The sequence below is a fragment of the Paenibacillus marchantiae genome, assembly GCF_028771845.1.
GTDB classification, from domain to species: Bacteria; Bacillota; Bacilli; order Paenibacillales; family Paenibacillaceae; genus Paenibacillus; species Paenibacillus marchantiae.
The window spans coordinates 5,363,191-5,420,861 of record NZ_CP118270.1 but is presented as its reverse complement, the minus strand read 5'-3'; the positions used below and the strand labels follow the sequence as shown (position 1 = coordinate 5,420,861).

52 protein-coding genes and 1 riboswitch (1 of these 53 running past the window's edge) are annotated in these 57,671 nt (G+C 45.1%); of the genes, 44 read left to right on the top strand and 8 right to left on the bottom strand.

Annotated features, from left to right (window positions below; genetic code table 11):
* Positions 1-179: 179 nt before the first annotated feature.
* The 24 genes from PTQ21_RS24300 to PTQ21_RS24185 all read left to right on the top strand — a co-directional run bounded on the left by PTQ21_RS24300 (position 180) and on the right by PTQ21_RS24185 (position 22,798).
* Entirely contained in the window at positions 180-989 is an 810-nt protein-coding gene (locus tag PTQ21_RS24300) for a TIGR01457 family HAD-type hydrolase (RefSeq protein ID WP_274567441.1), read from the top strand.
* A gap of 7 nt (positions 990-996) precedes the next feature.
* Complete coding sequence (locus PTQ21_RS24295) at positions 997-1,818, top strand: Fpg/Nei family DNA glycosylase (RefSeq protein WP_063562854.1); 822 nt, start codon at positions 997-999, stop codon at positions 1,816-1,818.
* A complete protein-coding gene (locus PTQ21_RS24290; RefSeq protein WP_274567440.1) occupies positions 1,808-2,656 on the top strand; it encodes a deoxyribonuclease IV in 849 nt (282 codons plus the stop codon). Before PTQ21_RS24295 ends, PTQ21_RS24290 begins: the two co-directional genes overlap by 11 nt.
* A gap of 20 nt (positions 2,657-2,676) precedes the next feature.
* Entirely contained in the window at positions 2,677-3,015 is a 339-nt protein-coding gene (locus tag PTQ21_RS24285; protein WP_063562852.1) for a cyclic-phosphate processing receiver domain-containing protein, read from the top strand.
* Positions 3,015-3,332 carry a thioredoxin family protein gene (locus PTQ21_RS24280; RefSeq protein WP_053780884.1) on the top strand — a complete coding sequence of 106 codons (318 nt, stop codon included), beginning with the start codon at positions 3,015-3,017 and terminating at the stop codon, positions 3,330-3,332. Before PTQ21_RS24285 ends, PTQ21_RS24280 begins: the two co-directional genes overlap by 1 nt.
* Complete coding sequence (locus PTQ21_RS24275) at positions 3,329-4,108, top strand: ABC transporter ATP-binding protein (protein ID WP_274567438.1); 780 nt, start codon at positions 3,329-3,331, stop codon at positions 4,106-4,108. The genes PTQ21_RS24280 and PTQ21_RS24275 overlap by 4 nt, the downstream gene beginning before the upstream one ends.
* Before the next feature lie 6 nt (positions 4,109-4,114).
* Positions 4,115-5,164 carry an SAM-dependent methyltransferase gene (locus PTQ21_RS24270; protein WP_072733294.1) on the top strand — a complete coding sequence of 350 codons (1,050 nt, stop codon included), beginning with the start codon at positions 4,115-4,117 and terminating at the stop codon, positions 5,162-5,164.
* Between the two features lie 179 nt (positions 5,165-5,343).
* Entirely contained in the window at positions 5,344-6,822 is a 1,479-nt protein-coding gene (locus PTQ21_RS24265) for a serine/threonine protein kinase (RefSeq protein WP_063562849.1), read from the top strand.
* 26 nt (positions 6,823-6,848) lie between these two features.
* Positions 6,849-7,871 carry an SAF domain-containing protein gene (locus tag PTQ21_RS24260; RefSeq protein WP_090951216.1) on the top strand — a complete coding sequence of 341 codons (1,023 nt, stop codon included), beginning with the start codon at positions 6,849-6,851 and terminating at the stop codon, positions 7,869-7,871.
* 69 nt (positions 7,872-7,940) lie between these two features.
* A complete protein-coding gene (locus PTQ21_RS24255; RefSeq protein WP_063562847.1) occupies positions 7,941-8,654 on the top strand; it encodes a hypothetical protein in 714 nt (237 codons plus the stop codon).
* Positions 8,651-9,481 (top strand): CpaE/TadZ family protein, encoded by an 831-nt coding sequence (locus tag PTQ21_RS24250; RefSeq protein WP_274567436.1) that lies wholly within the window; start codon positions 8,651-8,653, stop codon positions 9,479-9,481. The genes PTQ21_RS24255 and PTQ21_RS24250 overlap by 4 nt, the downstream gene beginning before the upstream one ends.
* A 7-nt stretch (positions 9,482-9,488) precedes the next feature.
* Positions 9,489-11,315, top strand: coding sequence for a P-loop NTPase family protein (locus PTQ21_RS24245; RefSeq protein ID WP_274567435.1), 1,827 nt, complete (start codon positions 9,489-9,491; stop codon positions 11,313-11,315).
* A complete protein-coding gene (locus tag PTQ21_RS24240; protein ID WP_274567434.1) occupies positions 11,305-13,371 on the top strand; it encodes a hypothetical protein in 2,067 nt (688 codons plus the stop codon). Before PTQ21_RS24245 ends, PTQ21_RS24240 begins: the two co-directional genes overlap by 11 nt.
* 55 nt (positions 13,372-13,426) lie before the next feature.
* A complete protein-coding gene (locus PTQ21_RS24235; RefSeq protein WP_063562843.1) occupies positions 13,427-13,912 on the top strand; it encodes a hypothetical protein in 486 nt (161 codons plus the stop codon).
* A gap of 16 nt (positions 13,913-13,928) precedes the next feature.
* Positions 13,929-14,327, top strand: a complete 399-nt coding sequence (locus PTQ21_RS24230) for a hypothetical protein (protein WP_063562842.1) — start codon at positions 13,929-13,931, stop codon at positions 14,325-14,327.
* Positions 14,324-14,875: a hypothetical protein gene (locus PTQ21_RS24225; RefSeq protein ID WP_064637150.1), complete on the top strand. Its 552-nt coding sequence runs from the start codon at positions 14,324-14,326 to the stop codon at positions 14,873-14,875. The genes PTQ21_RS24230 and PTQ21_RS24225 overlap by 4 nt, the downstream gene beginning before the upstream one ends.
* On the top strand, positions 14,862-15,845 hold the full coding sequence (locus PTQ21_RS24220) for a hypothetical protein (protein WP_063562840.1): 984 nt from the start codon (positions 14,862-14,864) through the stop codon (positions 15,843-15,845). The genes PTQ21_RS24225 and PTQ21_RS24220 overlap by 14 nt, the downstream gene beginning before the upstream one ends.
* A gap of 132 nt (positions 15,846-15,977) precedes the next feature.
* Positions 15,978-17,528 (top strand): ABC-F family ATP-binding cassette domain-containing protein, encoded by a 1,551-nt coding sequence (locus PTQ21_RS24215; protein WP_063562839.1) that lies wholly within the window; start codon positions 15,978-15,980, stop codon positions 17,526-17,528.
* 133 nt (positions 17,529-17,661) lie between these two features.
* A riboswitch (TPP riboswitch) is annotated at positions 17,662-17,771 on the top strand.
* Between the two features lie 315 nt (positions 17,772-18,086).
* On the top strand, positions 18,087-18,680 hold the full coding sequence (locus PTQ21_RS24210; protein ID WP_274567430.1) for a thiamine phosphate synthase: 594 nt from the start codon (positions 18,087-18,089) through the stop codon (positions 18,678-18,680).
* A 5-nt stretch (positions 18,681-18,685) separates the two neighbouring features.
* Positions 18,686-19,918, top strand: a complete 1,233-nt coding sequence (gene thiO / locus PTQ21_RS24205) for a glycine oxidase ThiO (protein WP_274567428.1) — start codon at positions 18,686-18,688, stop codon at positions 19,916-19,918.
* Positions 19,915-20,118: a sulfur carrier protein ThiS gene (gene thiS / locus PTQ21_RS24200; protein WP_063562837.1), complete on the top strand. Its 204-nt coding sequence runs from the start codon at positions 19,915-19,917 to the stop codon at positions 20,116-20,118. The genes thiO and thiS overlap by 4 nt, the downstream gene beginning before the upstream one ends.
* A gap of 3 nt (positions 20,119-20,121) precedes the next feature.
* Complete coding sequence (locus PTQ21_RS24195; RefSeq protein ID WP_072733286.1) at positions 20,122-20,889, top strand: thiazole synthase; 768 nt, start codon at positions 20,122-20,124, stop codon at positions 20,887-20,889.
* Positions 20,886-21,935 carry a MoeB/ThiF family adenylyltransferase gene (locus PTQ21_RS24190; protein WP_274567427.1) on the top strand — a complete coding sequence of 350 codons (1,050 nt, stop codon included), beginning with the start codon at positions 20,886-20,888 and terminating at the stop codon, positions 21,933-21,935. The genes PTQ21_RS24195 and PTQ21_RS24190 overlap by 4 nt, the downstream gene beginning before the upstream one ends.
* A 173-nt stretch (positions 21,936-22,108) precedes the next feature.
* Positions 22,109-22,798 (top strand): winged helix-turn-helix domain-containing protein, encoded by a 690-nt coding sequence (locus PTQ21_RS24185; protein WP_064637160.1) that lies wholly within the window; start codon positions 22,109-22,111, stop codon positions 22,796-22,798.
* A 135-nt stretch (positions 22,799-22,933) separates the two neighbouring features.
* On the opposite strand, the gene PTQ21_RS24180 is transcribed toward PTQ21_RS24185, so the two are convergent.
* A complete protein-coding gene (locus PTQ21_RS24180; RefSeq protein WP_053780904.1) occupies positions 22,934-23,434 on the bottom strand; it encodes a C40 family peptidase in 501 nt (166 codons plus the stop codon).
* Positions 23,435-23,715: 281 nt separating this feature from the next.
* Positions 23,716-24,357, bottom strand: a complete 642-nt coding sequence (locus tag PTQ21_RS24175; protein WP_063562833.1) for a thiamine diphosphokinase — start codon at positions 24,355-24,357, stop codon at positions 23,716-23,718.
* Between the two features lie 187 nt (positions 24,358-24,544).
* Between PTQ21_RS24175 and PTQ21_RS24170 the strand changes: the two genes are divergently transcribed.
* Positions 24,545-25,213 (top strand): trimeric intracellular cation channel family protein, encoded by a 669-nt coding sequence (locus PTQ21_RS24170; RefSeq protein WP_063563197.1) that lies wholly within the window; start codon positions 24,545-24,547, stop codon positions 25,211-25,213.
* Position 25,214: 1 nt separating this feature from the next.
* Positions 25,215-25,685: a low molecular weight protein-tyrosine-phosphatase gene (locus PTQ21_RS24165; RefSeq protein ID WP_063562832.1), complete on the top strand. Its 471-nt coding sequence runs from the start codon at positions 25,215-25,217 to the stop codon at positions 25,683-25,685.
* 158 nt (positions 25,686-25,843) lie between these two features.
* Here the strand turns inward: PTQ21_RS24165 and PTQ21_RS24160 are convergent, their stop codons facing one another.
* Positions 25,844-26,578 (bottom strand): alpha/beta hydrolase, encoded by a 735-nt coding sequence (locus PTQ21_RS24160; protein ID WP_063562831.1) that lies wholly within the window; start codon positions 26,576-26,578, stop codon positions 25,844-25,846.
* 255 nt (positions 26,579-26,833) lie between these two features.
* On the opposite strand from PTQ21_RS24160, the gene pdhA reads away from it, so the two are divergent.
* From pdhA to PTQ21_RS24115, 9 genes are all read left to right on the top strand, one after another.
* Positions 26,834-27,901, top strand: a complete 1,068-nt coding sequence (pdhA, locus tag PTQ21_RS24155; RefSeq protein ID WP_053780908.1) for a pyruvate dehydrogenase (acetyl-transferring) E1 component subunit alpha — start codon at positions 26,834-26,836, stop codon at positions 27,899-27,901.
* Positions 27,902-28,006: 105 nt separating this feature from the next.
* Positions 28,007-28,984 carry an alpha-ketoacid dehydrogenase subunit beta gene (locus PTQ21_RS24150; protein ID WP_062325380.1) on the top strand — a complete coding sequence of 326 codons (978 nt, stop codon included), beginning with the start codon at positions 28,007-28,009 and terminating at the stop codon, positions 28,982-28,984.
* Positions 28,985-29,159: 175 nt separating this feature from the next.
* Positions 29,160-30,473 (top strand): dihydrolipoamide acetyltransferase family protein, encoded by a 1,314-nt coding sequence (locus PTQ21_RS24145; protein ID WP_063562830.1) that lies wholly within the window; start codon positions 29,160-29,162, stop codon positions 30,471-30,473.
* Positions 30,474-30,476: 3 nt separating this feature from the next.
* Entirely contained in the window at positions 30,477-31,892 is a 1,416-nt protein-coding gene (gene lpdA / locus PTQ21_RS24140; protein ID WP_063562829.1) for a dihydrolipoyl dehydrogenase, read from the top strand.
* Between the two features lie 334 nt (positions 31,893-32,226).
* Positions 32,227-33,021 carry a thymidylate synthase gene (thyA, locus tag PTQ21_RS24135; RefSeq protein ID WP_063562828.1) on the top strand — a complete coding sequence of 265 codons (795 nt, stop codon included), beginning with the start codon at positions 32,227-32,229 and terminating at the stop codon, positions 33,019-33,021.
* Between the two features lie 29 nt (positions 33,022-33,050).
* Positions 33,051-33,539, top strand: coding sequence for a dihydrofolate reductase (locus PTQ21_RS24130; protein WP_274567422.1), 489 nt, complete (start codon positions 33,051-33,053; stop codon positions 33,537-33,539).
* Positions 33,540-34,164: 625 nt separating this feature from the next.
* Positions 34,165-35,652 (top strand): glutamate synthase subunit beta, encoded by a 1,488-nt coding sequence (locus PTQ21_RS24125; protein WP_024633996.1) that lies wholly within the window; start codon positions 34,165-34,167, stop codon positions 35,650-35,652.
* 305 nt (positions 35,653-35,957) lie between these two features.
* Entirely contained in the window at positions 35,958-36,425 is a 468-nt protein-coding gene (gene fur, locus PTQ21_RS24120; protein ID WP_024633997.1) for a ferric iron uptake transcriptional regulator, read from the top strand.
* A 125-nt stretch (positions 36,426-36,550) separates the two neighbouring features.
* Positions 36,551-38,899, top strand: coding sequence for a type IA DNA topoisomerase (locus PTQ21_RS24115; RefSeq protein WP_274567418.1), 2,349 nt, complete (start codon positions 36,551-36,553; stop codon positions 38,897-38,899).
* Positions 38,900-38,986: 87 nt separating this feature from the next.
* Here PTQ21_RS24115 and PTQ21_RS24110 read toward each other — a convergent pair whose 3' ends face one another.
* Entirely contained in the window at positions 38,987-39,751 is a 765-nt protein-coding gene (locus tag PTQ21_RS24110) for an HAD family hydrolase (protein WP_072733280.1), read from the bottom strand.
* A 42-nt stretch (positions 39,752-39,793) separates the two neighbouring features.
* Complete coding sequence (locus tag PTQ21_RS24105) at positions 39,794-40,714, bottom strand: ArsR/SmtB family transcription factor (RefSeq protein WP_063562824.1); 921 nt, start codon at positions 40,712-40,714, stop codon at positions 39,794-39,796.
* Positions 40,715-40,915: 201 nt separating this feature from the next.
* On the opposite strand from PTQ21_RS24105, the gene PTQ21_RS24100 reads away from it, so the two are divergent.
* The 5 genes from PTQ21_RS24100 (at position 40,916) to PTQ21_RS24080 (ending at position 46,453) form a co-directional block, all read left to right on the top strand.
* Complete coding sequence (locus PTQ21_RS24100; protein ID WP_420800343.1) at positions 40,916-42,115, top strand: MFS transporter; 1,200 nt, start codon at positions 40,916-40,918, stop codon at positions 42,113-42,115.
* Between the two features lie 83 nt (positions 42,116-42,198).
* Positions 42,199-42,924: a phosphonate ABC transporter ATP-binding protein gene (locus PTQ21_RS24095; protein ID WP_024634002.1), complete on the top strand. Its 726-nt coding sequence runs from the start codon at positions 42,199-42,201 to the stop codon at positions 42,922-42,924.
* A 127-nt stretch (positions 42,925-43,051) separates the two neighbouring features.
* Positions 43,052-44,266 carry a hypothetical protein gene (locus PTQ21_RS24090; RefSeq protein WP_143806499.1) on the top strand — a complete coding sequence of 405 codons (1,215 nt, stop codon included), beginning with the start codon at positions 43,052-43,054 and terminating at the stop codon, positions 44,264-44,266.
* Entirely contained in the window at positions 44,259-44,957 is a 699-nt protein-coding gene (locus tag PTQ21_RS24085) for a response regulator transcription factor (protein WP_063562821.1), read from the top strand. The genes PTQ21_RS24090 and PTQ21_RS24085 overlap by 8 nt, the downstream gene beginning before the upstream one ends.
* On the top strand, positions 44,954-46,453 hold the full coding sequence (locus PTQ21_RS24080) for a sensor histidine kinase (RefSeq protein ID WP_274567415.1): 1,500 nt from the start codon (positions 44,954-44,956) through the stop codon (positions 46,451-46,453). The genes PTQ21_RS24085 and PTQ21_RS24080 overlap by 4 nt, the downstream gene beginning before the upstream one ends.
* Before the next feature lie 66 nt (positions 46,454-46,519).
* Here PTQ21_RS24080 and PTQ21_RS24075 read toward each other — a convergent pair whose 3' ends face one another.
* A complete protein-coding gene (locus tag PTQ21_RS24075; protein WP_090807080.1) occupies positions 46,520-47,746 on the bottom strand; it encodes a glucose-1-phosphate adenylyltransferase in 1,227 nt (408 codons plus the stop codon).
* Positions 47,747-48,031: 285 nt separating this feature from the next.
* On the opposite strand from PTQ21_RS24075, the gene glgB reads away from it, so the two are divergent.
* The 3 genes from glgB to PTQ21_RS24060 all read left to right on the top strand — a co-directional run bounded on the left by glgB (position 48,032) and on the right by PTQ21_RS24060 (position 53,183).
* Positions 48,032-49,963, top strand: coding sequence for a 1,4-alpha-glucan branching protein GlgB (gene glgB / locus PTQ21_RS24070; RefSeq protein WP_274570562.1), 1,932 nt, complete (start codon positions 48,032-48,034; stop codon positions 49,961-49,963).
* Complete coding sequence (gene glgA, locus PTQ21_RS24065) at positions 49,960-51,402, top strand: glycogen synthase GlgA (protein WP_090807078.1); 1,443 nt, start codon at positions 49,960-49,962, stop codon at positions 51,400-51,402. The genes glgB and glgA overlap by 4 nt, the downstream gene beginning before the upstream one ends.
* 74 nt (positions 51,403-51,476) lie before the next feature.
* Entirely contained in the window at positions 51,477-53,183 is a 1,707-nt protein-coding gene (locus PTQ21_RS24060; protein ID WP_274567414.1) for a right-handed parallel beta-helix repeat-containing protein, read from the top strand.
* Positions 53,184-53,273: 90 nt separating this feature from the next.
* Here PTQ21_RS24060 and PTQ21_RS24055 read toward each other — a convergent pair whose 3' ends face one another.
* Positions 53,274-55,025, bottom strand: a complete 1,752-nt coding sequence (locus PTQ21_RS24055) for an alpha-glycosidase (protein ID WP_063562815.1) — start codon at positions 55,023-55,025, stop codon at positions 53,274-53,276.
* A 244-nt stretch (positions 55,026-55,269) separates the two neighbouring features.
* Positions 55,270-56,445, bottom strand: a complete 1,176-nt coding sequence (locus tag PTQ21_RS24050) for a M20 family metallopeptidase (protein WP_063562814.1) — start codon at positions 56,443-56,445, stop codon at positions 55,270-55,272.
* 181 nt (positions 56,446-56,626) lie between these two features.
* Between PTQ21_RS24050 and PTQ21_RS24045 the strand changes: the two genes are divergently transcribed.
* A protein-coding gene (locus tag PTQ21_RS24045; protein WP_083584624.1) for an ABC transporter substrate-binding protein/permease crosses the window boundary here: on the top strand, positions 56,627-57,671 show its 5' portion. 419 nt of this gene lie beyond the right edge of the window; 1,045 of the gene's 1,464 nt are visible here — the first part of the coding sequence; it begins with the start codon at positions 56,627-56,629; its stop codon lies off the right edge, out of view.

The following is a 57,671-nucleotide window of genomic DNA, read 5'->3' as shown; positions in this document are numbered from 1 at the left end:
GACAAGCTTGTACAGAAGACGCGCGGGGCTAGACGTCCGTGTTCGATTCGGTTCGACGTGTTGCGTGCAGATGCGAGCAAGCCATTTTTATGTACTGTATACATAGGTTAGCATTGAAGTTCGATGCAAATGGTTAAGGACATGAAATGTTAATGGAATAAAGAAAGGAAGTGCTGTATATGATTAAGGCCTATCTGATCGACCTGGATGGTACGCTCTATCATGGCAGACATCGTATCGAAGGAGCCGATAAGCTTATTCAGACATTGAATGAACAAGGCACGCCTTATTTATTTGTGACTAATAATTCTTCTCGTACACCACAAGGTGTGGCAGATCATCTGAACGGGATGGGTATCCCCGCTGATGCATCTCAGGTATGTACTTCTGCGGTGGCGGCTGCGGAATACGTGGCACAAGAGTCTCCGGGTGCGAAAGTGGCTTGTATCGGAGAAGAAGGGCTTTTGCAAGCGATAGAAGCTGCAGGGCTTACACTAACAGATGATGAACCTGATTACGTTATACAAGGAATTGATCGTGAATTTTCCTATCATAAATTGACCAAAGCGCTTCGCTGGATCAATGACGGTTCTAAATCTGTCATGACCAATCCTGATTTGCAGCTACCTTCTGATGATGGGCTTACGCCGGGAGCGGGGACGATTGGGGCAGCGATAGAAGCAGCAACCGGAGTTCATCCTACCGTCATTGGCAAACCGTCAAGTATTATTATGAAGTCGGCTATTAGCCGATTGAACTTAAAGTCTGATGAAGTTGCTGTAATCGGAGACAATATGCGTACAGATATTGCGGCAGGAGCAGCTGCGGGTTGCGAGACCCTGCTGGTTCTTACTGGAATAACGACACGGGACAATATGGATAGCCACATCCAGGCGACCAAGGTTCGTCCTGATCATGTGTTTGAAGATTTGCATAAACTGATTGAGTGGCTGTCGCAGACGACAAGCCAAGCATCCAAGAAGGGGTAGATGTACGATGCCGGAATTGCCGGAAATGGAAAACTACCGGACCTTGCTGTCCGAGAAAATACTCGATTTGCCGATTACAGGTGTGGTGGTTAACCGTGAAAAGTCGATTAATACTGATCCTGATGTGTTCACCCGTGAACTGACAGGCAATCGTATCATATTTGTAGAGCGCCGGGCCAAACATTTGATTTTTCATCTGGCTAATGGTAAGCGGCTTGTGCTGCACCTTATGCTGGGCGGAATGATTTTCTGGGGTACAGAAGCTGAACGCCCTGATCGTTCCACTCAAGTGGAAATTCAGTTTGGAGAATATACTTTATTCTTTATCGGGCTCCGTTTAGGATATCTGCATCTGCTTACTTCCAAAGAGACGGAAGAGGCCATGTCTGACCTTGGACCTGAACCTCTTGATCGGCGCATGAATGCAGAACGTTTTGCTGCCCTGTTGAAAGGACGCCGGGGTACACTCAAAACTACACTGGTTAATCAACACATTATTGCTGGAATCGGAAATTGTTATTCGGATGAGATTGCATTTGCAGCAGGCCTGAGACCAAGCTCCAAGACGCAAAATATTGCTGCTTCGTCTGAACTCACAGCACGTTTGTACCATTCTGTGCAATCCGTGTTGCGGGAAGCTGCCTCGGAAGGCGGTTATATGGAAATGCCGTTGATGCAGGGAGATACCAAGACGGGAAGTTTTGACGAGCAGTGCCGAGTGTATGATCGTGAAGGGGAAACTTGTCCTCGTTGTGGGGGAACGATAGCTCGCGTGGAAATTACGGGCAAGAAGGCTTTCTTCTGTCCGGATTGCCAGCATGAGGCTTAAAAGTGGAATCGGGGCACATGTCAGCACCAGAGGTGGATTTCTTCAGGCAGCCAAGCGAGCATATGAGATGGGGGCTACGGCATTTCAATATTTTCCGAAGAACCCGCGGAGCCTTGGCTTGAAAGAACTGGACCTCAAAGATGCTGAACAGTGTCGGGATTGGTGTGAGAAGCAGGGGATATCTTCCATTGCCCACTCACCCTATCCCACGAATCCAGCTTTGGGCAAAACCCGAGGAGAGGCGGGTTTTCATGCAACCATCGCATCGATACAAAATGATCTGCATATTGCAGATGCCTGCGGTTCAGTAGGGACTGTAGTCCATTTTGGACATCTCAAGAGCAATGAACCACTTGAAGGATATCAGAATCTCATATCCTGTCTGGATGCCGCTTTAGCAGATTGGGATGGACAGGCTAAGGTTCTGCTTGAAAATCAGGCTGGGGATCATGGTCCCATGGGTACGACGATGGAAGAGTTGATACAGATTCGTAAGCTAAGCCGGTATCCTGAACATATTGCTTTTTGTTTTGACACGTGTCATGCTTTTGCTTCAGGCATGTGGACGTCAGGCAATGAGGCATCCATGCTGGAGAAAGGCAGACTGCTGGGATACTGGGATGCTCTTGCGGCTGTTCACTTTAATGATTCGAAATATCCTTCCGGTTCATGCAAGGACAGACATGCACGGATTGGACAGGGTTATATAGGGAAAAAAGCCATGCAGGAACTGTTATGTGCGCCTGAATTTCAGCAAGCGGTAGTTGTCCTGGAAACAGAATCAGGCGAAGATGGAACACACCGTGGTGACATTGAACTCATGCGTTCCTGGCTTTAAATGGGAGAGGAGCGATTGTAATGCATGTTTTTTTGGATGATTACCGGGCATGTCCGAAAGGGTTTGTTCTGGCTACCAATGCAGAAGAATGCCTGATGCTGCTTAGAGAAGGTGACGTGGACATTCTATCCCTGGATTTTGAACTGGGTCCAGATTCACCGAATGGCGGAGAAGTTGCTGCTTCGATCGTCCGGGAAGGTTTGTTTCCACGCCAGATCTATTTGCACACGTCCAGCATGTATGGCAAACGTCAGATGTACGAATTGTTGTACAGCAATAAACCAGACTCTGTTACCGTCCATAATGGTCCGATGTCGGGCGAGGTTATGCTGCGAGTTGCTGCGGGAGAAGAAAGCTGATGAAGCCGATTACGACCAAAATGTTAATGCGTGGTGTATGGGAAGGCATGCCTCAGGCTGTATTTATCTATACCCCGCTATGCGGAACTTGTGCAGCAGCGCGTCGAATGCTTGAGATCGCCGAACATTTGCTGCCCGAAGGGATTTTGACCGAGATGAATATTCACGATATCCCGGAACTTGTACAGCAGTTTCAGATTTCGAGCGTGCCTGCGGTTATGCTGTTTGATGGAGAACATGATGTGCCCAGAATGGTTTATCGGATGAACTCTGTCGAGCATCTGTTAGGGGAAATCCGAAAGGCGGTGCTAAAATGAGTGTAATCTCGATGGAGCATGTCTCTCTTAGAAGGGAAGACAATCAGATTCTGGATGACGTTGATCTGCATGTTAAAGAAGGCGAGCATTGGGTGATTCTTGGGCGTAATGGTTCAGGTAAAACAACGCTGCTGGAAATGATGAATGGATATATGTTTCCAAGTCAGGGGCGCATTGAAGTATTGGGCAATCTGTATGGTCAATGTGATGTGCGGGAGGTTCGGAAAGAAATTGGTTATATCAGTCAGACATTGATTGAGAAACTGACACCTCGAGATCCGGTGTGGGAAATTGTCGCAACAGGAGCTTATGCTTTTTTGCGTTTCTATCAAACGATCCCGGATGATGTGAAGGCCAAAGCATTGAACCTGCTTGATGAAATGGGCTTTGCAAAACTGGCTAATCATTCGCTCGGCACCCTTTCTCAAGGAGAACGCAAAAAAGTGATGCTGGCTCGTTCATTGATGGCAGATCCCAAATTGCTGATTATGGACGAGCCTTGTGCCGGACTCGATCTGTATGAACGCGAGAAAATGTTGGCCGAAATTGATCGACTGCGTAAGCGAAATATCACTGTCGTTTATGTGACTCATCACGTCGAAGAGATCGTACCTTTGTTCACACACGTGGCCTTGATCCGCGATGGACGTATTGCTGCGGCAGGGCCCAAACATGAAGTTTTAACACAAGATACAATTAAGCATACGTACGATGTTCCGGTTGATATCCAGTGGGATGATGGACGTCCCTGGATTCGCGTACGTTCTGGAGGGTAACACATTTTGAGTACACAGTCATCTTGGGGTGAAGGAGACTTCTCCCGTTTTATTTGCACAGCCAATCATGGTTTTGCGCCCTATGCTCAGGAGGAATTGCGCCGTACGTTCGGGGCAGTAAAGAGCACGGTACTCGTACCAGGTGAGATTCTGCTTGCCGGTCTTCCGATTGCGGAAGAAGAGGTAGCGATCAAGCTTTTGGAAGAAAGCCCGACGTTTTTACGTCATATTCAACCTGTTCAATTTCAGGAAAATACGGAAGATTCAGCGCAAGCAATGGAAAAATTGATTTCATTTGTGTTGAACCATACGGAGTTAACAGGCACTAAAGTTACATTACAAGTTCGTAAAACCGAAGGTGCCTTCTGGCAGGAGAACGCTGCTTCTTTGAAACAGCTATTGACTGAGAAGCTGGATGATCTTGGGTGTGAGTGGGTTGTTCGTGATGCGGATCATGTTATATCTGTCTTCGTAACAGATGACATGTTATATGCCGGTGTATCCAGACCTGATCAAAATCTGTCGGACTGGAGTGGCGGAGCAGTTCGTTTTCAGAAGGAAGAGGGGCAAATCTCCCGCGCCAAATTCAAATTGCTTGAAGCGGAGCAGACATTTGGCATCGACTTTACTTCTTTTCACAAAGCATTGGACATCGGTGCTGCACCAGGTGGATGGACCTCTTTCCTGCTTGAGCGCGGGCTTGAAGTTACAGCTGTTGATCCGGCCAAGATGGATGCGACCCTGCTGGAATCGCCCAAACTGACCTTTTTGAAAAAAAATGCCGGTGATGTACGTTTCCGCGAAGGGGAATTTGATCTGCTCGTATGTGATATGAGCTGGAGCCCCAAGCTGATGAGCCGTCTTATATCGGATCTGTTATACAGTCTTCAATCAGGGGGAACAGCAGTTGTAACGGTGAAGTTATTGCATAAGAAGCCGCTCGCTTTGATTAAAGAAGTCATCGATACATTTGAGCGCTCCCGGATGCAGATTCAGCGTTCCAAACAGTTGTTTCACAACCGTGAAGAAATTACGCTATATATGATTAAGTATTAAGTTATTAAAGGCATTAAACTTTATGCTTTACAATACCTTATTGCCTATACTATAATGATACCAATATTAACCATAACAAGTTGAGGGAAAGCATCCCGAAGTGAAGAGTCCGGATATCCGGTCTGTTCCGCTTCGGTGAAGCTTTCCCTTTTTTGTTATGCACACAAGGAGGAGTCTATATGAGACATCCGGCTAGGCTCGAGCGTGGAAGCCTGCTGGGGGGAAGGTACCGTATTGTGTCCATTCTCGGTTCGGGTGGAATGAGTCATGTATATGAAGCAGAGGATTTGAAGTTGCCAGGCAAAACCTGGGCGATCAAAGAAAGCGTGACGGCGATGCCATACGAAGGCAGTATGGAGTCAGAAGCTGCTCTTCTTACATCTCTGAGGCATCCCAGATTACCGCAAATCGTAGATTTTTTTGTACCGGATGAGCTGGGGTATACCTATCTTGTTATGGAGTACATTGAGGGATTGACACTTAGTGACTATTTCAAGCAATGTCGGGGGAAGATTCCGCTTGAACATATGACCGAGTTTGTGCTTCAGCTGCTGGATGTATTAAGTTATTTGCACAGTCTGGACCCACCTGTCATCTATCGGGATTTGAAACCATCCAACATTATGATTACACCGGAACATGAAGTGAGACTGATTGATTTTGGGATAGCGCGGAGCTATAAAGCACAAAGAGTCGATGATACGGTTAAATTGGGAACGGCCGGCTTCGCTGCACCAGAACAATATGGTTCAGGACAGACTGATGCGCGTTCTGACCTGTACGGGCTTGGAGCATTGTTGCTCTATCTCATGACTTGTGGAACTTATACGGAATGGATTCAGGGAGTTGAGAGCTCCATTCGCAGTGATGTTCCACGTACCTATATTCCTGTTGCGAGAAGGTTGTTGCGACTGAATCCGAATGAGCGCTTTCAATCGGCTGATGAAGTTCGTAAGGAGCTGCTGCGCAGACCGGGAATAGCGGCTGGTGGTTCAGAAACGACGGTGACGATAAGCGGAGGGACAAGAGTGATCGCTTTGACGGGGGCATCATCCGGAGTTGGGGTTACGCATACGGCCATAGCCATCAGTCACTATCTGGAGCGGCAGAACTTCAAAGTGGCCATAATCGAGATGTCGCCACGTTCCCAATCGTTTGCACGGATTCAACAAGTGGCGCATGCAGGTAAACCCGTGCCAGCAAGCAGACAGTTTGCTGTGGATGGTGTACATTACTGGAAACAATCGGGACGTGCAGACATCCTGTCTTTATTGGGAGGCAGCTATCAGTTCATTGTGATGGATCTGGGCAGTGGTCAGGATCAGAACCGGCTTGAAGAGTTTCTCAGAGCTGACTTACCCATTGTTATAGGTTCCGGTGCCGAATGGAGACAAGCTGAGATTGGATCTTTTGTCCGTTCACACAACCGGTACCCAAGAGACAAATGGATCTACTGCTTGCCACTCGCAGCAGCTGACGCCGTTCAGCGCATGCGCAAAACGTTGGACACTTCCAGTGTCTACGGTCTGCCTTTACATATCGATCCCTTTGATCGGGAACCGCAGATGGATAAGGTTTTTGCTCATATTTTGACTCATATGATGGGGCAGCTTCCCAAGAAACGTTCATTCTTTGCAAGAAAAAGAGTACATGATTAGAAGAGATTGCGAAAGGAGAGCCTCTTTTGTCTAAATTAAGAAAACAAAGCCGCCAACTGATTTACGCTGGATTGACGGGAGCAGGAGCAATCGGTTTGTTGTTTGGGGCATATGTCATTTACAATGTCAAAACCATGAGTGATACGAGGTCTGAAGTGGAGGCCCGATACTCATCAGCCTACGAACAAAAAGAAGCTGAATTGATGCAACAATGGAACTCGGGGGCACAGGGATGGGTGACAATACGGGATGTTGAAGCAGGAGAGTCGATATTGCCCGAGGATATCAAACTCATAGCCGTTCCGGATGCACAGGCACCAAGGAATCTTTGGTCCAGCTCCAAGCAGATGGATGGTCAAGTGGCGAAAATAGAATTAAAAAAGGGAACAGCCATTACAACTGAAATGGTGTATGAAGATACCCCGGCACCGCCGGATCTAAGGAATCGTGAACTACAGGTTGTGTTATTACCTTCTTCACTTGCTAAGGGAGACATCATTGATATTCGTATTCAGTTTCCAACGGGTCAAGACTACATTCTCCTGTCCAAAAAGAAAGTCCAAAGATTAAATGCAGCTACACTATGGATTACGATGACGGAGGAGGAGATCCTATCCCTTTCAAGTGCAATTGTAGATGCCTATTTACATAAAGCTTCAATCTATGCCTTAACCTATGTAGAACCACAGTTCCAGACACCAGCGATCCCGACATACCCTGCTAACAATGAAGTGTTAAAACTGCTGGAGAGTGATCCTAATCTTGTACGTCGGGCTGAAGTGGAGTTAGCGCGGCAAGTACGGAGTTCGTTAGAAAGCTCACTCGCCGCATCCATCTCAGCGCCCTCCCAAGGTGTGGAGCAGGACGTTGCACAGTCCTCCGTTTCATACAATAGTCGCCCTGGAGCGAATAACTCTTCATCTACTGATGGGGTCATCTGGAATGATGGTTCTGGTAGCGGCGGAACGACGGGTACAGGGAGCAATGATTCTGCAGCATCTGCTTCAAGTGCGGATGAGCAGAAAAGCTTGCTGACGGGCGGGGAGTAAAAAGCAGGAAAAACCATTTATTATTCATGTAACAACGTTTAAAAGAAATTAAAAGGAGATTCGATAGCTATGCAAACATGGATCTTTGCTGGGTTATGCGAGAAGAATGACCTGATGCTGTACCTTTGCAAAATACTGGCGTCCTCCGGTAAACGTGTCTTGCTTGTTGATGGAACATTACAGCAGAAATATGGATACGGCGTTGGGGAAAGTCAGCAATCTCTGCGTATTACAGAATTTGAAGGTTTTGATATCGCATGTCAGTTCGTAACTTCAACAGCGGTTGAGAGTCATCTTGAAGCGAGTGGCGAGAAATTGGAGAGTTATGATTACGTCCTTTACGACATGGAAACATCACACTTTGCGTCACGTGATCTATGGCTCACGGCAGATATCCGTGTCTGGGTCAGTGATTATGAACGTTACAATCTGGAAAGGGGCAAAGGCTGGCTCAAGCGGTTGCTTGAAGAACAGTCCCTACCAGCAGAACTACCATTTCAGCGCATTTTGATTAATGCCGTTGATTGCAAACTGGAAGCTCGATATTTGTGGGCGTATCTGGAAGGTAGTCCATTTGTATGGATAGGAGAATCGCTGATGTTGCCTTGGGATGAACTGACTGCAGCAGTCAAACTGGAAAACGAGCATCATCGTCGGATACGTCTGGGGCCGTTATCACGGAACTATAAAAAATCGTTATGCAGGTTAGTGGAGCAGTTGACCGGATGGGAAAATGTCCAGAGTCGCCGGGCCATTAAAGAAGCAGAAAGGATGAGGGCATGAGCACCATTACGTTTTGGAGTCCTTTTGCAGGAACAGGCAGCACCTCAAGTGCGTTGATCGGCGCCTATGCGATGGCCCTTCAATATAGGACAAGAATTTTGCTTGTAAATACAGGTCCAGTCGGGAGCAGCACAGAAGCTGCCCTTCCACCTAAAGAAATAGAGGACACGGGATCCGTATTTACATTCGAGGAGGGGGGATGGGATGCTGTGGAACGGCTGCATATCAGCGGGAGTCTGAACAAGCATAATTTGAGGGATTATACCAAGCCGCTCCTCAATGACCGTCTGGATTTGTTGACTGGCAGAATTAATCGATTGGAACGTTCAACAGAAGAGCATATGGAGACATTAAAAAGGCTGCTGCACGTAGCCAATGAATATTATGATCTGGTTCTTCTCGATGCAGATCGCGCAGGCACTTGTGACCAGGTTCTGCTGGATCAAGCGGACTATGTTGTGGTGAACCTGAATCAAAATATGAGGGATCTGGAGTATTTTTTTGAAAAAATCAGACCCGAGAGCATGAGTGATCAGAAACTGCACATCGTGCTGAATAAGTATGATCCTCATTCACGCGCAACCATCACCAATATTCGTCGGCGTTTTCGATACAAAGGCTCGATATCAGTGTTGCCTTATACCACCGGATTTCTGGATGCCTTCAATCGTCGTGATGCGGCTGAGTACTTGCAATTGGAAGGTCTGAGCAACAATAAAGATATTCGTAAAGGGAGCTTTGCCGCAAGTATGGCTGAACTCGCTCGTCTTATTATGGATGGGGCAGGGATGCGTACCGTACTAAAAAGGCTGGAAAGGGGAGCCTGAACATCTGATGCTCTGGAATACCCTATGGTTAATTTTAATTTTGCTGTTATGTCTTGCGTATGTTTGGTTCAAATACAGAGCTTCCCATCGTGAAAAAAATAACCGTGCTCCTGAGCGCGAATCCTTCACGATTGAAGTGCTGACAGAGAAAGTAAAGAACTCGCTTCATGAGCTTAGTCATAGTCAACTTGCGGATGCAGGATTGCACGAAGAAGAATATCGCCGAAGAATCAATCAGCGTGCCGAGATGCGCAAGGCGCTTAAAGGTTGTGTATCAGGAAGCATCAGTGATAAAACGTATGTCAAAAACCTGATAGGTGATCTGCTTACCCGCAGTATAGGACTGAATAAGTCAAATATCGATGAGGTCATATATTTTGGAGAAGCTGAGTTGCTGACGGTTCAGGATCAATTCGAAATCGTGTTTTATCTATACCGGCAGCAATTTGGTGTCGATGCCTTGTCACGCATGATTGACACTTATGATCTTGGCAGATTGAGGCTGGGTGAAGGTGCAGACGACGGAGGAAGTTACTATATCTCCGAGGAGGACATCCGATATGTGTTTGAGTGTGAGTATAGAGAGCTTGGCTTCAGAGAAAAAACGGATATCATCGTTCAACGCATCTACCAGCATTACAAAGGCTTCTCGGTGGTTGATGAAATAAGAGATCAACGAATAGACGGCGTTAGTGGTGGTGTAAGTGGCATGTTGGATGCACTTCAGGATATGGGGCTACGGCAGCCAGCTTCGTGGAATGATCTGCTCACGGATGGACTTGAAGATGCTCCCCTTGAAGAACCACTTACTGGAATGGAAAGTGTCTGGATTTTCTATAAAGGTAAGTCCATTCATCTGTCCTTCCTGTCGTTTGGCAATATCCGTGAACTGAAGAGGGTATGTCAAAATATTTATAAATACAACTATCCGGGACAGCTTTCGGAAGCAAATGGATACAAGGTGAACGAGATGAAGGATGGATCACGTGTCGTTGTTGTGCGTCCTCCCTTTGCCGAATCATGGGCATTCTTTGTCCGGAAATTTGATATTCCCAATGCTTCACTGGAACAGTTGATTACTGGTAACAACGCAGATCTGCCAATCACTTTGCTGCAATATTTGATGAAAGGTAGTCGAATCACAGCTGTAACAGGAGCACAGGGATCGGGTAAAACGACACTACTTATGGCAATGGTGAAGCATATTTACGCTTCGTATACCCTGCGTGTACAGGAGATGGCTTTCGAGTTACAGCTTCGGCGTATATACAGTCGGCGTAACATTCTAAGCTTCCGGGAGACGGAGCACATTTCAGGTCAACAGGGACTGGACTTACAGAAAAAGACGGATGGTACTGTAAATATTCTCGGTGAGGTCGCAAGTGACGAAGTAGCCGCATGGATGATTCAGATGTCCCAGGTTGCCAGTCTGTTCACCCTGTTTACCCATCATGCCAAAACGTTTCGTGATTTGGTTTTCTCCCTCCGTAATTCACTGCTCAAAACAGGTATGTTCCAACATGAAAATATTGCCGAGGAGCAAGTAGTAAGTGTCATTAATTTCGATGTACATATGAAAAAGGACGCAGAGGGACGAAGATATATCGAACGAATTACGGAGTGTCTGCCACGTGCGAATAAAGGGGATAGCGTGGAGGAACGGGCGGGATTTACGTTTCGCAATGTGATCGAGTACAAGGATGGCAATTACGTCATCACAGCTCCGATCTCCATAGGAAGCATTACGGATATGCGGGATCAGATGACACTGCAGGACGCTGCGCTGTTCGAACAGTTCATCAAGCAACATTGGGGTGATACCTATGACCGTTAAGATAGCTCTTTTGTTGGTGTTGGGGATATGTGCAGGTGGCCTGATAATCACGCTACTTGTACTGAACCTGTTACGTCACAGAGGAGGAGACAATGCAAGTAAATCTATCGGGATTGCTACGCTAAACGGAACTCGTACGCTGCGGTGGGGTTCGGTCCTGTTACAGTCTTATCGGTGGGGCATGAAAGTGCCGCTATTCTCTGCTTATATTTTACAAGTACAGAAACGAATCTCATTCCGGCATGTCGGCGACGAACCAGCATTAAGACGAATGACTATGAACGTGGTTCTAATTATCTTCGGAGGATACGGGAGTATCAGTGTAATCCTTTTCCTTATGCAGCCGGGTATCGCCTTTGTTATATTGTCGGTACTCTGCGCTGTAGTTCTAAACAGCCTTGTACTGGATATGTGTCTGAATCGTATGGAGAAGCGACTTTTGGTACAGATGCTGGACCTGTTTGCCGACGTGAGACATCGGTATCATCAGCATGGAATGGTAGAGGAGGCACTTTATGAAGCAGCGGAAACAGGTAAAGGAGAGGCTGCCGAGCAAGTGCTGTTGATCTATGAAGCATTGACTTCTCCGGATCCGAACGAAGCTTTGGAACGGTACTATGAGATTGCGCCAAATCGCTTTCTTAAGGGTTTTGCCGGTATTTCATATATGGTGATGGAGTTCGGGGATAAAGTTAGAGCACAGGGTTCGATTTACTTGAAAGGCTTGGGGAATCTGACACAGGAAATTCATCTGGAGATTTTGCGGCGGGACAAATTGGACTATCTGTTAAAAGGGTTGAATATCATCGCCCTGGCCCCCGTTCTATTCACAGCTCCAATCGAACGTTGGGCCAGAGGAAGTTTTCCGACTATGGATGAATTTTATCGCAGCAAAATCGGGTTTGTAACCAAAATATCGATCTATGTCATTATCATACTTGCCTACCTGCTTTTGCAAAGACTTCAGCAATATGATGAAACCCGCTATCGGACAGGGCGCAAACACTCCAGAATCGATCAGTTTCTATACAGGCAGACGTTCATTCGTAAAGTCGCGATGTTGTTCGTGGCCAAACCTGGCAGTACCAATTACAGTCAAACCGTAAGACTGATGCGGGAAAGTAGCTCGGAACTGAAATATGAATGGCTGGCGATACGAAGGCTGATGTTATTTGTAAGTTGTTTTGTCCTGACCATTGGATGTGTCTTTCTGCTGCATCAGGTTGAACGAAATCATATTTTACATGATCCTGTGAGAGATGACCGGATGTTTGGCGCGATGGGAGAGGCGGAGTTGAAGCAGGCTACCGAGAAGACAAGCTTGGATCAAGCTGTACTCGAGCGCATCGAAATGAAGCGAGGAGCAACTTTTGATGAGATATCCAATGCATTGCAGTCCGTAAATCCCGTTCCACTGGAGCATGATGCACAGACTGAAACTATCGCACGCATCCTGCAGAAGCTGGAAGGTTACAACAAGCAATATCTCCACTGGTGGGAGTTAATTATTGCAATGATGATAGGTTTAGCGGGTTATCACATGCCGATCTGGCTCATGATGTTCCAGCGCAAGATGAGAAGCATGGACATGAGGCATGAAATCTATCAGTTTCAGACGGTTATCTCAATCTTGCGAGAGATGGACCGTATGTCTGTAGAGGAAATACTGGAATGGCTCAATCGCTTTGCTGTTATTTTCAAAAGACCACTGCAAAAATGTCTGTTGCACTTTGAACATGGGCAGGAGCATGCACTTGAACAATTGAAAGAAGATGCAGGTCTGCCTGAATTTCAGCGTTTGGTTGAAAAACTGCAACTTGCACTTGGGAAAATTTCGATTCGAGAGGCATTTGATGATCTGGATAGTATGATGGCTTTTTATTTTGAACAACGGAAGCAGGAATACACCAAGATGATTGATGTTAAAGCATCATGGGGAAGAATGATCGGGTTTACACCGATGTATGCCCTGATCTTCCTCTATCTGGTCATTCCGCTGGTAGGCATGAGTTTCCTTCAAATGAACATTTATTATGAACAGATTCAGAAACTGTAACGACCATGTACGTCACAGTCTGAAATAAATTAAAAACGATATAGGAGGATTTATCATGAACAATGCATCAAGTGCTTTAAAGGTGGCAGCAGGCATCTTTCTGACCATCGCCCTTATTACGATTGTGGTTCTATTGTTTATTTCGGCTCAGGAGGCAACCAAAACGGCACAGAACAATTTTGCCGATATCCAGACCGAGTTGTCCCAAGCTGCATTTACCGTGTATGACGGAACAACCATTAGCGGATCACAAGTCACAAACGCGTTGCGTAAATATGCGGACAAGGATCAGTTCGGTATTCAAGTTATTACAGGTAAAAACAAGGGGGGTCAATGGTATGGCAATCAGTTGAACATATCCCAGGATCTCAATAACGCAGATTACGGTTCAGTGATTTCTCCAGATGATAAAGTAGGTATTATTAATCAAACTATGAGTGAAAAAGACAACCAATATGTCAATCCAAGTGGTAAATTCAAAGCAATTATCGTAAAAGACAGATCCAATGTGGTAAGAGGGCTTATTTTCCAGCAATCCTGACAGGAGTTGGTTTAACATGTCCCAGAATACACAGCAGCTCATGTTGTTCTGTACGGCGGTTGTCCTATTTGTGACAGCCTGCCTGTACGGGCAGCAGAATGTTCGGGTTCTTTCAGACGCTTTGAATCACTTGGTGCAGACGACAGCAGACATGGAAGGACGGCTGAATACCACTCTGCGTATAAGTGAGCCAATCCGTTATAGTGGTGCGGAAGTGTTACACACTGTGAGGCAAATGACAGGGACAACGGTCAGCGTGGAGGTGGACGGGATTGCATATGTCATTGATCCCCTTGTAAACAGAAGAGGAACCATTCCTGTCCAGCTTGCTGCTTCGTATAGACCTGAGTTCATAAGAAGTGAGGCTGGCGAACTGCTGAAGATTGCATTTTGGAAGGAGGCCAGTACACCTTGATTAACGCTGCATCCAAGCTGCTTGCTGTTTTGCTGGCAGTGATTTTGCTTTATGTATATCCGGCAGCAGAGACTGCAGATCGACAGGATGACATGGCACGCATGACCGTTGTTCAGACGGTTACCCGTTTTGTTGATGCAGTCAGAACAAAGGGATACATTTCCCCTGTCATGTATACAGAATTCGAAGAACAGATGGCCCGAACGGGGAATGCCTATGAGATTTCCATGGAGCATTTGCACAAAAAATATGTTCCTCATTACTCAGATCCGATGGATCAGAGCACATTTTCTGGCACCTATGAAACTGTACAAGATGGCTATTATTCAGCCCAAATTAAAGCAAAGCTGTTTCCTTCGTCCGGTGTGCTAGCTTTAGACGATCCTGGGCGCAGATATACACTGGCAATGGGGGATTTCTTCACTGTAACCGTCAAAAATACCAATCGCACACCTGCCATGTTGATTCGTGAGTGGTTGAACGGGTCTGCACAGGCTGCAGCCGTGTTTACCACATATGGGGGTATGGTGCTCAATGAAGATTACTGATCTTTCTATTGTGTTTGTGCTTATCTTTTTACCTATATTCTGGGTTATTTCTCACAATACAGACAATGCCCAAGAGGCACAATATTTAAGCAATCGATATAAGATGGCACTTCAGACTGCCGTACTGGATGCAGGGGCTGTGATGCATCAAAATGAGAAGCAAAACGATGAAGCAGGGTATGATTCGACCAAATTTGTAAAAGCGGACAAAGAGCTTGCCTTGACTACCTTTACCCAAACACTGGCGCTAAATATGGGGATTCAGGATGATCCTGCTGCTATACGGGCCATGTTTAATTACATTCCTGCAATGGTCGTGCTGGATTATGATGGTTATTATATTTTGGCGAACGAAACTGAGATGACTGGTGATCTTGAAGATTCATTCCGGCAAGTTTGGAGTCCTAAAAAGCCCTATACATATTCTGATTCAAATGGTAGCAGTATTAACTTCACACTCGATGGGTATGTGTATGCCTATGATGCAGGCTTGGGCATGTGGGTTGAGGGTTTCCAGAAAGAACTGGCCTCCAGCACACAAATCCCTCTGCTTCAGAATGCCGAGACGTTTGAGCAGGTCAGACGAGGCCGGATCGTGACAAGTGTGCAGGAAGATTTGGCAGATGTTATTAACCGGCATAATGAGTTTGCAAGAAGGAATGGTGTTTCCTACACCTTTACCATGCCTTTGATTTCTCAGGAAGACTGGTACAATTCGATTAATGATACGGGGCTGATGGCGTTTATTCAGGGAATACCTGTAGGTAACCAAAAGATTAACAATTATGCCATTGGTGGTGGCAGACTGGTGAAGAAAACAGCGATCGTTGGCGGAGTTGATCCTGTAAGTGGAATTAAATACTATTACCCTTCCACATGTAGCAATGGTTACAGAGCCGAAGAAGTGTTTACAAATGCCAAACAAGCGGCAGCACAAGGTTATTTTGAGTATAACTGTTCCATAAATTAAAGGCAGTTTGTTTGTAATATAAAAGCGAGGTTGCATGAGATGTTTACATTACTTTCAGAAAAGGCGACACCTGTGCTAAAATAGGGTTTCGGAACGATAGTAATGTCCAATAGATAGGAGCAACCTCATCTTATGAGTTTATTGTCAGTAGAGAACGTGAGTCACAATTTTGGAGACCGCACGTTATTTAAAAATGTATCTTTTCGTTTACTTGCCGGAGAGCGTGTAGGTCTTGTTGGTGCAAATGGTGTGGGTAAGTCCACACTGATGAACATTCTTACCGGGAAATTGTTAAAGGACGAAGGGAAGGTCGAATGGACCCCCAAAGTTCGTTATGGATATCTGGATCAGCATACCAAGCTCACGCCTGGAAAAACGATTCGTGATGTGCTTAAGGATGCGTTCCTGCCCTTGCTTGAGTTGGAAAAAGAAATGATGTCTATTACGGATCAGATGGCAGACGCCGATCCGGACAAGCTCGAATTGTTGCTGGAAGAAATGGGTGACATTCAAGAGCAACTGGAGCAAGGTGATTTTTATCTGATTGATGTGAAAGTGGAAGAGATGGCAAATGGACTGGGCTTGTCCGCCATCGGCCTAGATCGTGACGTGGCCGCGCTTAGTGGTGGTCAACGTACGAAGGTATTGCTTGCCAAGCTCTTACTGGAGAAACCAACTGCACTTCTGTTGGATGAGCCGACGAACTATCTCGATGTGGAACACATCGAATGGCTGACGCGTTACCTGAAGGATTACCCGTATGCGTTTATTCTGATTTCGCATGATACAGAGTTTATGAATGAGGTCGTTAACGTTATTTATCATCTGGAATTTGCCAAGTTGACGCGTTATGCAGCGAACTATAACAAATTCCTTGAAATGGCCGACATGAATAAGGCGCAACATATTGATGCTTATGAGAAACAGCAGGAGTTTATCAAGAAGCAGGAAGATTTCATTCAGCGGAACAAAGCCCGCGCTTCCACTTCAGGTCGTGCCAAGAGCCGTGAGAAGCAGCTCGGCAAGATTGAACGGATTGATCGTCCAGACGAAGCAGCCAAACCCACATTCAAATTCAAGGATGCCCGGGCGAGTAGTAAAACCGTCTTTGAGGGTATTGATTTTGAAATCGGATATTCATATGCATTATTGCCTAAAATGACGATGACGATTGAGCGTGGCGAGAAAATTGCCATTGTTGGATGTAACGGTGTAGGTAAATCCACACTGCTCAAGACGATCTTGGGGAAAATCCCACCAATTAGCGGTAAGACTTTCTTGGGGGACTATCTGGAAACAGCCTATTTCGAACAGGAAGTACGTGCAGGTAATATTACCCCGATCGAAGATGTGTGGAATGAGTTTTCTCATCTGACACAGAATGAAGTCCGGGGCCATCTCGCACGTTGTGGATTAAAAAATGAGCATATCACCCGCCCGCTTAACGCGCTTAGTGGTGGTGAACAAGCCAAGGTTCGTTTATGTAAGCTTCTGATGCGTGAAAGTAACTGGATTTTGTTCGATGAGCCCACAAACCATTTGGATGTAACCGCAAAAGCAGAGCTGAAACGTGCCCTGCAGGAATTCAAGGGTACCGTGCTGCTCGTATCCCATGAACCTGAATTTTATGAAGGTTGGGTAACCAAAACGTGGGATGTTGAAGCTTGGTCCGACAAACAATAGTTTCTACGAAATTCTTCGCACCAGAAACAGCAACTTCGTTAACTACATGACTTCAGCAATGGTGAACAACGTAATTCATGGAAATGTACGGTGACAAAAAAAGGTGTCTATGGTAACATAGGCTACAGCTTCATATGAACACTAGGGGGGCCGCACGATGCGGCTGAGATGGAAGAATGCGATTCCGGACCCTTTGTACCTGATCTGGATCATACCAGCGTAGGGAAGTGGCGCGTTTCAGCTAATGACAAAGAGCTTTATCGTTGACTTTGCGATATGGCCTGCAAGATGAATCATGCAGTTCTATGTATACAGCGTTGCGACTATGGATGGTTTCTATAGTTGTTGTGCGTTATGTATAGAGTAATTGCATGCGACAGTCATTCAGTTGATCCATGAATTTTAAATTCGTGGCCACTCCCCTACGGGAGTGGCTTTTTTGTTGTTGTATATCAGCTTAAATCATGCAAGAGGAGGGCGAATAGGACGGTAATCTTCCACGAACATGTAATAACAAGATCATTCGAACTGCATGTGGTTTCACCAGGTACAGGAGACTTGGACTCTTTTCTGAATATTGCTAAGGGTATATGGCGGTGGGTCGATTATATCCACATTCGGGAAAAAAAGCTGACCCTTGAAGAACAGATGTATTGGGCGCAAGGTCTAAAAACACAAGGTGTTCCATCTGTCCGAATCATTATGAATGGCTCAGATCAGCTGGATCAATATGCTTCAATTGGTGGTGTGCATTGGGGTCAAGCAGTTACTCGCAGCTATGATAAGGATGAGTTGAGGAGAGTCGATCGGCTGCGCGTAGGCATATCGGTTCATTCTCTGGAAGAAGCAAAAGTTGCAGAAGAACAGGGAGCGGATTATCTCTTTTATGGGCATGTCTATGCTTCAAATAGTAAACCGAATTGCGAACCCAGAGGGCTAAGTGCGTTAGCTGAGGTATGCTCTAATGTTTCGATTCCCGTGATCGCGATTGGCGGGATTAGTCCTGAGAATATTGCTGCCATTCGAACTGCTGGTGCTAGAGGAGCCGCTGTAATTTCAACGATTTGGACGACCGATAAGCCGGAAGTAGCTGCCGCTTCATTGCGACAGGCGATCACGGATTCAGACAAGTACGCCGAACCAAGGAGATGAAGATCTTGAGAGAGGAAGCAAGAAGTCGAAGCAGGAATCGTTCAGGCTATCATCCAGGAATCGTTTCGGAAAGTAAAGTTGGAGCGGAAGTTGGAGGCAAGCTTCATGCAGAAACCATTATTGTAGGTGGAGGAGTTATCGGATGTGCCATCGCATGTGAACTCGCTACTCGAGGCCATGACGTTCTTCTGGTTGAGCGGGCGCGGATCGCTGGGGGAACTTCCTGTGCAGCCGCAGGCATGCTTGCTGCTGATAGTGAGGAATTCACTCATGCTGTAATGGCAAAGCTTGTAAGGCAGAGCAGAGCTTTGCTTCATGAGCAGAAGGAACGGATCAGTTCGCTTAGCGGAGTGGAAATGGGGCTGCAACAGCATGGATTTATTACTCCTTTTCGTTCATACAGTGAGGTCAGCAGTTACAAGAATGATCGTAGATCGTCTACCTTATCTACAGAACATATTTGGTGGGATCGTATTGCTGTCCAACAGGAAGCTTCATGGTTAAACAGGGATACGTATGGAGCATTTTACAGACCTTCCGAGAGCGAGGTTCTTCCTGTCAACTTAACGCAGGCTTATGTCAGATCGGCTCAAGCCATGGGTGCAAGGGTGATGGAAGGGGTACAGGATGTCCGTTTGCATACGAATGTAAACGGTGTGCAAGGAATCGAGACTTCAATAGGAACGATGACATCGAGAAATGTCATTATTGCTACAGGGTTACATGGTGAAGAATTGATGAGACATGTAGGTCTGAAATCGCCTGTTTTACCAGTAAAGGGGGAGATTGCAGCCGTGCAGTTTTCTCCCCACCATGCCGGGTACAGGCCAGACAAAACGGTGTATGCAGAGGATATATATATTGTTCCCAAAGCCAATGGAGAAGTATGGATCGGTGCAACAAGCCTTCCTGGAAGAACAGACATGAAAGTTTCGGTACAAGGCATTCAGAAGCTGCTTGCAGCTGCAACAAACTGGGTACCTGGCATGAAGGAAGCACATTTTATCCGAGCGTGGGCTGGTGTCCGTCCTTCGACTCCGGATGGATTGCCCTATGTGGGGGCTTGTGATAGTGTACCGGGTTTATTCGCTGCTTTTGGACATTATCGTAACGGCATATTGCTTAGTGCAATTACAGCCAGCCTTATGGCTGACTTGATTTGTGGCAAAACCTCGGAAGAACTGGGGATTCAGGACCTTTGTCCAGAACGTTTGAACATAAAGGAGATGTTGCAGTGAACATCATTGTCAACGGACAAACCATGCAAATTGAAGATAGCTTAAATCGTGTAGATAAATTGCTCCATTCATTTAATTTGCAAGTAAAAACCGTCGTGGTTGAATTGAATCGGCAAATTTTAACGCGGGAATATCATGAAACGACGGCGTTAAGAGACGGAGACCGAATTGAAATTGTACATTTTGTGGGAGGCGGTTGAATTATGTTGAGGATTGGAAATTATACGTTTGAGTCTAGATTGCTGCTGGGTACAGGCAAATTTTCGGACTTGGAAGTGCAGAGCCAGGCGGTTGAAGCCTCCGGTACGGAAGTATTAACGTTCGCGGTTCGGCGTTTGAATCTGGAAGATCGGAACAAACAGCACTTTCTGGACACACTGGACTTGAAAAGGTATACCCTACTTCCGAATACAGCGGGTGCTGCAACAGCAGAGGAAGCTGTGCGAATCGCTGAACTAGCTCGGGCTTCAGGACTTTGTGATATGATAAAAGTAGAAGTTATCGGCGACGGAATCACATTACTTCCTGACCCAATTGAAACCTATAAAGCTTGCGAGATCTTGCTTGAAAAGGGCTTTACAGTACTGCCTTATATCTCAGACGATGTTATTCTGGCCAAGCGATTGCAACTACTCGGCGTACATGCTGTTATGCCTGGGGCTTCACCGATAGGGGCGGGGAGAGGAATTATTAATCCCTATAATCTGGAGATTATTATTGAACAAGCCGTCGTTCCTGTTATTGTGGATGCAGGACTTCGAGCACCTAAAGATGCTGCTCATGCGATGGAGCTGGGAGCTGACGGTGTATTGTTGAATACGGCTGTCTCCGGGTCCGGAGATCCGGTGAAGATGGCGAAGGCAATGCGAATGGGGGTTGAAGCAGGCAGACTGGCTTATGAGGCAGGCATGATTCCCGTTAAGCGCTATGCAGCAGCGAGTAGTCCGGCGGAAGGAATGGTTCATACATGACTAATCAGACACGATCTTCTGAACAGGGAGACCGCTATTCCAGACAGGAACGGTATGCACCTATCGGTAAGGAAGGTCAGCATAGATTGAATAACAGCAAAGTATTAATTGTTGGAGCGGGCGCGCTTGGTACGGGTATTGCGGAAACATTGGTACGTTCAGGAATTGGCCATATTACTATTGCAGATCGTGACTATGTGGAGTGGAGCAACCTACAGCGACAGCAATTATATATTGAGCAAGACGCCATTCAGCGAATGCCCAAAGCGATGGCAGCGAAGAAGCGCCTATCTGACATTAATTCTAACGTTGAGGTTGTAGGCAAAGTGATGGACGTCAGAGTAGATGAACTGGAAGAACTGGTTCAGAACGCAGACTTGATCATGGATGCAACAGATAATTTTGATACCCGGCTATTAATAAATGATATGTCTCAGAAGTATCGTATTCCGTGGATTTACGGAGGATGTGTGGGCAGTTATGGTATTACCTACACGTTTCTGCCTGGAGAAACGCCTTGTTTAAACTGTTTGTTGGGAGAGGTTCCGTTAGGTGGGGATACCTGTGATACATCAGGCATTATCCCTCAGGCGGTGCAGATGGTTACCGCTAATCAGACTGCCGAAGCAATGAAGCTTCTCAGTGGTAATTCAGGTGCACTGAGACGCAAGTTGTTATCATTCGATGTGTGGAGAAATGAATACATATCCATTAACGTCGACGGTGCCCGAAAAGAAGATTGTCCTTCCTGCGGTGTAAAGTCTAACTATCCGTACCTCTCTGCCTCAAACCTGGAAAAAACAGACGTATTATGTGGTAGGGATACGGTACAGATTCGCCCTTCACGGCGAATGAATCTGGATTTACAACATACGGCTGATCGTCTCGGCAAGTTGGATGAAGGCAAAGTGGAGGTTAATCCATTTTTGGTTTCTTTTACAACGGGAGCGCACAGGATGGTCATTTTTCAGGATGGTCGTGTCCTTGTTCATGGAACAAAAGACACGGCAGAGGCGCGTACGCTGGTTCACCGGTACTTTGGTTAGAGAAAAATCAAATGAATGTTCCGCGTCCGTTCCTTCCGGGAATGGACTTTTTCATTTTACGGCATGATAAACATACAACAATGCTGCGATGCACAGTGGTCACAAGGATGTGGAGACCAAGTGTAGTTTAAACCAACAAATGTAGCAGCGTACAAGACAGGCCGGGTGAAAAAATGAAAACATCCATATTACTGGTTGGCAGGGGCGATCTGGTTTCTTTTATTCAAGGCATACTGTGTGCAGAAGGGTACCAAGTCGAGCAAATGGAATGGACAGATCTGAACCGTATTTCTGAACTAACACTCACGAATCTTAATATGATCATATTAATGAATGAAGGATGTCATGAAGATACCCTGAAAAATGGACTAGAGTCTTTTGTGCACGTAGGTGTCACCTCCCCATTACTTGTGATAACTCCCAAGATATCGCCTGAATTGATTGTGGAATTACTCGATTACGGCGCTAATGATGTGATGGAAGCACCTATTCACGGTAATGTGATGATGGCCAGAATACGGAATCTTTTACGTGTGTTCTCGCATGCTTCACAGGAAGATGAAGAAGTCATTGTTGTACATGACCTCAAGGTCAATCTGCGTTCACGTCGTGTAAGTCGTGCAGGCGAATATCTGGTATTAACTCCAAAAGAATACGAATTGCTGGAATTTTTGGCTCGTCATGTGAATGAGGCGTGTCCCCGGAGCGTTATTTTAAGGGAAGTATGGGGGTATGATTTTGCAATGGATACCAATGTGGTGGATGTATATATCAAACATTTACGAGTGAAGGTGGATAAGGGGAGGAGTGTCAAATTAATTCATACCGTTCGTGGCATCGGTTATATGCTTCATACCCAATAAAAGAGGTCGTCTCAAAGAACTCAGTGTCTGTTTTCCACATAACTCCTGTTTGGAGAGAGAACTTCATTGGGTAAATATAAAAGGACCGGATCATCAGATCCGGCCCCACGCGCTTCGTTATCTTTAAAATATGAGCTACAGTACGCGGCGAGCTTTAATATATGTTTTTTTCCAGTTCCCCGAGTTCAAGTCGGAGAGAGTTACACCTGGTGATCCGTACGTGTGCAGAACTTTTCCGTCGCCTGCATATACGCCTACGTGAGTAATATTGGAGCCTGTAGAGCGACTACCGCTGGAGAAGAAGACGAGATCTCCCACTTGCAGATTAGCTTTGGAAACAGCTACACCTTCTTGGGATTGCTTAACGGATGTACGTGGCAGGTCTACACCATACTTTTTGAAGATGTATTTCATAAAAGAAGAGCAGTCAAAATTTTTAGTTGTAGAAGTTGACGCACCAAATTTATATGGAGTTCCTGTAAAGGTTTTACCATAATTCACGATTTGTTGTCCTGTGGATACAGAAGCGCTTGCTGCCTGTGCGACAGGTGCATTAGTCATTAATACAGCTCCAAAACCTAGTGTAGCGCACAACCCGACGGTTACGGCCTTTTGGACAAAGATGTTTGTTTTCATGTGAGTACCTCCAAAATTCGTTTTCGTTTAGTTGCTAGAGCGAGTATAACAGCTTTGTAACAGCCTAGAAATTGGATGGAACCTGATTCTCCCTAGGGCCGCAACGGTTTGGGTTTGTTTATTAAAATACCATTAAAAATGTCAAAAAATTAATCATTGACGAAGCTCGAATGTTACAAAAATAGAAAAGACCCTTGATATTCAAGGGTCTTTGTTGTTTTATGCTCTTATTTTTAATCTAAATCATAGGTTACAAAAACGTAATAAGTATAGGCGGAAGGTTAATCTTTGCTCTGAATAATGAGTAATAACCCACTATCAATAGAGACGGTGCCAGACTTTCCGAGCAGTTTGTTGCTAATCCCCAAAGATTGTCCCATGCGTATAGTAGCTTGATCTAGCGGGTACATGAAACCTTCCAGTGTGATACCTGTTACTTCATTAGTAAGTGGGAGCAGGGAGATGTACTCATATCCGCGGTCTTCCACAAAAGCTTCGGAGGTCGTTAGCATCATATAATTGTGTTCATCCTGCAGAGTACAGGAAATATGATGCTGCATAGCGCGGACCATAATATGTACGTTAGCCAGTGTATGATCCATGCGTGTGCCCGTTGCGCCCAACATAAGAATGTCAGTAGGCTCAAGATCCAATGCTGTTTCAAATGCCATCTCGGTATCGGTCAAATCCTTATGCACAGGATCACAGGTGATTATCCGTTCGCTGTTATCTCGTACCTTCTCCCGTTCCTGTTCGGTAATGGAATCAAAATCACCTACTGCGATATGTGGTTGAATCCCATGTTCTATTAAGAACAACGCCCCACGATCAGCTGCGATAATGATGTCATCCTTACCGATTTCTTTTAGAAATTGAGGAGAGAGGTTTCCCCCCGTAAAAATAACAATTCGTTTCTTAGTCATTCTATTTCATCCTTCCTAATCAATAAAGAAACAATTCACTTCTAATTAAGGTGTTAGAATGATGCAAAAATCATTCACAAAACCAGTATAATCCACAAAATGTGGTTGCACAATTTCGGCATGCGCGGATACAATGGGTAGAGCAACATGGAGATGACTTGAAAAGTGAGGTTTGAACAGGTTGGACTTGCACATTTTTGAAGTATTCAGCATTATAGGTACCATTGCATTTGCAATGTCCGGAGCTTTCGTGGCAATGGAAGAGGAATATGATATTTTAGGTGTGCTGGTACTGGGACTCGTGACCGCATTTGGAGGCGGAGTCATTCGTAATGTTCTCATTGGTGTACCCGTAACGATGCTGTGGAGCCAGGGAATGCTGATTATGCTCGCCCTTATATCTGTAGCGATTGCTTTCGTACTACCTCTTAAGTGGATTGGTCACTGGAAGCGGACAGAAGCGCTGTTCGATGCGATTGGACTTGCAGCATTTGCGATTCAAGGGGCGTTATACGCAGCCAATATGGGACATCCCATTAGTGCGGTTATTGTAGCCGCAGTGATGACCGGTATAGGCGGAGGAATCATTCGTGATCTGCTGGCTGGCAGGAAGCCATTGGTACTGCGTGATGAAATTTATGCCGTGTGGGCAATAACAGCTGGTTTTGCCATAGGTATGGGATGGTTCACAACCAACGTTGGGCTGTTAATATGTTTCGCCGCAGTTGTGTTCTTCCGAATGTGTTCTGTTCATTATAAATGGAAGCTGCCTCGTCGTTCTCTGGTACAAACGGAGAGTGTGAAACCTCAGACAGCACCAGCGCCACTTAACCGCACCTTGAGTAAGGGGGAATAACATGATTAACGTTTTGTTTGTATGTTTAGGCAACATATGCCGCTCACCAATGGCTGAGGCTGTCCTCCGTCATAAAGTGAGTGAAAGAGGACTTGATCAGCAGATTTCAGTGGACTCAGCAGGTACAGGAGACTGGCATGTTGGAAAACCTCCGCATGAGGGGACACGATCATTGCTGGATTCATATCAAATTTCTTATGCCAACATGGCGGCAAGACAATTTGCGAGTGCGGACTTCACACATTTTGATTACATTATATGCATGGATGATTCCAACGCAGCTAACGTAAGAAGTGTAACAGGTGGTGAGGATGCGGAAATTATCAAGATGATGGATCTGCTGCCGAACGAGACGCTCCGTGAAGTACCCGACCCGTATTATACGGGGAATTTTGAAGAAGTATACAGGCTGGTTGATGCAGGCTGCGACGTGTTGATGGATCGGATTGAAAAGGAACATTCTTTGATATAACAATTGGTGATGTTCTCTAGGAATGACTTGTGTGATACAAGAGAAGAAGCTGGAACGGACAAGCAGGTGAGCCTGCTTCTTTTTTGAACGTTCATGTAAGCGGTACCATGTGAATGTAAAACATAAGCGGCATTTCAGCCGCCTGTTCAATAATCGAATTAATTTTCTTGAAGAAAGTAAAGCAATGCTTCCGGCAGCTCGTTCTGCCAGAATCCCCATTGGTGATGCCCGTCTTTCTCCTGATAGGAGACAAGCGCACCTCGTTTTTCCAGCAAATCACGGGTATCCCGGTTTAATTGAACAAAATCATATGTGCCGGTATCGGCTTCAAAGGCAGTCTCCTGCAAACCAACAATCATCCAGATCGATAACCAGGACAAGTCTTCAGCTGCAGCGTAGATCTCCTGGGAAGCGGAGTAGTAAGCCCCAGACATGCTGATGACACGTGTAAACAGGTCTGGATAGAGTAGAGCAAGATGAAGTGAAACGCTGCCACCCAGTGAGTCTCCGGCAAGAACACGTTCCTGCGGAGAGCGGCGCACAGGATATTTCTCTTCTACATAGGGAATAATCTCTTCAGCGAAGCATGAGGTATACGCCTTGAACCGATCGCCGAAAGGGGCGTATTCCTGAGTTCTTACAGACACGTCAACCTGAACTCCTACTATAATGAAAGGTTCGGCTCCCTCGTCGAGAATGATGCGGTTGGCAGTGGTGGCGATACGTCCAAAGTTGAAAAATTCTTCACCGTCCTGACAATATACGACAGGGTAAGATAACAATTCGTTATAGCCTGGGGGAAGATAAATTCGTAATGTGCGCTTCTCTCCGAGATAGCGGCTCTCAATCTCTTCCTTTACAATCGTGCGTTTCAAATAGCGGGAATCCGTCATAAAACGTCACCTTTCTCGGTTAATTTTTGCATTCGACCGCGCAATACGGTAAGATTAACCTTGTGCGGGGATAGGTCAAATACGCAAACATGTATTATGCTGTTATACCAATATTAAGCCCCTGTTATACATACAATCCGGAAGGAAACATAAAAAAATTACGGATATCTTTGACGTATGCAGTGAAACAGGTGTATAATAATATTATAACAGCGGAACTTGATATTCAAATTTTTTGTTGAGGTGAAGAAAAAAATGAGCAAGGTTCCTTATGAAGTATATACGGAGGATGTAGAAGCTCTGTCCGTGCTGTCTCCTGACGGCGAAATCGTTAACAAAGACATGATGCCTAAGCTTTCCGACGATCAATTAAAAGAAATTATGTATCGCATGGTATTTACCCGTACTTGGGATGACCGTGCAGTAAACCTGGGCCGTCAAGGTCGTCTTGGTTTCTATGCTCCAGTATCTGGTCAAGAAGCTACAATGGTTGGTAGTGAATTTGCAATTGAAAAAGAAGACTTTGTATGTCCTGGCTATCGTGACATTCCGCAACTCGTGTGGCATGGACTTCCTCTTTATCAAGCGTTCCTGTACTCCCGTGGACACCAACATGGTGGACAAATTCCGGATGGCGTTAATGTATTGATGCCGCAAATCATCATTGGTGCACAAATCCTGCACGCAATGGGTATTGCTATGGGTTACAAATTGAAGAAACAAAAACAAGTTGTAATTACGTACACAGGTGATGGTGGTTCTTCAGAAGGTGACTTCTATGAAGGTCTGAACTACGCTGGTGTTTACAAATTGCCTGTTATTTTCTTCGTACAAAACAATGGTTATGCCATCACAACTCCTTTTGCTAAACAAACGGCAGCTCTGTCCATCGCTCACAAAGCGGTAGCAGCAGGTATCAAAGGTGTTAAAATTGATGGTATGGACATCTTCGCAGTTATCAAAGCGGTTCAGGAAGCTGCTGAACGTGGTCGTAACGGCGAAGGCGCAACTCTGATCGAAGCAGTAACTTACCGTTTCCGTCCTCACTCCCTTTCTGACGATGCTTCCAAGTATCGTACAAAAGAAGAAGAGGCTGAATGGAATGCTAAAGATCCAATCGCACGTTTTGCTAAATATCTGGAGAAAAAAGGTCTGTGGACTGAAGAAGATACAGCACGTGTGAAAGAAGAAGCAAAAGCAAAAGTGAACGAAGAGATCAAAAAAGCGGAAAAAACCGAGAAAATGACGATTTCAGGCTTGATCGACAGCATGTTCGAACAAACGCCTAAGCACTTGGAAGAGCAAAAAGCTGATTTCCAATAAGTTTTTTCCGATAAAGCATAAACATCCGGGACGGGTTCCGGTGTCCCGGTATACATGTATGAATTCAAATGTGAACTGTCAATGTTTAAGGAGGAAATGAAGCAAATGGCACAAATGAACATGAAAGAAGCAATCCGTGATGCGCTTCGCGTTGAGTTGAAACGTGATCCTAACGTTCTGCTTTTCGGTGAAGACGTAGGTAATGTAGGCGGCGTTTTCCGTGTAACGGAAGGTCTGCAAAAAGAGTTTGGCGAAGAGCGTGTATTTGATACTCCACTCGCTGAGTCCGCTATTGGCGGTCTGGCTGTTGGTTTGGGTGTTCAAGGTTTCCGTCCGGTTGCCGAGATCCAATTCGTTGGTTTTATCTTCGAAGCCCTTGACCAAATGGTAGTTCAAGCAGCTCGTATGCGTTTCCGCTCCGGCGGTAAATATAATTCTCCAATCGTATTCCGTACACCATTCGGTGGCGGTGTAAAAGCGGCAGAATTGCACACAGATTCCCTTGAAGGTTTGCTTACGCAAACTCCGGGTATTAAAGTGGTAGTACCTTCTAACCCTTACGATGCAAAAGGTCTTATGATCGCTTCTATTCGCGACAACGACCCTGTATTCTTCATGGAGCACTTGAACTTGTACCATGCATTCCGTGCAGAAGTACCTGAAGAAGATTACACAGTTGAGCTGGGCAAAGCGAACGTTGTTCGTGAAGGTTCTGATGTAACTATCATTACTTACGGTATGATGGTTCACACTTCTGTGAAAGCAGCAGAAGAGCTCGAAAAACAAGGAATCAAAGTTGAAGTTATCGACCTTCGTACGGTTAGCCCGATCGACATCGATACTATCGTTGCTTCCATTAAGAAAACAAACCGTGCAATTGTTGTACAGGAAGCTCAAAAGAGCGCAGGGGTTGCAGCTGAAGTCATTGCACAAATCAATGAAAAAGCAATCCTGCACTTGGAAGCTCCGGTTCTGCGTGTAGCTGGTCCGGATACTGTATATCCATTTGCACAGATTGAAGATACATGGCTTCCTAACCCAGCACGTATCGTTGCTGCGGTTAACAAAGTCGTAAATTTCTAATTTAATCATCTGACATGCCGCAAGGCGCAGTATGGTGATCCACACCGCAGCGCAAGCTGCACTGTAAACAGCCATTAGCCCCTTGAGTAACAGTTTATTGCATTAGCAGTAACGGTTGTTTCTTGGAGTTAAGGGTTGTTTTCAGGATTGAGACATAATCAAGGAGGTTTTTCAGTTGGCTAAATTTGAATACAAATTCCCTGAACTGGGCGAAGGCCTTCACGAAGGCGAAATCATCAAGATGCACATCAAAGTCGGTGACAAAGTAACTGACGACGACATCATCATGGAAGTACAGAATGACAAAGCGGTCGTTGAAGTACCTTGTCCGGTTAACGGCACAGTAACAGAAGTATTCGCAAAAGATGGCCAAGTTTGCCACGTTGGCGAAGTTGTTGCAATCATCGACGCTGAAGGTGAGCTTCCAGAGCAAGACGACGCTCCTGCAGGCGAACAAGAAAAAGATGCAGCTCAAGGTGGAGCTGACACAAGCGGTTCTTCCGCAGCAGCTTCCAGCTCGGATGCAGCTAAAGAAGGCGGAAACAACAGCGTTCCGGCAGTACCTGCCAAAGACGTTCTGGCAACACCAAGCGTGCGTAAATTTGCTCGCGAACAAGGCGTAGACATCGCTCAAGTTAACGGTACTGGCAACAACGGTAAAGTTACCAAAGAAGATGTTGAATCCTTCAAAAACGGTGGCGGTTCTTCCGCAGCGGCATCTTCCGAAGCTCCGGCTCAAGAAGAGAAAAAATCTGCAGCACCAGCAGCTGCTGCAGCTGATCAACGTGTGGAAGAAGAGCGCGTACCATTCAAAGGTATCCGTAAAGCGATCTCCAATGCGATGGTTAAATCGGCTTACACAGCTCCTCACGTTACAATCATGGACGAAGTGGACGTAACTGAACTGGTTGCTTTCCGTACTCGCATGAAACCTATCGCTGAGAAAAAAGGTACAAAAGTAACTTATCTGCCATTCATCGTTAAAGCTCTGGTTGCTGCTTCCCGTGAGTTCCCAGCATTGAACGCTATGATTGATGAAGAAGCTAATGAAATTGTATACAAAAAATACTACAACATCGGTATCGCTACAGATACAGACAACGGCTTGATCGTTCCTGTTATCAAAGATGCTGATCGTAAATCCATCTGGATGATCGCTGATTCCATTCGTGATCTGGCAGCTCGTGGCCGCGATGGCAAATTGAGCGCGAACGAAATGAGAGGAAGCACAATCTCCATCAGTAACATCGGTTCTGCTGGCGGTATGTTCTTCACTCCGATCATCAACTTCCCTGAAGTTGCAATTCTCGGAACTGGACGCATCAGCGAAAAAGCCGTTATTAAAAATGGCGAAGTTGTTGCAGCACCTGTAATGGCTCTTTCCCTGAGCTTTGACCACCGTATCATCGATGGCGCAACAGCACAAAACTTTATGAACTACATTAAACAGCTGCTCGCTAACCCTGAGCTGCTTGTTATGGAGGTGTAAGATATGGTAGTAGGCGACGCTTCTCTCAATATCGACACATTAGTAATTGGTGCGGGTCCTGGTGGCTATGTAGCTGCCATCCGTGCTGCTCAACTGGGCCAAAGCGTATTGATCGTAGACAAATCCGAACTGGGTGGCGTTTGTTTGAACCGCGGATGTATTCCATCCAAAGCCCTGATCTCGGCTGCACACCAATATGAGTCTGCATTGCACGGCGAAGCTTTTGGTATCTCTGCTGAGAACGTAAAAGTGGACTTCAGCAAAACTCAAGAATTCAAAAACGGCGTTGTTAAGAAAATGACTGGCGGCGTAGCTGGTTTGCTCAAAGGCAACAAAGTTGAAGTTTTCAACGGTGAGTGCATGTTCATTAACGAAAACGAAGCTCGTGTATTTAACGATCACGAGTCTCCACGTTACAAATTCAAAAATGCAATCATTGCAACAGGTTCCCGTCCAATCGAACTGAAACCTTTCCCGTTTGGCGGACGCATTCTGTCTTCAACAGAAGCTCTGAACTTGCCTGAAGTTCCAAAAAGCATGATCGTTATCGGTGGCGGTTATATCGGTGCTGAGCTTGGTCAAATGTACTCCAAATTCGGTGCTAAAGTAACAATTATCGAAGGTTTGGATACTGTACTGCCAGGTTTCGATAAAGATATGACTAGCCTCGTAGCTAAAAACATGAAGAAAACAGGCATCGAAATCGTAACGGGTGCAAAAGCTGAAAGTGCTGAGCAAACGGATAAAGATGTAACTGTTAAATATTCCGTAAACGGTGAATCCAAAGAAGTAACTGCAGATTACCTGCTAGTTACTGTTGGACGTCGTCCAAATACAGACGGAGAGCTTGGTCTGGATCTGATTGGCGTAGACGTTGACGAGCGTGGCTTCGTTAAAGTTGATCACCAAGGCCGTACTAGCATTCCTCACATCTTTGCAATCGGTGATATCGTATCTGGTCTGGCACTTGCCCACAAAGCTTCTTATGAAGGTAAAGTGGCTGCTGAAGCGATCGCTGGACAACCATCTGTAGTTGACTACAAATGTATGCCGGCAGTTGTGTTCACAGATCCTGAGTGCTCCAGCGTAGGTTACACTGAGAAAGAAGCTAAAGAAAAAGGCTACAAAGTAAAAGCTGGTAAATTCCCTTATGCGGGTAATGGCCGTGCTGTATCTTTGAACCACGCTGAAGGCTTCGTGAAAATCGTAGCTGACGAAGAAACAGGTCTTGTACTGGGTACCCAAATCGTAGGTCTGGAAGCTTCCAACCTGATTGCTGAGCTTGGACTCGCAATTGAAATGGGTGCGACTTTGGAAGATTTGGCGCTGACTATTCACGCTCACCCTACTTTGGGCGAAATCGTGATGGAAGCTGCGGAACTGGTTATGGGTCACCCGATCCACATCATTTCCCGCTAATATCGTCTAAGCTTCGGATTCGTCCGGCATTATACGTAAATCAAGAAGGGATGGATAACGTGTTACAGCGTTGTCTGTCCCTTTTTTTATGTGAACACCTAAAGAGAGAGCCTGTTAATGACATGAATTAATGAGGTTCAGTAGCACTTAAATCAATTAAGCACCATGCAATCAGAAGCTTAATGTGGTACACTGTAACAACCAATATGACAGCGGAGGGCTTAGGTCGATGCTGTTTTTTTTAAAATAAGGCAAATTGGAGCAAACACCAGTTGTGTGAATGTTCTTGTTTGTTTTTATTGCTATGAAATTAGAAGTGCGAGGGGAATATAATTTGAAAAACTATCTCGATTTATTACAGGATATCTTGGATACAGGCGTGCATAAGGGAGATCGCACCGGAACTGGAACACAGTCGGTATTTGGCAGACAGCTCAGATACGACCTATCCGAAGGGTTCCCGCTGGTAACAACTAAGCGAATCCATCTGAAATCAGTCATTCATGAGTTGTTGTGGTTTTTGAGCGGGGATACGAATATATCCTATCTCAAGGAAAACGGCGTGAAGATCTGGGACGATTGGGCTGACGAGAATGGCGACCTAGGTCCGGTATATGGATCACAATGGCGTACTTGGGAAGCACCAAACGGGGAGAAGATCGATCAGATTGCTGCCGTTATTGATTCGATCAAGAATAATCCAGATTCACGGCGTCACCTCGTTAGTGCCTGGAATGTGGCGGAGATTAACAACATGAAATTGCCTCCTTGTCATTTCGCGTTTCAGTTCTATGTGGCTGAGGGTAAACTATCGTGTATGCTTACCATGCGTTCTGTAGATACGTTCCTCGGGTTGCCATTTAACATTGCCAGCTATGCGCTGCTGACACATATGATTGCGCAGCAGTGTGATCTTGAAGTGGGAGAGTTCATCTGGTCCGGTGGGGACGTTCATATCTACTCGAACCATGTGGAACAAGTGAAAACGCAGTTGGAGCGTGAACCGTTCGCGTTGCCTAAATTGGTAATCAAGCGCAAGCCGGATTCCATTTTCGATTATACGTTTGATGATTTTGAGTTTGAGAACTATCAGCATCATCCGGGTATTAAAGCCCCGATTGCCGTATAAACAGACACGGATTGAAGGAGTGTGAAATCTTGAGCATTGAACTTGTATGGGCGATGGGCGAGAATGGTGTCATTGGATTGAATAATTCCATTCCGTGGCGTTTGCCTAAAGATATGACCTTTTTCAAGCAACGTACGTTGAACAAAACGATTATTATGGGACGTAACACATGGGAGTCCTTTGGAGGCAAGCCGCTTCCGCAACGTCGGAATATTGTTGTAACAAGAGATCTGAACTACCAAGCGAATCAGGCTGAAGTGGTGCATACGATTGAAGAGGGTCTGGAAGTTACAAAAGGCGAAGAGCTCTGCGTCATTGGCGGTTCCCAGGTCTATCGTGAGTTTTTGCCACTCGCAGATCGTCTGGTGGTGACCAAAATCCATGAGAATTTTGAGGGGGATACTTTTTTCCCGGATGTGGATTGGTCGGAGTGGGAGCTAACAGAACAGATCGAAGGCGAGCAAGATGAAAAAAATGTTTATGCATATACGTTTGAGTTCTACGAACGAAAACGGTAAAAGGGTCATAAGATGAAGTAGAAGAGCCCAAACATATGCTATTTACGAAGTATAGGGGCGCTGATTTGCGAAATATTCGTGAACAGCGTCTTTTCTTTTAGAAATAGAATGAAATAAATACGAATTAACATATAAATGACATAAATATGACGTAAAAATAACGAAAAAATGAATGCAATACATATCCCCTTAATCACTCTGTGGTAAAAAAGTATAAAAATTGTGGGAATTCACCGTTGTAAAGCCCTAAAATCAGTTATTGTTCGGATTTGGCAGCCTAAAACAGCATAAATTGTTGTTTTTAATGACAAATTACCTCACATTTAAATGACGTTTGATCCGTTTTTTCATCAATTAAACGCCTGGTTTTGTACAGCCACACCTTGGAAATAACCATTTTAAGGGTATTGACCATGGGTAGACTTGGACGATATGATGTATAAAATACAAATAATTATTCGGATAATCCATTTAATATTCAGCATGCAAAGTGCTACTATAATTGAAATATCTTCGAGAAGATTTTGTGATACAATATACAAAAACTCAAACATGAGTAATCCATTTCATATAGAACCATGCAGATGAAGGGATTAAGACAAGAACGGATGGGGGAAAACGTAAGATGTCTACACCTACTGGATTTATGGAATACAAACGGCAGCTGCCTGCGGACCGCCAACCAGCGGAGCGGGTTAAGGATTGGGAAGAGTTTCATAAACATATGGCTGAAGAAGAGCTCAGAACACAAGGTGCACGATGCATGGATTGTGGTACCCCGTATTGCCATACAGGTATAGATATGACTGGCGGAACGTCGGGCTGCCCTGTGCATAACCTGATTCCAGAATGGAATAATCTGGTGTATCGTGGTTTGTGGAGAGAGGCGCTTGATCGTCTGCACAAAACGAATAATTTCCCTGAGTTTACAGGTCGTGTCTGTCCTGCTCCTTGTGAAGGGTCATGTACAGTGGGACTGATCGGTGAACCTGTAACCATCAAAACGATTGAAGAAGCGATTATTGAAAAGGGTTTTGAAGAAGGATGGGTCGTTCCCCAACCTCCGGAGAAACGTACGGGTAAACGTGTAGCAGTTGTAGGTTCAGGTCCTGCAGGACTGGCTACGGCAGCTCAGTTGAACAAAGCAGGTCACTCAGTGACCGTATACGAGCGCTCCGACCGTGTCGGCGGTTTGCTGATGTATGGTATCCCTACGATGAAATTGGACAAAAACGTCGTTCAGCGTCGTGTTGATTTGTTGGAAGCAGAAGGTATTCAATTTGTAACAAACACGGAGATCGGTAAAGATATTGCTGCGCAGCAACTGGTGGATGATTATGATGCGGTTGTCCTGTGCGGCGGTGCAACCAAACCACGGGAGTTTAACATTGAAGGCAGTGACTTGAAAGGCGTACATTACGCCATGGATTTCCTGAATGGCAGCATCAAAAGTTACCTGGACTCCAACCTTGAGGATGGTAACTACCTGTCAGCACAGGACAAGGATGTTATCGTCATCGGTGGCGGGGATACGGGTTCCGACTGTGTAGCTACATCGCTTCGTCATGGTTGTCGGAGCATTACACAATTTGGCACACATACTCAGGCTCCTATGGAACGGGATCGTATTAACAACCCTTGGCCACAATTCCCGAACGTATATACTCTTGATTATGCACAGGAAGAAGCGAAAGCATTGTTCGGTGACGATCCGCGTGAGTTCTCCATCATGACGACCAAATTTGTGGGTGACGACGAGGGTAATCTCAAAGAACTTCACACCGTTCAAATCGAGCGTATTGTAGATGAGACGGGACGTAAGATCTATCAGCCGATTCCGGGTACAGAGCGCGTCTTCCCAGCTCAAATGGCCATGATTGCTATCGGTTTTGACGGACCGGAACAGACTCTTGTGGAGCAACTCGGACTTGCAACAGACCGTCGTACCAATGTTAAGGCACGTTACGGCAAATACAATACCAATGTGGATAAAGTATTTGCAGCAGGTGACATGCGCCGTGGTCAAAGTCTGGTTGTATGGGCAATTAATGAAGGCCGTGAAGCTGCCCGTGAAGTGGACAAATACTTGATGGGTGCCACAGTTCTCGTATAATGAGTTGATATGAGCCAATGAATATATGGATTTGCAATTTTTTAATAAAATATATAACTGATTCAATAAAACTCTCGCAATTAGCGGGGGTTTTTTGTTGTTTTTAAGATAACATGAGACGTTCAGCTACAATTATTTTAGACAACTGTGAGGTATAGCATTGCTTTTTATCTCATAAAGATTTATTATTAAATTATAATGATTATAAATAAGAAACGTAATGACACTTAATTAAAAACTACACGAATTGTGAAATTATAATATCCGGAGGTGCAATCTTTATGGCAAGTAACCGGGACAAATCCATTTCAGAACAGATTGATGACATTAAAAAACAGTTGGTTGCAAAAGGGTATAAGCTGACACAGCAACGAGAAGTTACGGTACGTGTGTTACTTGAGCATGAGAAGGATCATTTTAGCGCAGAGGAAGTATTTCTGCTGGTCAAGGAACAATTCCCCGAGATTGGCTTGGCTACGGTATATCGTACGCTTGAACTGCTTAGTGACCTACAGGTCGTAGAAAAGATTAACTTTGGGGACGGTGCTGCGCGCTTCGACCTGCGAAGTACGGATGGTTCACATCACCATCATCATTTGATTTGCACAGAGTGTGGCACTGTAGAAGAGATCATGGAGGATGGCTTGCTTCGTTTGGAACAACAAATCGAGCGTCAGTACGGCTTTGCCGTTACAGACCATCGACTTGATTTTCAGGGCGTATGCAAAGAGTGCAGAGCGAAGCAGGCTTTGAATGAACAGGCAGCAGGGTAAATCCAATGGGGAGGATGCTCCCGCAACCAAAATCTGATATAATAAGTTTCAGAAGCAAGGGGCTTCCGTGGGCGGAAGGCCCCTTTTTGCCGTCATCTGGACGGTGAAGGAGGAGAGATGGACGGATGAAGACACTGGTTATTGCGGAAAAGCCCGACATGGGCCGAACCATTGCCGCCGTCATAGAACCAAGAGCCAAGAACAATCGCAATTATTTGGAAGGTGAGCATTACATTATCACCTGGGCGATTGGTCATCTATTGGGACTTGCTGAACCGGATGCCTATGATTCAAAGTACAAGCGCTGGAATATCGGCGACCTGCCGATCATTCCGGATCAGTTCAAGATTGTACCCAACCCCAGAACGAAAGATCAACTGAAAATGATCGGAGAACTTGCAAAAAGGGCATCGGCCATCGTTAATGCTTGTGATGCAGGGCGAGAGGGACAGTATATTTTTGCCTTAATTCAACAACAGTTGAAGCTGCGTCAGCCTGTCAAACGTCTGTGGATATCGGACCTGACCGCTGAGAGTATTAAACGTGGTTTTGACGGTTTGAAAGATGCCTCGGAATTTGAGAATTTGACCCATGCTGCCAGGGCTCGTAGTGAAGCGGATTGGCTGATTGGCATGAATGCATCCCGGGCTTTCACTACTCGACATAATGCCTTGCTCTCTGTAGGCCGGGTGCAGACTCCGGTACTGGCCTTGATCTATGATCGGGAAATCGAGATTGAAGCGTTCCAGTCCCAGACCTTTTATGAAGTAGCCGCTTGGTTTCGTCAGGAAGGAGTGGAGTACAGGGGATTACGTCAAGGAGACAAGCTGACCGACCCCGCCGTTGCTGAATCGATTGCGACCAGTGTGAAGGGGAAGACGGGACAAATTACCAAGTACGAAGCAAAACAGACCAAGGAGTATCCATACCGGTTGTATGACCTGACCCTTTTGCAGCGTGAAGCAAATGCCAAGTATGGATATGGAGCGAAGAAAACGTTGGATATTGCACAGGCGCTTTACGAGAAACATAAAGTGATCTCTTATCCACGGACCAATTCAAACTATGTTACGGAACAGAATATTGAAGGTATGCACAAAACGCTGAATCTGCTTAAAAATGGACCTTATAGTGAACTGGCGCAAGGAGCGAAACCTGAACTTGTTCATAAAGGTAACAAGGGTGTATGTAACCCATCCAGAGTTGAGGATCACCATGCAATTCTGCCTACATTAAAACGACCGGGTACGTTATCCAAGGATGAACAGAATATCTATGATCTGATCGTAAGACGTTTCTTATCTCATTTCTATCCGCCAGCAGAGTATAAGCAGCATACCGTGCTCACTGATGTTGAGAAGCACCAGTTCAAGACATCTGTGAAAGAACTGCTGTCACTGGGGTGGAAGGTGGTACTGGGAACTTCGGATCAGGAGCAGACAGGCAAGAAAAAGACAAAGAAAAACAGCAACGAAGAAGAGGAAGCAGAGGAATGGACGGACAAGGCCTTTGCCGTTCAACCTGAATTGCCTGTTCAATGTACCAAGAGTGAATTCAAGGAGAAGGCGACACAGCCTCCCAAGAGTTATACTGAGGGAACGTTGCTAAAAGCAATGGAGAGTGCAGGGAAACAGATCGAGAATGAAGAGCTCCGTGATGCTATGAAGGACAGTGGACTAGGTACACCTGCGACTCGTGCGGCAACGATCGAACGACTCAAAAACGTGGGTTACATTACGATGCAGGGTAAAAAGATGCAATTGACGTTGAAGGGTCGTACAGCCATCGAATTGATCCGTAAGGCAGGCGTAGATCTGTTAACCTCGCCTGAAATGACGGGCCAATGGGAAAGAAGATTGTACCAAATTTCCAAAGGTGAAGCGGGCCAGGATAAGTTTATGGAGAACGTCAAAAAATTTACGATGTCCATTATTGATAAAGTACGTGTGCAGGCACCCGCACCAGCGGATGCTTTTGGGGAAGACACACGTGGGGGACGGGGTAAAGGCAAAGGAGCCAAAACCCAGAGAACCAGCACTAGAACTACTTCTACCAAGACATCAGGTACTGGCTCAAGTACCATTGCAGGTTCGAAGCTTTCACGTCAAACGTCGGGAGCGTCATCCAGAAATGGCAGTGTTGCGAACTCAACGGCACAAACGCGAACTTCGACTTCCAGTCAACCGGGCGTTCGTGAAACGCTGGCATCCTGTCCTTCACCGGGTTGCACCGGTCAGATTATTGAAGGCAAGAAAGGTTATGGCTGTACAAGGTTCAAGGAAGGTTGCGGCTTTGTCATATGGAAAGAGTACGTCGGCAAGAAAATAACCAGTACGATGTTAAAAGCGTTGATTGAAAAGGGCAGTACTCAGGTACTGGCTTTTAAACGAAAAGACGGAAGTACGGTGAAGGCACGTATTATTTTGCAAGATAAGGTAACCGGCAAACTATCTGCGGAAAAGCAGGATGCATAAGTTTATTGGATGTAAAAGCAGAAAGAAGAACGTGAAGGCTGATATACCAGCGCCAAATCCTATTAGAATTAAATAAGAAAAGGACCCTTATCCAAGGGTCCTTTTTTGTTGCTGCTGTTGTATATTTTCATGGATGACCTTCGGTACCTCTTCCAGGGCGGTGATGGTATACATCGATGTCTCTGGATTAGGTTGAAGCTCCACCATGTTGTATTGCCATTCGTTCGGCTGTTTGATATATATGCTATGGATGCCGGCCGTCACTGCTGGCATGATGTCTGTGCGCAGTGAGTTTCCAATCATCCAAGTTGCACGACGTTCAAACGGTCCAGTTGAAAGAATGCCTTCGAGCGCTTCAATGTTCTTATGTTGCCGAATGTAGATCCGGTCATCGAAATAAGCCGAGAGCTTCATCTGGTCAATCTTCCGCTGCTGAATTACGGTTTCTCCACCTGTATACAGGTAGAGGGCATGTCCAGCTGATTTAAGATTCTCCAGCGTTTCGACCATATGAGGATAAGGTTCAACCTCTTGGTCATATACACTCATTCCCAATTTGGTGAGGTAAGACTCTTCTTGATGAGAGGTTGGCTTTGAGAACTTCTGGGAGAAGTAACGGTAGGTATCAATAAGGGATTGCGGGAAATGGTGACTTGCAAATCCCAATTTATTGACCCCGGTTACATCAATCTCTAGCTGTTTCTCCCTAATTTGTTGAACCGTTAGGGCATGTCCATCAAACCACTCCTGCATGTTCTCGAAGAATTCACCAAGCACCAGGTTGAAATATTTATTACAATACACGAGTGTATCATCTAGATCAAACAAAATATGTTGTTTTATTATTTTCATATCCAATTCACTCCTTGCAGCAGCAGCACAGTTGTTCATATTTTATATGCGAATATAAGATTCCAGGAACATATTCAATTCAGATACGCCATCTGGTCGAATACTGTATTTCTCTTTGCGATTACTGCCGAGCAGATGGGTTCGCAGCAGTCCGGCGATGCGCAGTGCCATAACCTGATCTTTAACCATATCCTCGTCTTTACCCAGCTCCTCACACATCTCAGCGAGTGACTTCGGTTCACCTGACACGTAGCGTAGAAGACGGAGTCTTTCCGGATCAGCCAGGGCATGTGTGAAACGAAGCAGACAGGTTGGTGGTTGGTCTTCATCCTCTTCGGGTGCGTCTACAGGATACTGCATGATCATCATACCCTCATAGAAGCAGTACATATTAATGGGGCGGTTGTGGACGGTTGGAAACAGGATAACTTCATCCAGTCCAGGCATCGGTTCAACCAGAACACCCGCAGTAGCGTATTCAATAAGGAGTTCAGGCCCCATTTTTTCAAGCAGTACGCGTTTCTCTTCAGCGTCTTCCTCCAGCCAGGTACGATAATCCTCACTCATATTCTGGCAGTAATGCTGATCCCAGAGTCGCAAAAGTGGCACATAGCTATCCCGAATACGTGTAGATTCTTCTATTGTAAGATGGGGTAGCAGAACAGATACGCGTGCGAACAGCTCTTCGGCTGTTAGTCCAGCAAGCATATCCAGAAAATCAATATTCTCATTAGAAGTGTTCCGATAGGCCGCCCATGCAAATAATACATCAAAGTCATCAAAAGGCCAGGTGGCAGCAGGTGCGAGCGCTGCTCGAACATTGGAACTTAGTTTGCCTTCCACCTCAATGATCCATTCAGGGCCAACATCCAGATGTTGAATCCACTTCTTCGTTACATATACCAAAAAGCTGTTGAGCATTTCATATATCGGTGAAACATCGATTTTAACATGATAAGCCATATGATGCAGAATCCTCCCGTCACATCTAAATGTACGCAGCGACTTAAGTACTATTATGGCTTGTTTTGCAGGGCGTTGTCCACTATAATGTTCAAGTCCAGGGCAAAACGCCTGGCGTAACCATACATGATCAATAGAATAGTTATAACATGCGAAAGGTCGTCAGTGATGGCGATTTTTCTTTGTATGCTTGCAGGAGGAATGATTTTTGTGTCATCTATAACCACCCCCAAATTATCACATTCTACATCAAACTATCTCATTCTGATTACCGTTATTGTTGTGGCGGGGATCAGCCAGGGACTTTTATTGCCGGTGCTCTCCATTTTCTTGGAGCAAAAAGGAGTCTCGCCGGGTTTGAACGGATTGAATGCAGCCGCATTGTACGTTGGATCTTTTGCCATGACCTTGGTGGCGGAACGACTGCTGGGAGCTATTGGTTTCAAAAAGCTGATTATCGGCGGACTGTTATTTGTCATGATTCCCCTGATTCTATTTCCTTATTTTCCGGATATCAAAATTTGGTTTATTTTGCGTCTCGTCGTCGGAATCGGAGATAGTGCACTCCATTATTCTGCCCAGTTATGGGTACTACTGGTGACCGCACCCGAAAAACGCGGACGTTACATCTCTTTATATGGTATGTCTTATGGTTTAGGATTCAGTATTGGCCCATTGGGAATCAAGCTGCTCGGGTTTGGGGATGCCGTTCCATTCTGGGTATTATTCGTATGTATGGCTGCGGTACTTATGCTTGTATTAATGAAGCTTCCCGATACGAAGCCGGAAAAGTCCGAACATGGACAACTGCCTGAACGCCGTTTCCGACGCAGCTTGGCCTGGGCATGGTATGCGCTGTTGCCTGCGTTATTGTACGGCTACATGGAAGCCGGGATGAACAGCAATTTTCCCGTATACGGACTGCGTATTGGTCTGGATGCCAATCAGATATCGTCCTTGCTACCTTTTGTCGGAATAGGTGGTCTGTTTCTGCAATTACCTCTAGGTATGTTGAGTGATCGTTATGGTCGGAAGCAAACGTTAATGTTTGCTGGTATTACAGGAGGTATCATCTTCATGCTGGTTCCTGTGGCCGGCACACATTTCTGGTGGACACTTGTGCTGTTGACCATAGCAGGAGGTCTGGTAGGTTCATTTTTCTCGCTTGGCCTGGCCTATGCCGCAGATATTTTGCCAAAAGTGCTGCTGCCTGCAGCGAACGTAGTGGCCTCATTTCATTTTACAATTGGAAGCATCATTGGACCGAATCTGGGAGGGCAAGTGATTAACTGGATTTCACCAGGAAGCATGTTTATTTTGCTTGGATTCATGTATCTTCTTTTTGGTGCAGCAGGTGTATTATTTCGTCGTAAACCTATGCTTGAATCTGTGGTAAAATAGAAGCTGGTGTTCGCATGGAAATTGATGTCCATTTCCGAGTACACTAGTAGTAGGGAAAAACATGGACAAGAGGAGACATCGCGATGATCAGAGTTGAGGGTTTAAGCAAATCCGTTGGAGCGGACCGGGTTCCGGTTCTGCGGGATATACGATTCGATATGCAACAGGGAGAAATGATTGGTGTAGTGGGCTCAAGTGGCAGCGGAAAAAGCATGCTGCTTAAATGTCTTGCTATGATGGAAAAATGGGACAGTGGTCGATTTACGGTGGACGGCGCCGAGATTATAAAAGAAGGTTGGTCTGGAAAACGGAAAATTAAACGGGAATGGGCATACTTGGAACAGAATCCGCAATTGTATCCGAGACGTACAGCTTTGAAAAATGTATTGATCGGTCGTTCTGGTCAAACTCCTCTATGGAGAATGGTAACAGGTATGGTTCGTTCCGATGATTATATGGGTGCGATGGATTATCTGGAAGGGCTCGGATTGCTGGATAAAGCACACCAGACGGCAGAGAAACTCAGCGGTGGCGAGAAGCAGCGTGTTGCGATTGCCCGAGCGCTGGCGCATGGCGCCAAAGTTGTTTTGGCGGATGAACCTGTCATCGGACTTGATCCTCATACCGCAGATACGGTGCTGGAAACACTGCGCAAATTGTGCGAAGAGGAACGGGCTACCGTAATTGCAGTATTGCCGATTGAGATGGCAGAGAAACATGCGACCCGCATCTGGGGTCTTGCGGAAGGCAAGATTGCTTTTGATATACGTGGACGTCGGTTGACACAGCAAGAAAAAAATATGATTTAAACTATTGAAAAGAGTGATGAATTTGCTTAATTCACGGTGGGGGCGCCTGTTAGCGGGGGGAGCAGTAAGTATCTTGCTCGGTTCAGTCCTTAGCGGATGTACTGTCATAAGCGATCCTAAGGGTTTGATGAGAAAACCAATGATGTCTACAGACAAGGAAAAATTATTAAATGTGGTTCAGCGGGAACAGCCACCCGAAAGCAAATTGATTCGCCCCAAAGACATGAATAATACCAGTATGATTCGTGTTGAAGACCTAAACGGAGATGGTACTCGGGAAGCCATCGTTTTCTATGAAACCCCGAATGAGAACGTGCGAATTCATGGAATGTTGCTGGAAGAGCAGGGGGATTCATGGGTTAAGAAGTTGACATTTGATGTTCCGGGGAATGAACTGCAATCATTCAAAGTTTTGGACATTACCAATGATGGGAATCCGGATATTATCTTGGGTGTAAGTTTACAAGAACAGAAAGCATTAACTGCTTATTCTTATAAAGCTGGAGCACTTGAACAAGTGTTGGGTGGTGTTCCGTATAATCAATATATTATAGATGATGTTCAAGGGAACACCCTCGATCTAAACGGGGACAAGAAAAATGATTTCGCAATCGTATCCCTGAACAATAGCGGATTTGCATCTATTGCGTTGTATCAGTACGACGAAGGAAGTTTCAAGGAAGTTGACAGAATGCAGACGGACTATACTGTGAAAGAGATATATAATGCTCTCGGTGGTCAGATTGCCAAAGATAAAGTGGGTATTGTACTGGATTCAGAGTTGGATGACCGTAGTACATTCTCACAGATCATATACGTAAAAGATAACAAGTTAGTGAATGCTTTTAAATCGCCTGATCAAACCTACAGAGATGACAAAATTTTAAGCGGTGATGTCGACAATGATGGTATTATTGAGTTTGGCTTGAAGGAAACACCTAAAGGCTGGGAACATTACGTATTTGATTCCCGGATGTGGTTCTATACCTTTTATCAATGGGATGGCAAGGATGATAAGAAATTTGTCTCATTCCAATATCGGGATGATGCTGACTTATTCCACTTGAATCTGAAGGCAGAGTGGTATGGGAAGATTACCATTGATACTAAATCGGAAAAAGAAAAATACATTCGTTTTAAAATGATTGATACGGATGAAACCGTAGGTGAAATAAAATATTTCACCCTTTCTCAGTGGGAGCAGGAAAAAGGCAAAAGTTGGAAAGAGATTACCCGAACGAATGATCGGGTCATTGCTTCCCGCGGTGCACAACTGGATGCCGATGATGGATTGCTTGACAATATACCGCAACTGAATAGAAAGGAAGAACTTAATGAGTAAAGTACTTATTCTAGAGGATGAAGAATCCATCCGCAGTTTTATTGTTATTAATTTGAAAAGAAATGGGTTTGAAGTGCTTGAAGCTGGAGATGGACACGAGGCGCTTCGCATTTTGCAATCCGTACCAGATATCGACTTGGCTTTGCTGGATGTTATGGTTCCTGGAATTGACGGATTTGAAGTGTGTCGTCGTATTCGTGAAACGAATGAACGTCTGGGAATTATTTTCCTCACAGCCAAAGTACAGGAGCAGGACAAGGTATATGCGCTTTCCGTTGGCGCGGACGATCACGTAAGTAAGCCGTTTAGTCCAACCGAGCTGATTGCACGTATACAATCTTTGTTGCGCCGGGTCAATGTTCACCGGGAGACGGCTGCAAAGGTAACGTTTCAATCAGGGCCGTTCTCGCTGGATCTAATCTCCAAGCAATTTAAGAAGCAAAATGAATTAATTGAGTTAACACCAACCGAATTTTCCTTGATTCAATTTTTCTTGGAAAAGGAAAACACACCGCTTAGTCGAGATGTGCTGCTGGATCACGTATGGGGCAAAGAGTATATGGGTGATCCCAAAATCGTAGACGTAAATATTCGCCGCTTGCGCCAGAAAATTGAGAACAATCCTTCCGAACCTGAATACCTGCAGACTGTATGGGGTCACGGTTACAAATGGAAGGGCCGGGATCAATGATCAAAAAAGGCATCACACGGCAGATTGTACTACATTACTTCATTGTAGTTTTTCTGGCTCTGCTGTTGGTGGAATTCGTATTTATGCTGGCGGTGCAACGATATTATTATGAGAGCATCTACAATACAATCAGTACCCATATCTCCAATTCGAAGGATTTTTTTGAGCCTCTAGCTCGTGAGAGTAATTCGGAAGATGGAAATAACCTGTCCAGACTACTTGTTAATTTGGAATTATCTAATACAGAACTTGAGATTCTGGATCTGAACGGTCATGTGTTAGCGAGTTCGACTGCATTTGAATCTGACCGTGCCGTTCTGCAAACGAGTGATATTCAACAGGCGTTAAATGGCGGTATGGGACGTTGGGTAGGCAGACAACCCGCCACGGGAGAGCAGGTCATGGCCGTTTCCCACAAGTTTGATCTAGGCGGCGAAAATACGTATGTTATTCGATACCTAACATCGCTCGAAAATGTGAATTCCAAGTTATTGTTCATGGGGATGCTTGCGATTGCAGTAGGTATTGGCGTACTGGCAATTGTCTTGATTATTAGTATAGGTATGGCCAATTCCATTGTACGACCGATTAACAATATTACGGCAGTGTCCGCTCAGATGGCCCGAGGACGTCTGGATGTGAGAGTTAAGGGCAACTACAAACATGAATTAGGCGAACTGGCATCCACTCTGAATTTTATGGCACATGAAATTGTGCGCAGCAATCAGATCAAAGACGATTTTATTTCTTCCATTTCTCATGAATTGCGAACGCCCCTGACCAGTATTAAAGGGTGGAGTGAGACGCTGGACTCCGGTGGATACGATCCGGATGAAACGAGGATTGGAATGAGTATTATCTCTAAAGAAACGGAGCGTCTGATCGGACTCGTAGAAGAGATGCTCGATTTCTCCAAATTGCAGCAAAATCAGATGAAGTTGGTGAAAGGGACCGTCAGCATTCGTGAGATTGTTCAGGAAACCATGTTGAATGTTTGGGCAAAAGCTGAGCAAAAACAGATACATCTCAAGTTGGAAAGCGATGAAAATCGTGCTTTCAATGTTTTTGGGGATGGTAACAGATTAAAACAAGTCTTCCTGAACATTGTAGACAATGCGATCAAATTCTCCCATGAGAATTCATGGATCTTTTTATCGGTCAAAGAAGAAGACGGGCAAATTATAGCTGCTGTGCAGGATACGGGTATTGGTATCAGTGAAGAGCATTTAATCAAGGTGCGTGATCGCTTCTTCCAGGTCAATCACCAGAATGGTGGAACAGGGCTCGGGCTTGCTATTACGCAGGAACTGGTAGAACTGCATGAGGGAACAATTATCATGCAAAGTGAACTCGGAACGGGAACAACAGTTACGGTGACATTACCAGCTTTACCGGAGGAAGAGAAGGTGGAGGAATCCATAATGCAGAATGATGAAGCCGAAGTGACTCTCGATACGAAGTTAACTCAAGGTGAGTCTGATCCGAAAAAAAATTGATTTTTGCATAAAGATTGTTTTCGCACCAAAAAGGCGAGCCATATATGGCTCGCCTTTTCTTTAAGATTATGAAGAAAGTTCACCAGCGCGCAGACGCCCACTTTTTTCATAAACATCTTTCAGCATGCGTACAGGTTGTGTGCGTACAGCCGGTTTGGCGGAGACAATCTCATTCGGTCCGACAACCACGATTTCATCCGCCGTACCTTTGACAATGGCACCGTCTTTAATAATGGCACCTTCGCCAATGATGGCGCGTTCGATGTGAACACCGCGACCTATCCGTGCATTTGGCATAATCACGCTGTCTTTAACTTCAGAACCTTTACCAACTTCGGCTCCGCAGAAAATAACAGAACGTTCAGCCCGGCCATCAATGGAGCAGGATTCATGGATCATGGAGTGTAGGAGCTCAGCACGTGTATGACGTGCTTTGTATGCACTTGGTTTAGTTCTCCAGTCACGAGTAAACATCGGCCAGTCTTCTTTTTGCAGGCTCCAGTCTTCATCGTTATGAAGCAGATCCATGTGCGCATCCCATAAACTCTTCACGGTACCCACGTCTTTCCAATAACCATTGAAGTTATATACGAAGAGAGGGGTATTCTCATTCAACATTTGAGGAATCACATCTTTACCGAAGTCATGGCTGGATTCCGGATTAGCGGCATCTTCGAGCAAGTGGCGCTTCAGATATTCCCATTTGAACATGTAAATGCCCATGGAAGCCAAATTACTTTTCGGTTCGGCCGGTTTCTCAGCAAACTCGGTAACTCTCAGATTCTCATCCGCTGCCATAATGCCGAAGCGATGGGCTTCCTCCCACGGAACCTCCATAACGGAGATCGTCGCTACCGCTTGATTCGCTGTATGAGCTTCCAGCATTTCACGATAATTCATATGATAGATATGGTCACCCGACAAAATTAGAACATTTTCGGGGTTTTGTTGGTCAATATAGTCAATATTTTTATAAATAGCATCCGCGGTTCCCAAGTATTCGTCATTTCCTGTATGATAAGATGGAAGTAAGGAAATTCCTGCCTCACTTGAAGTACCATGTCCCCAAGGTTCTCCTCCACCAATGTGATCATGTAATGAATCAGCTTGATACTGCGTCAGAACACCTACAGTGTCGATGCCTGAGTTTACGCAGTTGCTGAGAGGAAAATCGATAATCCGGTAGTGCCCGCCAAACGGTACAGCGGGTTTTGCGATACTTGAGGTTAAAGGGGCTAATCGCTTCCCTTCTCCTCCCGCCAACAGCATAGCGATGCAATCTTTATTAAACATAATCGTTTCCCTCCCAAGATATTTGTCCAGTGTAGTACATACATAAACGCAATGCGGAGCTATTGAAACGATGTATACTGTAAAAATCCTGAAAAATTACAACATTTTTTTACACACCGCATTTTTCTTTTCAACTTGGCTAGAATGGGGTAATGGTTAATGTTATATCTATTTTCTGGAGAAGAAGGTGATCTCTTGGCCATTCAACCGTTAACAAACCCGGAAATTTCGCCGGAGCACATTTATTTGTTTCATGAAGGAAACCTTCATCACAGTTATCGAATAATGGGCGCACAGCCTGCGATCGAAGATCATCGTCAGGGGTATCGTTTTACCGTGTGGGCTCCGAATGCCACAGAAGTAGGCCTGGCTTTAGACCGTAATGGATGGAAAGGTGAACAGGAACCTTTATATAAGATACCCGATTCTGGATTTTGGAGTCGTTTTATTCCGGAAATCAGTGAAGGAACATTATACAAATTCCGTATATTAACGGAAGAGGGTACCGAATTGCTTAAAGCTGACCCTTATGCTTTCCAGGCTGAAGTTCGTCCGCGTACGGCATCGGTCACCAGCTCCATCGAAGGTTACAAATGGAATGATGGCGCGTGGAGACGCAAACAAAGAGGCGTTTATAACAAACCTCTACATATTTATGAAATGCATGCTGGAACCTGGAAACGGAAAGAGGACGGCACACTCTACAGTTATCGTGAACTTGCGGACTTGCTTGTTCCTTATTTATTGGAAATGAAATATACCCATGTTGAGATGATGCCACTAAGTGAACATCCTTACGACCTATCGTGGGGGTATCAAAACACAGGATTTTTTGCGCCAACCAGCCGTTACGGGCAGCCTAAAGATCTGATGTATCTAGTTGATAGTCTACATCAGGCAGGAATAGGCGTTTTGCTCGATTGGGTCCCCGCACATTTTGCGAAGGATGCTCATGGCTTGCGTTTGTTTGATGGAACGCCCTTGTATGAATATGCAGATCCACTGTTAGCAGAGAGACCAGGCTGGGGCACACTCAGCTTTGATTACTCTAAACCTGAAATTCGTTCGTTTTTGATCTCTAATGCGTTGTATTGGATGGAGATGTTCCATTTCGACGGACTTCGGGTCGATGCGGTAACCAGTATGCTTAAGTTGGATTTCGAAAAGCAGCCAGGACAATACCGAACGAATAACGAAGGTGGCCTGGAAAACAAGGAAGCTGTTGCTTTTTTGCAGCAGTTGAATGAAACGGTCTTCAAGTACTTTCCCTATGCTCTGATGATGGCAGAAGAATCCAGTGCATGGCCGATGGTTACTTCGCCAGTAGATCAGGGTGGATTAGGGTTCAACTACAAATGGAACATGGGTTGGATGAACGATACACTTGATTACATGGAATCGGATTTTCACGAACGTCCTTCCAAACATCATTTGCTGACATTCCCAGTCGTATACTCCTTTGCTGAAAATTACGTGCTTCCTCTGTCTCATGACGAGGTCGTTCATGGCAAAAAGTCGCTCCTAGACAAGATGCCAGGAACATACGAGCAGAAGTTTGCCGGCATGCGTGCCTTCATGGGGTACTTTATGACATTCCCAGGCAAGAAACTGCTGTTTATGGGTGGAGAATTCGGCCAGTTTATCGAATGGAAAGATGAAGATCAACTGGACTGGTTTTTGCTGAACTATGACAGTCACCGTAAACTCCACAAGTTTGAACGGGATCTGTCCGAGCTATACTTGGGCGAAAAAGCTTTGTGGGAGCTTGATCATTCCTTTGACGGTTATGAATGGATCACTCCGGATGATCAGGACCAAAGTGTCATTTCATATGTGCGCAAAGGAAAAAAATCTGCGGATACACTCCTTGTGCTCATTAACTTTCAGCCAGTCAAGCGGGAGCGTTACCGGATTGGTGTCATGCGTCCCGGTATGTATACCGAAGTACTGAACAGTGATCATTCCGATTACGGCGGATCAGGCATTATCAATGATATGCAGCTTACTACAGAAAAGATTCCTTTTCATGGGCAACCACATAGTCTGGAAGTTGTTTTGCCACCGCTAAGTGTAGTTATTTTAAAAAAGAACACACGTCGGAAAACGGATGCACTGCCCCTTGAAGTTCAATCCGTCAGAGCAAAAGCCAGTACCACTAAAACCAGTAAAACAAAAGAAAGCACTATAGTTAAACCCAAAAGGAGGACGAAGGCATGAATATTCTATTTGCTGCTGCTGAAGTACATCCATTTATCAAAACAGGAGGCCTTGCTGACGTCATCGGCGCATTACCACAAGCACTAAAGAAGAGTGGGGCAGATGTTCGTGTCATTTTACCCAAATACAAGGGCATCCCGGATGAGTATAAAGAGGCGATGGAGCCTGTGATCACGACAGATGTTCCTCTTGGTTGGCGCAGACCTTATTGTGGAATAGAGATGCTGGTTCATGACGGGATTCCTGTCTACTTTGTAGACAATGAATACTATTTTGGACGGGATGGCGTGTATGGGTATATGGATGACGGGGAGCGTTTTGCCTTCTTCAATCGTGCTGTTCTCGAGGTGTTGCCACAAATTGAATTCAAGCCGGATGTGCTGCACAGTCACGATTGGCACGCGGGTATGATTCCTTTACTGCTGGAGGCTCACTTTGCTCATGATCCCTTTTATAGTGAGATGAAAACCGTTTTTACGATACATAACCTGTTATATCAAGGTGTGTTTCCACATGATTTATTCAGTGATTTGCTTGAGCTGGATGATCGGTATTTCACGGTGGACGGGGCAGAATATTATGGAAATGTCAATTTCCTTAAGGCAGGAATCGTTTTTGCGGATCATGTAACGACCGTCAGCCCTACTTACGCCAAGGAAGTACAAACCTCCTATTATGGCTATGGTCTGGATGGATTGCTCAGTTCATTGGGCGATCGTTTCAGTGGGATTGTCAACGGTATTGATACCAAGAGTTACAACCCGGCAGCGGACAATAAAATTGCGGTTAAATACAGAACCAGCCTGTCCAAGAAAATCGAGAACAAGATCGAGCTGCAAAAGGAATTAGGATTGCCTGTACGTCCGGATGCTCCACTTATGGTGATGGTTACAAGGCTTGTGGATTCCAAAGGTTTGGATCTGGTATGTCGTGTATTGGATGAATTATTGTACTATGACGACATTCAATTCGCAGTATTGGGTACCGGGGATCCGGCTTATGAGCACTGGTTCCGTGAGGCAGCGAATCGTTATCCGCTGAAAATGTCTGCTCAGATCACCTTCAATGATGGGTTATCCCGCCGTTTTTATGCCGGAAGTGATCTGTTCTTGATGCCATCAAGGTTCGAGCCATGTGGTATTAGCCAGTTGCTTGCACTCCGTTATGGCAGTGTACCACTTGTCCGGGAAACAGGGGGTCTGAACGATACGGTGCAGGCATACAATGAATTCAGCGGTAAGGGGAATGGATTCTCTTTCACCAGCTTTAACGCCCATGATATGATGAACACCATTCGCCGTGCTGAAGAATTTTACCGTCAGCCAGAGCACTGGAAAAAGATCGTGAAAAATGCAATGAGCGGAGACTACAGCTGGAACGTCTCAGCTGAAGAGTATATGGATATTTATCGACGCATAATGCTTGAATCTGTGAAATAGATTTGCACAAATGAGCCGCAGTATATTCGTACTGCGGCTTTTTTGTACGATCATAAGGAGGAGGCGAATTTAAAATGAACAACTACATTAATTTTACCTCTACTTACAATCCTAATTTGCAGGCTTTAAGCAGTACCGACGGGTATAATGCCGTTAAAATGAATGAAATGTTTGGCCAGATCATGGGGAATATCGCCGCTGTGCAATCCACGCTGACGGGCAGCCTTATTGATGTGAGGAGTTTTGCTCCGGGAGATGGAAGCGATCAGACAGCCCAGATCAAAGCTTTTTTTGACTCGGCACAGGATGGTGATGTTTTATTATTTACGTCAGGGCACTATAAAGTTGTTAAGGTGGGCTGGTTCTATACGTTTAGTGGAAGATCTGTCATCATCAAGGCGTTGCCAGGAGCAATATTGGAGGTTTCGGATCAGGGAATCCGAATTGAAGGAAGCAATCATGTAGAGATTAGTGGCGTGACTTTGGTTCGTACGACTCAAGCAGCTTGGAGTAAAAACAAGACAGGTTTATACATCGAGAATTCAAGCAATGTATTGTTGCAAAATAACGATATTAGTAAATTTACCGATGGCATTGGAGTCAATGGTTCCAGCAGTCAAGACAATCCCGCCCGAAATGTCGTGATAAGAAACAATAAACTTCATCACTTGGGAGAAGAACCGATTGCAGTTCGGAGTCATTTGGTTTTTGTGGTGATTCGTGAGAATGACTGTTACCGATATCTTGGGGATGGCATTCTGGTCAAGGGAACATGGCATGTTTCGATCACCGATAACTTTCTGCACACTCCTGTATTATCCAGTGATCCAGATTATGCTGCTTTTTCAGGCGGACAACAAGTGAGTAATATGCCTTCAGTCGGCGGCGGGATTACCTGTAACAATGAGGGAGGCGAGACTGGAGCCAAAAATCTGCATATACATGGAAACAGCCTGAATGGAACAGCATTTGGCGTGGGGCTTATCGGTTTCCAAGGAGCCTTTGTAACCTCCAATGTCTTTAAGGATATCAAAATCACTTCTGTCATTTCGGTATCTTTCTTTCCCTCCCGATACAATCCCAACGGTCTGAGCAACCATTTGTTTGTAATCCAGGGCAACCTGATCGACACCATTTTAAGACCAAGTGCTACTGCTGCGATTGAAGCGAAAACCAGTGCAGGTGCAGAAGGCATGGACATCGGAATTATATCTGACAACATCATCATTCCAAGAGGAAAACACTGGGGAATTGTCGCGGATGGTCATATTATCGTAAAAGGTAATTACATTGCCCAAGCGGGCATAGCCATGGATATTGCCAATGGAGTGATTGCATCAAGCAACATCATTGAGCCTGGCTTTGAGACGACCAATCCTGACCGAATGGTCAGTTTGCATAATGATTGTACCTTTTCTCATAATTCAGTTGCAGGAAAAGGTACATGTATACAATTACGTGGCTCGAACAATATCATAACTGGAAATCGTTTAAAATATGAGGGGACATGGTGGGCAGTGCATCTGGATATTGTTAATAATACGGTGGAGGGAAACATCATAAGAGATAACATGCTGATGGTTGCGGCAAGTGCGACGGGACGTTATCTCTTTGGCGCAAGTCCCTTTACAAATGGGAAAAACGTAGTGGTTGATCTGGTTAAAGATAATAATGGAACGTTATATCAATTAGTAAATGAAATTGTCATGCTTGGTCCGAATTCTACACGATGGAGAATAACTATAGATGCAAAAGGGGATTTAAAAACGACGAAGTTATAGCTTTAGTTCAGTTTTTCGTTAGAAAACTCCTGAAGTATCCAATGATTATTAAAGAGTTATTCAATATTTCAGGAGTTTTCTGGAAATTAGTTAACTCGGTTCCAATTGTCTATACAAAATACGGTATCCGTAAGGATCAAGTTTAATATTCATCATTCCATTGGTGGGAACAACAGCATCTTCAGTTAGTGCATCCTTCCAGTCCTTGGTTTCCATCGGATGTGACAGGGTACGTTCTTGCGGAGTATTGTTCATCCACACTGTGAAGTGAAGAGTGTCATCCATACGTTCATAAATGATGCATGGATCATTGTGATCCGCCTTCAAAAAACGGAAGCGACCTTTACGCAGAGCTTCATTACTTTTCCGCAAATCAATCATCAGGCGGTAGAAGTCATAAAGCTCCTGATCTTGCTTGGCAGGATCCCATTGCATGCATTTACGGCAATCCGGGTCACTCTCTCCGCGTATACCAACCTCATCCCCATAGAATATACAGGGTGTACCAATATAAGTGAAAAGAAACACAACCGACAATTTTAATCTGCGTTTGTCTTCTCCAGCCCGAGTAAGCAGACGTGGGGTATCATGACTGCACAGCATGTTGAAGATGACTTCATTCGTCTGTTGCGGGTAACGCATAATGAGTGATCCCATCTCGTTAGCGAAGTTATAACCATCCATAGAACCACAGAAGAACTCAAGCACCTTGTCAGCAAAAGGGTAGTTCATCACGGAATCAAATTGATCTCCCATGAGCCAGGTCAGGGAATCACTCCATACTTCGCCTACAATATAGGCTTCCGGATTGGCGGTTTTGACCACTTTGCGGAAATCGCGCCAAAAATGGTTATCCACTTCATTCGCAACATCCAGTCGCCAACCGTCGAGTTTGATCTCCTTGATCCAATATTCAGCCACATCAAGCAAATAGTCTTTTACTTCGGGATTGGCCGTGTTGAACTTCGGCATATTGCCATAAAACCCAAAGGTATCGTAGGTTGGGATACCATCCTTAATCTGCACCGGATATTCATTGATATGAAACCAGTCTGCATATTTGGAGTTTTTTCCATTCTTCAGGACATCCTGAAAAGGAGGGAAGTCTTCGCTGCAATGGTTAAAAACCGCGTCAAGCATGACACGGATTCCACGGCGATGACATTGTTCTGCTACTTTTTTAAGCATTTCATTGTCCCCGAAATGAGGATCTACTTTTTTATAATCAACGGTATCGTATTTATGGTAGGAGTTTGCTTGGAACAGCGGGGTAAAGTAAATGGCATTAACACCGAGTTTAGTCAGATCGTCCAGGTGATTGAGCACACCTTGCAGGTCTCCGCCAAAGTAGTTATCCAGTTCAGGTCGGCCACCCCATTCCTGGGTTCCTTCAGGGTTCAGGTCGGGATTCCCATTAGCAAACCTTTCGGTCATGATTTGGTAGAACACGGCTTCTTTGGCCCATTCGGGAACCTTAAATACATCGATTTCATGAATGTAGGAAAATTCATAATATCCTCCTGTAGGGTAAGGGGGAGCATAATGGATTCCGTTATCAGCCAGATATATATTTTCGGTACCGGCGGTGATACGGAAGATGTAAGTCAGACGCTTGAATTTGGGCTTAACTGCCGTTTCCCAATAATCAAACATACTGTCAGAAGCCGCTTTCTCCAATTGAATTTCCTTATAGGTTCCATTCCAATCGTATTTATCACCAGTCAGTGCAGTCACATATTGTACATCGTCTCTCTTCGTTCGTACACGCAGGTGAATCGTCGAGGGATTATAAGCATAAGCCCATTTATCGCGGGGAACGTGGTACATCGCTTCGAGCAGCATGACAACACCTCCTGAACTTAAGATAAAGTTATAGCTATAAATAACCAAGTTAGACAGCATGTGAACCATAAGTACAGCCGCTAAATGTAAAAATTTCAACATTTTTCAACGTTTTCTTTTCACAGCATTTCCAGCTTGTGTCCGTATATACGTATTTATGATAACAAAAAGGGCGCTCCTTAAGACCCCAAATGCAGGTCCTGCAGAACACCCTACTGTTAAGACGCAGCATTTTGCGAAAAACTTAGCGACTTGCTTGCTTAAACTCTGTTTGAATGGTTTGCAGCAATTCAGGCTGTGTAAGAACATCATAAGCAGTTGCAGCAAGTGCCTTGGCTCCAAGGATCATACCATCCAGGGCCCGTTCCTGAAGCGCCAGATCACGGAATTCAATGGAATGAAGCGTATGAACTTCGTCCACAACACGGATATAAGGATGGATCGCAGGACAACGCAAGGATACGTTACCAATATCCATAGAACCATGGTCGTTCCCACTCACGATCTCCTCTTGAGAAATGCCGAGTTCAAGCAGATTAGTACTAAAAGCAGCAGATAATGATTCATTCGTGACCATCTCATCATAGGAAGTCTCATAATTAGATGTAACAAGCCGGCATCCGGTTTGCAGAGCAGAACCTTCCGCGATCTGAATTACGCGTTGAGTGAGAATATTCAACTCTTTTCTCGTCGAGGCACGTACATAGAATTGGGCTGAAGCATAGTCAGGAATAATATTGGCTGCCTGTCCTCCGCTATTGATAACACCGTGAATACGAACCGTGCTTTTCACTTGTTGTCGGAACGCATTAATGCCATTAAATGTCTGGATCACCGCATCTAGGGCATTAATGCCTTCATGTGGACTTGCAGCAGCATGTGAAGATTTCCCATGGAATTCAAATTGTACGGCATCAATAGCCAAGGAGCTTCCAGATTTCTCATAGGCGTAGTAAGGGTGAGCCATTAGCGCGACATCACAGTCATCAAATAAACCTGCTTCAGCCATAGGAACTTTAGCGCCACGCGTTTCTTCCGCTGGTGTACCGAATACTTTTAATGTTCCGCCCACTTCATCCAGTATGGACTTCAGACCTACCGCAGCTCCGAGGCTCATCATGCAGATTAGATGGTGTCCACAAGCATGACCGATTTCCGGAAGTGCGTCGTATTCACATAACAGGGCAATAGTCGGACCTGGTTTGGATGCAGCATACGTACCGATGAATGCGGTATCTAAGCCAAGAACAGGAGCTTCTACGGAAAAACCGTGGTAGGCAAGTTCTTCTTTTAACCGAGCAGAGGCGAGGTATTCTTCGTTACCAAGTTCCGGATTGGCACCAATGTATGATGAAATCTCTTTAAAACGGGAAGCATATTGATCAATTACAGTTAAAATTTGTGTTTTGGTATGTGTCATGGTGGACTCCTTAAGCAAAAATGAAAATAATTCAATAATTATATCATAGTTGCGGTTATTTTTCAGAAACTAGTCAGGATTTGTAATGTCGAAATTCATTGCATAATCATGCATTCTACTTTATAATGACTCAGGCATCAACAACAGAAAGCATACAAAGTATTATAAGGGGAGAACAGGGTTGAAATTGATTAGTCGTTACACCATGATGCTGCTAGCTCTTGTGGTCTTGCTTACTACGGTTGCACCTGTTGCGTTGGCAACGGGAACTACAAGCAATTCAGGCAGTAAAAAGCTGGTGCTCGGTACAAGTGCCGATTTTGCACCATATGAATTCCATAAAGTGATTGATGGTAAAGACCAAATTGTCGGATTTGATATTTCGATTGCTAAAGAAATTGCTGCCGATCTTGGCGCAGAACTTGTAATAGAGGATATGGGTTTTGACGGACTTCTTCCTGCGTTGCAGAGTGGTCGTGTGGATATGGTCATCTCGGGAATGACGCCAACAGATGATCGTAGACAAAGCATTGACTTCTCCGATACCTATTATAAATCAAAGCAAGTCATTATGATTCGCAATGCGGATAAAGATAAATATCCAACCATGGCGGAGTTGGAAAATGAAAAGATTGGAGTTCAAAAAGGCTCCATTCAGGAAACGATTGGCCAGGGAATCCCAGGCGCAAAACTGACAGCACTTGATAAAATATCTGATATCGTGCTGCAATTGCAGACCAATCGTGTAAATGCTGCGATCGTTGAAGATACGGTGGCTGCCGGTTATCTGGATGATGTGATTGGATTAGCACCGGCTATTCCGGATGAGGAGCAGGCCGAAGCGGCAATCGGGATTCGTAAGGGCAATACGGAATTGCTGAATGCAGTGAACGGAACGCTCGAACGTCTGAAAAGCGAAAATAAAATCGATCAGTTGGTTACCGAGGCAAGCCAGTTGATGGCAGACAAGGTGAAAAAAGATCAAAACATTTTTCAAGTGTTCTGGGAATACAAAAGCTTTTATGCAACAGGCGTAGGTTACACCCTTTTACTGTCTGCACTCGGTGTAATATTCGGGGTAATTATCGGTTTGATCATCTGTCTGTTACGTCTGCATGACGTTTCAATTCTGCGTTGGATCGGAACAGCTTACGTTGAAGTTATTCGTGGTACACCAATGCTGGTTCAGTTGATGATTATCTATTACGGTCTTGCTCTAACGTTGG

Coding starts and splice junctions, on each gene's coding strand:
- PTQ21_RS24195 (WP_072733286.1), top strand. CDS start 20,122: ATGTTGAGGATTGGAAATTATACGTTTGAGTCTAGATTGCTGCTGGGT.
- PTQ21_RS24105 (WP_063562824.1), bottom strand. CDS start 40,714: ATGGCTTATCATGTTAAAATCGATGTTTCACCGATATATGAAATGCTC.
- PTQ21_RS24165 (WP_063562832.1), top strand. CDS start 25,215: ATGATTAACGTTTTGTTTGTATGTTTAGGCAACATATGCCGCTCACCA.
- PTQ21_RS24115 (WP_274567418.1), top strand. CDS start 36,551: ATGAAGACACTGGTTATTGCGGAAAAGCCCGACATGGGCCGAACCATT.
- PTQ21_RS24215 (WP_063562839.1), top strand. CDS start 15,978: ATGAGTTTATTGTCAGTAGAGAACGTGAGTCACAATTTTGGAGACCGC.
- PTQ21_RS24150 (WP_062325380.1), top strand. CDS start 28,007: ATGGCACAAATGAACATGAAAGAAGCAATCCGTGATGCGCTTCGCGTT.
- PTQ21_RS24220 (WP_063562840.1), top strand. CDS start 14,862: ATGAAGATTACTGATCTTTCTATTGTGTTTGTGCTTATCTTTTTACCT.
- PTQ21_RS24265 (WP_063562849.1), top strand. CDS start 5,344: ATGAGACATCCGGCTAGGCTCGAGCGTGGAAGCCTGCTGGGGGGAAGG.
- PTQ21_RS24240 (WP_274567434.1), top strand. CDS start 11,305: ATGACCGTTAAGATAGCTCTTTTGTTGGTGTTGGGGATATGTGCAGGT.
- PTQ21_RS24090 (WP_143806499.1), top strand. CDS start 43,052: ATGAGAAAACCAATGATGTCTACAGACAAGGAAAAATTATTAAATGTG.
- PTQ21_RS24280 (WP_053780884.1), top strand. CDS start 3,015: ATGAAGCCGATTACGACCAAAATGTTAATGCGTGGTGTATGGGAAGGC.
- PTQ21_RS24290 (WP_274567440.1), top strand. CDS start 1,808: ATGAGGCTTAAAAGTGGAATCGGGGCACATGTCAGCACCAGAGGTGGA.
- PTQ21_RS24085 (WP_063562821.1), top strand. CDS start 44,259: ATGAGTAAAGTACTTATTCTAGAGGATGAAGAATCCATCCGCAGTTTT.
- PTQ21_RS24295 (WP_063562854.1), top strand. CDS start 997: ATGCCGGAATTGCCGGAAATGGAAAACTACCGGACCTTGCTGTCCGAG.
- PTQ21_RS24185 (WP_064637160.1), top strand. CDS start 22,109: ATGAAAACATCCATATTACTGGTTGGCAGGGGCGATCTGGTTTCTTTT.
- PTQ21_RS24060 (WP_274567414.1), top strand. CDS start 51,477: ATGAACAACTACATTAATTTTACCTCTACTTACAATCCTAATTTGCAG.
- PTQ21_RS24230 (WP_063562842.1), top strand. CDS start 13,929: ATGTCCCAGAATACACAGCAGCTCATGTTGTTCTGTACGGCGGTTGTC.
- PTQ21_RS24245 (WP_274567435.1), top strand. CDS start 9,489: ATGCTCTGGAATACCCTATGGTTAATTTTAATTTTGCTGTTATGTCTT.
- PTQ21_RS24190 (WP_274567427.1), top strand. CDS start 20,886: ATGACTAATCAGACACGATCTTCTGAACAGGGAGACCGCTATTCCAGA.
- PTQ21_RS24285 (WP_063562852.1), top strand. CDS start 2,677: ATGCATGTTTTTTTGGATGATTACCGGGCATGTCCGAAAGGGTTTGTT.
- PTQ21_RS24095 (WP_024634002.1), top strand. CDS start 42,199: ATGATCAGAGTTGAGGGTTTAAGCAAATCCGTTGGAGCGGACCGGGTT.
- PTQ21_RS24175 (WP_063562833.1), bottom strand. CDS start 24,357: ATGACTAAGAAACGAATTGTTATTTTTACGGGGGGAAACCTCTCTCCT.
- lpdA (WP_063562829.1), top strand. CDS start 30,477: ATGGTAGTAGGCGACGCTTCTCTCAATATCGACACATTAGTAATTGGT.
- PTQ21_RS24055 (WP_063562815.1), bottom strand. CDS start 55,025: ATGCTGCTCGAAGCGATGTACCACGTTCCCCGCGATAAATGGGCTTAT.
- PTQ21_RS24180 (WP_053780904.1), bottom strand. CDS start 23,434: ATGAAAACAAACATCTTTGTCCAAAAGGCCGTAACCGTCGGGTTGTGC.
- PTQ21_RS24250 (WP_274567436.1), top strand. CDS start 8,651: ATGAGCACCATTACGTTTTGGAGTCCTTTTGCAGGAACAGGCAGCACC.
- glgB (WP_274570562.1), top strand. CDS start 48,032: ATGGGCGCACAGCCTGCGATCGAAGATCATCGTCAGGGGTATCGTTTT.
- pdhA (WP_053780908.1), top strand. CDS start 26,834: ATGAGCAAGGTTCCTTATGAAGTATATACGGAGGATGTAGAAGCTCTG.
- PTQ21_RS24300 (WP_274567441.1), top strand. CDS start 180: ATGATTAAGGCCTATCTGATCGACCTGGATGGTACGCTCTATCATGGC.
- PTQ21_RS24125 (WP_024633996.1), top strand. CDS start 34,165: ATGTCTACACCTACTGGATTTATGGAATACAAACGGCAGCTGCCTGCG.
- PTQ21_RS24080 (WP_274567415.1), top strand. CDS start 44,954: ATGATCAAAAAAGGCATCACACGGCAGATTGTACTACATTACTTCATT.
- glgA (WP_090807078.1), top strand. CDS start 49,960: ATGAATATTCTATTTGCTGCTGCTGAAGTACATCCATTTATCAAAACA.
- PTQ21_RS24235 (WP_063562843.1), top strand. CDS start 13,427: ATGAACAATGCATCAAGTGCTTTAAAGGTGGCAGCAGGCATCTTTCTG.
- PTQ21_RS24160 (WP_063562831.1), bottom strand. CDS start 26,578: ATGACGGATTCCCGCTATTTGAAACGCACGATTGTAAAGGAAGAGATT.
- PTQ21_RS24075 (WP_090807080.1), bottom strand. CDS start 47,746: ATGTTTAATAAAGATTGCATCGCTATGCTGTTGGCGGGAGGAGAAGGG.
- PTQ21_RS24110 (WP_072733280.1), bottom strand. CDS start 39,751: ATGAAAATAATAAAACAACATATTTTGTTTGATCTAGATGATACACTC.
- PTQ21_RS24100 (WP_420800343.1), top strand. CDS start 40,916: ATGATTTTTGTGTCATCTATAACCACCCCCAAATTATCACATTCTACA.
- PTQ21_RS24050 (WP_063562814.1), bottom strand. CDS start 56,445: ATGACACATACCAAAACACAAATTTTAACTGTAATTGATCAATATGCT.
- PTQ21_RS24255 (WP_063562847.1), top strand. CDS start 7,941: ATGCAAACATGGATCTTTGCTGGGTTATGCGAGAAGAATGACCTGATG.
- PTQ21_RS24275 (WP_274567438.1), top strand. CDS start 3,329: ATGAGTGTAATCTCGATGGAGCATGTCTCTCTTAGAAGGGAAGACAAT.